Raw genomic sequence first — 57,671 nt, 5'->3', positions numbered from 1 at the left:
CGTCCCCTGCACACGCACCACCATCCGCAGGACGAGACGACGGGAGATTGTCGCCCCATGCGCCCCGCCCCCGAGGGTTTGTACGACCCGACGTACGAGCACGACGCCTGCGGCGTCGCGCTGGTGGCCACGCTCACCGGCGAGCCGAGCCACACGATCGTCGAGCAGGGCCTCACCGCGCTGGTGAACCTCGAGCACCGCGGCGCGTCCGGCGCCGAGGTGGACAGCGGCGACGGCGCCGGGATCCTCGTCCAGGTGCCTGACGCGTTCCTGCGCGCGGTGCTGCCCTTCTCGCTGCCGCCCGCCGGCCACTACGCGGTCGGCAACGTCTTCTTGCCAGTGGACGACCCCGAGGAGGCCGCCGCGGCGGTCGAGGCCATCGCCGCCGACGAGGGCCTGAGCGTCCTGGGATGGCGGCTGCTGCCCACGACGCCGGGCCTGGTCGGACGTACGGCGGCCTCCGTGATGCCCGTCTTCCGCCAGGTCTTCGTGTCCGGTCCGGGCGCGGAGGCGGCGGGGCTGGACCTGGACCGGCTGGTGTTCCGGCTGCGCAAGCGCGCGGAGCGCGACACCGGGGTGTACTTCCCGTCGCTGTCCAGCCGCACGCTGGTCTACAAGGGGATGCTCACCACCGGTCAGCTGGAGCCGTTCTTCCCGGACCTCTCCGACCCGCGCTTCGCCTCGGCCCTTGCGCTCGTGCACTCGCGGTTCTCGACGAACACCTTCCCGTCGTGGCCGCTCGCCCACCCGTACCGCTTCATCGCCCACAACGGCGAGATCAACACGGTGCGCGGCAACCGGAACTGGATGCAGGCCAGGGAGTCGCAGCTGTCCTCGACGCTCATCCCCGGAGACCTGGAGCAGATCTTCCCGATCTGCACCCCTGGCGCGAGCGACTCCGCCTCCTTCGACGAGGTGCTCGAGCTGCTGCACCTCGGCGGCCGCTCGCTGCCGCACGCGGTGCTCACCATGATCCCGGAGGCGTGGGAGAACCACACCTCGATGGACCCGGCCCGCCGCGCGTTCTACAGCTACCACGCGACGCTCATGGAGCCGTGGGACGGTCCCGCGTGCGTCACCTTCACCGACGGGACCCTGGTCGGGGCGGTCCTGGACCGCAACGGCCTGCGCCCGGGCCGCTTCTGGGTCACCGACGACGGCCTCGTCGTGCTCGCCTCCGAGGTGGGCGTCCTCGACATCGCCCAGGAACGCATCGTGCGCAAGGGCCGGCTGCAGCCCGGCCGGATGTTCCTCGTCGACACCGCGTCGCACCGCATCATCGAGGACGAGGAGATCAAGGCCCAGCTGGCCGCAGAGCGTCCCTACGACGAGTGGCTGCACGCGGGCCTGATCCACCTCGAGGACCTGCCCGAGCGCGAGCACGTCGTGCACACCCACGAGTCGGTGCTGCGCCGCCAGCAGACCTTCGGCTACACGGAGGAGGAGCTGCGGGTCCTCCTCGCGCCGATGGCCCGCGCCGGCGCCGAGGCGATCGGCTCGATGGGCACCGATACCCCGCTCGCCGTGCTCTCCGACCGGTCGCGGCTGCTCTTCGACTACTTCAGCCAGCTCTTCGCGCAGGTCACCAACCCCCCGCTGGACGCCATTCGCGAGGAGCTGGTCACCTCGCTGGGGACCACCATCGGGCCGGAGCAGAACATCCTCTCCGCCGACGCCGCAGCCTGCCGCCAGGTCGTGCTCCCGTTCCCCGTGATCGACAACGACGAGCTCGCGAAGATCCTGCACATCAACGCCGACGGCGACCTTCCCGGCTTCACCTCCGAGAAGGTCTCGGGCCTGTTCCGTGTCGGCGGCGGGGGAGCGGCGCTGGAGCGGCGGATCGAGGAGATCTGCGAGCAGATCACCGCCGACATCGCCCGCGGTGTCCGCTTCTTCGTGCTCTCCGACCGCGACGCGGACGCCACCTTCGCCCCCATCCCGTCCCTGCTGCTGACGGCGGCGGTGCACCACCACCTCGTACGTACCAAGCAGCGCACCGCCGTCTCGCTCCTCGTCGAGGCGGGCGACGTGCGCGAGGTGCACCACGTCGCCCTGCTCATCGGGTACGGCGCGGCCGCGGTCAACCCCTACCTCGCCATGGAGAGCGTCGAGGACCTCGTCGCGCAGGGCGTCATCGACGGGATCAGCCCGGAGAAGGCGATCCGCAACCTCATCAAGGCGCTCGGCAAGGGCGTGCTCAAGGTGATGTCCAAGATGGGCATCTCGACGGTGGCGTCGTATCGCGGTGCGCAGGTGTTCGAGGCCGTCGGGCTCTCCGAGGACGTCGTCGAGCGCTTCTTCACCGGTACGTCCTCGAAGCTCGGCGGCGTCGGGCTGGACGTGCTCGCCGAGGAGGTGGCCCGCCGTCACGCGGTGGCGTACCCGCGCAACGGCATCTCGCCCGCGCACCGCAGGCTCGCCGTGGGCGGGGAGTACCAGTGGCGCCGCGAGGGCGAACCGCATCTGTTCGACCCGGAGACGGTCTTCCGGCTGCAGCACGCGACCCGTGCCAAGCGCTACGACGTGTTCAAGGATTACACCCGGCGCGTGGACGAGCAGTCCGAGCGGCTGATGACCCTGCGCGGGCTCTTCAACTTCAAGCAGGGCCTGCGTCCGCCCATCCCGGTGGACGACGTCGAACCCGTCACCGACATCATCAAGCGCTTCTCGACGGGTGCGATGTCCTACGGCTCCATCAGCCAGGAGGCCCACGAGACCCTCGCCATCGCGATGAACCGCATGGGCGCGCGGTCCAACACCGGTGAGGGCGGCGAGGACCCCGAGCGGTACGTGCCGCTGCCCGGAGGCGACTCCCGCCGCTCGGCGATCAAGCAGGTCGCCAGCGGCCGCTTCGGGGTGACGAGCGAGTACCTCGTCAACGCCGACGACCTGCAGATCAAGATGGCGCAGGGCGCGAAGCCCGGCGAGGGCGGGCAGCTGCCCGGACACAAGGTCTATCCCTGGGTCGCGCGCACGCGTCACTCCACGCCGGGCGTGGGACTGATCTCCCCGCCGCCGCACCACGACATCTACTCCATCGAGGACCTCGCGCAGCTCATCCACGACCTGAAGAACGCCAACCCGCGGGCGAGGGTCCACGTCAAGCTGGTGGCCGAGGTCGGGGTCGGCACCGTCGCCGCCGGAGTGGCGAAGGCGCACGCGGACGTGGTCCTCATCTCCGGTCACGACGGCGGTACGGGCGCCGCGCCCCTGACCTCGCTCAAGCACGCCGGCGCACCTTGGGAGCTCGGCCTCGCCGAGACCCAGCAGACGCTGCTGCGCAACGGGCTGCGCGACCGGATCGTCGTGCAGACCGACGGGCAGCTGAAGACCGGGCGTGACGTGGTCATCGCGGCGCTGCTCGGTGCCGAGGAGTTCGGCTTCGCGACCGCGCCGCTGGTGGTGAGCGGCTGCGTGATGATGCGCGTCTGTCACCTCGACACCTGCCCGGTGGGTGTCGCGACCCAGAACCCCGAGCTGCGCCGCCGCTTCGCCGGCCGGCCCGAGTTCGTGGAGACGTTCTTCACCTATCTGGCCGAGGAGGTCCGCGAGCTCCTCGCGTCACTCGGCTTCCGCAGCATCGAGGAGGCGGTGGGTCACGCCGAGCTGCTCGACGTCGACCGGGCGGTCGACCACTGGAAGGCCAGCGGGCTCGACCTGTCCCCGATCCTGCACGTGCCCGACCTGCCGGTCGGGGCGGTGCGCCACCAGGTCGTCGCGCAGGACCACGGGCTGGGCAAGGCCCTGGACAACGAGCTCATCGCACTGGCCACCGACGCGCTCGAGGACGGTACGCCGGTGCGCGCGCAGCTGGCCATCCGCAACGTCAACCGCACGGTCGGGACGATGCTGGGCTCGGAGGTGACCCGTCGCTTCGGTGGCAAGGGCCTGCCGGACGGCACCATCGACGTCACCCTCATCGGCTCGGCGGGGCAGTCCTTCGGCGCGTTCCTGCCGCCCGGGATCACCCTGCGCCTGGAGGGCGACGCCAACGACTACGTCGGCAAGGGCCTGTCGGGTGGCCGGGTCGTCGTACGCCCGGACCGGCGGGCGGGCTTCGTCGCCGAGGACAACGTCATCGCGGGCAACGTGCTGGCGTACGGCGCGACGTCCGGCGAGCTGTTCGTGCGCGGGATCGTCGGCGAGCGCTTCTGCGTGCGCAACTCCGGCGCGACGGCCGTCGTCGAGGGCGTGGGCGACCACGCGTGCGAGTACATGACCGGTGGCCGGGCGGTCATCCTGGGCCCGACCGGACGCAACCTCGCGGCGGGCATGAGCGGCGGGACGGCGTACGTCCTGGACCTCGACGAGCTGAGGGTCAACCGCGAGATGGTGGAGCTCGAGGCGCTCTCCGAGGAGGACCGCGCGCTCGTCCACGAGCTCGTCCGCGAGCACGCCGAGGAGACCGGCTCCCCGGTCGCGGAGACGCTGCTCGCCGACTGGGACGCCACCATCGCTCGCTTCACCAAGGTGATGCCCGCCGACTACAAGCGGGTGCTGGCCGCCCGCGAGCGCGCCGCGCGCGAGGGCCTCGACGTCGACACGGCAGTGATGGAGTCCGCTCATGGCTGACCCGAAGGGGTTCCTGCGCTTCGAGCGCGAGACGCCGACCCGCCGCCCGGTCGAGCTGCGGCTGCTCGACTGGCGCGAGGTCTACGAGCCGATGCGGCCGGGCGCCATCGAGCAGCAGGCGACGCGCTGCATGGATTGCGGCATCCCGTTCTGCCACAACGGTTGTCCCCTCGGCAACCTCATCCCGGAGTGGAACGACCTCGTCCGCCGGGACGACTGGGCAGGCGCGATCGAGCGCCTGCACGCGACGAACAACTTCCCCGAGTTCACCGGCCGGCTGTGCCCCGCTCCGTGCGAGACGGCCTGCGTCCTCGGCATCAACTCCGACCCGGTCACCATCAAGCAGGTCGAGGTGTCCATCATCGACCGGGCGTGGGGCGACGGCCTGGTCGTCCCGGCCCCGCCCGCCCGACTGTCGGGTCGCACGGTCGCGGTCGTCGGCTCCGGGCCGTCCGGGCTGGCCGCGGCGCAGCAGCTGACGCGCGCCGGCCACACGGTGGCGGTCTTCGAGCGGGCCGACCGCATCGGCGGGCTGCTGCGCTACGGCATCCCCGAGTTCAAGATGGAGAAGCGGCACCTGGACCGGCGCATCGCGCAGATGAAGGCCGAGGGCACCCGCTTCCGGCCCGGGGTCGACGTCGGCGTGGACATCACCGGCCAGGACCTGCGGCGCCGCTACGACGCCGTGGTCATCGCGACCGGTGCCACGCTGTGGCGCGACCTCTCGGTGCCCGGTCGCGACCTGGGCGGGATCCATCAGGCGATGGAGTTCCTGCCGCTGGCCAACCGGGTCCAGCAGGGCGACCTCGTCGAGTCACCGATCAGCGCCGCGGGCAAGGACGTCGTCATCATCGGCGGCGGCGACACGGGGGCGGACTGCCTCGGGACGGCCCACCGCCAGGGCGCTCGGTCCGTGACGCAGCTGGAGATCCTCCCGACCCCGCCCGAGCAGCGTCCGGCCGGCCAGCCGTGGCCGACGTACCCGCTGGTCTACCGGGTCTCGAGCGCCCACGAGGAGGGTGGCGAGCGCCTCTTCTCCGTATCCACCAAGGAGTTCCTCGGCGACGAGGCCGGACGCGTACGTGCGCTGCGCCTGGTGGAGGTCGAGCTCGTCGACGGCACCTTCACCGAGGTCGAGCGAAGCGAGCGGGTGATCCCCGCGCAGCTGGTGCTGCTCGCGATGGGCTTCGTCGGCCCCGAGACGGCGGGCCTGCTCGAGCAGCTCAAGGTGCAGCTCGACGCGAGGGGGAGCGTCGCGCGCGACGCGTCGTACCAGACCAGCGTCCCCGGCGTGTTCGTCGCCGGCGACGCCGGGCGGGGGCAGTCGCTCATCGTGTGGGCCATCGCCGAGGGCCGCTCGTGCGCGGCCTCCGTCGATGCGTGGCTGACCGGGTCTACCGTGCTCCCGGCGCCGATCCCGGCCACGGCTCGGCCGCTCGTCGTGTAAGGCTGGACACATCCCCATCCCCTCGATCGATTGGCTCGAGTCATGCGGCGTGCCAAGATCGTCTGCACCCTCGGTCCCGCGACCTCCTCGCTGGACCAGATCCGCGCCCTCGTGGCCGCCGGCATGGACGTCGCACGGCTGAACCTCAGCCACGGCAGCTACGCCGTCCACGAGCAGGTCTACGCGAACGTGCGGCAGGCGTCGGACGAGTTCGGCCGGGGCGTCGGCGTCCTCGTCGACCTGCAGGGCCCGAAGATCCGGCTCGGTACCTTCGCCGACGGCCCGCAGCTGCTCGAGGCGGGCGCCCGCTTCACCATCACCGCCGACGAGGTACCGGGTGACGTGTCGGTGGTCGGCACGACGTACGCCGGCCTGCCCGGGGACGCGCATGTGGGCGACCGCATCCTCATCGACGACGGCAAGGTCTCGGTGCGCGTCGTGGCGGTCGAGGGCTCGCAGGTGGTGACCGAGGTCGTCGAGGGCGGCATGGTCTCCGACCACAAGGGCCTGAACCTGCCCGGTGTCTCGGTGAGCGTCCCGGCGATGAGCGAGAAGGACGTCGAGGACCTGCGCTGGGGGGTGCGGGTCGGGGCGGACCTGATCGCGCTGTCGTTCGTGCGCTCCGCAGCCGACGTCGACGACGTCCACCGCATCATGGACGAGGAGGGCGTCCGCCTCCCGGTCTACGCCAAGATCGAGAAGCCGCAGGCAGTGGATAACCTCGAGGGGATCGTCACCGCCTTCGACGGGGTGATGGTCGCGCGAGGGGACCTGGGCGTCGAGCTGCCCCTCGAGCAGGTGCCGCTGGTGCAGAAGCGGATCGTGGCCGCCGCGCGCGAGGCGGCGAAGCCGGTGATCGTCGCCACCCAGATGCTCGAGTCGATGATCGGGGCGTCGCGCCCGACGCGCGCCGAGGCCTCCGACGTCGCGAACGCGATCCTCGACGGCGCCGACGCGGTCATGCTCTCCGGTGAGACCTCGGTCGGGCACTACCCGATCGAGGCGGTGGCCACCATGAGCCGCATCGTGTCCGCCGTCGAGGACGGCGGCGGGCTCGACGTACTCCCCGCCCTTCGCACCGCGCCGACGACCAAGGCCGGCGCCATCTGCGAGGCCGCGGCCAGGGTCGGCAAGATCGTGGGCGCGCGCTTCCTCGTGGCGTTCACCGAGACCGGGTCGTCGGCGCTGGCCGTGGGCCGCGAGCGCTCGCCGATCCCGCTGCTCGCGTTCACGCCCAAGCCACGAGTGCGCAGCCAGCTGTCGGTCGCCTGGGGGGTGGAGACCTTTCTCGTACCCGCGGTGGCGCACACCGATGACATGGTGCGCCTGGTCGACCAGGCGCTGCTCGACCTCGGGCGCTGCGAGAAGGGCGAGTACGTCGTCATCGTCGCCGGCTCCCCGCCCGGGATCCCGGGCTCCACGAACGCGATGCGCGTCCACCGCATCGGCGACGCCGTCGGCGAGGTCGCGCCGGCGTACCGCGTCCTCGACTGAGGTCCCCGACTGAGGTCCTCGACTGACCTCTCGCGACTGACCTCTCGCGACTGACCCCCTCGACCCCACATGTGGCGGGTTGTCCGTCACTCCCGTACCCGGGAGTGACGTAGGACCCGCCACAAGTCGGGGGTAGTGCGGTGGATGCGGTGAGTTGTCAGGCGCTTCGGGCGCTGGGGCGCCCGATCCGTCTGACAGGTCGGTGCGTCAGTCGTCGTTGAGGGCGCGGCGGGCGGCGGCGTCGAGGACGCCCCAGGTGATGAACTGCTCGACGAGGACCGCCGGCGAGGTGTCGTAGATGACACCCAGGGTGCGCAGGTCGTCCTGGCGCACCGAGAGCACCCGGCCGTTGTAGTCGCCGCGCTGGCTCTGGATGGTCGCGCAGTAGCGGGCCAGCGGCCCCGCCTTCTCCGCGGGAACCCGGCCGAGCCGTTCGAGGTCGATCACCAGGCGTGCGGGCGGCGTCGTGCCGTTGGCGACCCGGCCGGAGCCGCCGGGCAGCAGCTCGGCCACCGGGACCCCGTAGAAGTCGGCCAGCTCCGATAGGCGCTGCACCGTGACCGCACGGTCGCCGCGCTCATAGGAGCCGACGACGACGGCCTTCCACCGGCCCTGGCTCTTCTGCTCGACGCCGTGCAGGGACAGTCCCTGCTGCGTCCGGATCGCGCGCAGTCGGGCTCCCAGCGCGCGGGCGTAGTCGGTAGTCACCGTGCGGCACCCCCCAAGGTCCACGGGTGACCGGCCCCTCCCCGGTCACGGTCAGTGACGGTACGGAGAGTGACGGTTGGTCGTCAACAGTCACGAGCTGCAACGGTACGTTCGGCTGAACCCCTTCGGCCCAACGGGGCCGGCCGCTGGTAGGTTGGCCACGGCCCTGCACGACCTCCTTTAACGACCCGTCCCGCGAGGCGGGGAAGGAGCCGCCCCATGTGCCCAGGCACGCCCGCGCCCGGTGCCGAGACAGCCGTCGCCAGCCGCGAGGTCCTCGACGCCGCCGATATCCAGCGCGCGCTCACCCGCATCGCCCACGAGATCCTCGAGCGCAACCGCGGCTCCGACGACCTCGTCCTGCTCGGCATCCCCACCCGCGGCGTGGAGCTCGCCGCCCGGCTCGGCGAGCGCATCGCCGAGGTCGAGGGGCGAGCGGTCGGGGTCGGCAGCCTCGACGTCACCATGTACCGGGACGACCTGCGGCTGCGGCCCGCTCGTCCGCTGCTGCCCACGACGGTGCCGCCCGAGGGGGTGGACCGGCGGGTCGTCGTGCTCGTCGACGACGTGCTGTTCTCCGGACGTACCGTCCGCGCGGCGCTGACCGCCCTCGACGACCTGGGCCGCCCGCGCGGCGTCCAGCTCGCCGTGCTCGTCGACCGGGGGCACCGCGAGCTGCCGATCCGCGCCGACTACGTCGGCAAGAACCTGCCGACCTCCCTTGCCGAGTCCGTGCACGTCCGGCTGGCCGGCACCGACGGCGCCGACGCCGTCCTCATCGAGTCCGCCCACCCGCTGCCGGACACCGGAGCCGCCCGATGACCCGCCACCTGGTCAGCGTCGACGACCTCACCCACGACGACGCGGTCCTGGTCCTCGACACCGCCGACGAGCTCGCCCGTCTCGCCGACCGCCCGGTCAAGAAGCTTCCGACGCTGCGCGGGCGCACCGTCGTCAACCTGTTCTTCGAGGACTCCACGCGTACCCGGATCTCCTTCGAGGCAGCCGCGAAGCGCCTCTCGGCGGACGTCATCACCTTCTCCGCCAAGGGTTCCAGCGTGTCCAAGGGCGAGTCGCTCAAGGACACCGCGCTCACCCTCGAGGCGATGGGGGCCGACGCCGTCGTGGTCCGCCACCACGCGAGCGGCGCGCCGCACCGGCTGGCGCATTCCGGATGGATCAACGGCGTGGTCGTCAACGCCGGCGACGGCACCCACGAGCACCCGACGCAGGCGCTGCTCGACGCCTTCACGCTGCGCCGCCACCTCGCCGGCGGCACCGGCGACCTGGCCGGCCGCCGGGTGGCCATCGTGGGCGACGTCCTGCACAGCCGGGTGGCCCGCTCCAACGTCAAGCTGCTGCACCTGCTCGGGGCCGACGTCACTCTCGTCGCCCCGCCGACCCTGCTGCCGGTCGGGGTGGACTCCTGGCCGTGCACGGTGACCTACGACCTCGACGCGGCCCTGCCCAAGAGCGACGCCGTGATGATGCTGCGGGTCCAGCGCGAACGCATGGACCCCGGCGGGGGCGGGTTCTTCCCGAGCGCTGCCGAGTACGCGCGCCGCTACGGCCTCGACGCGACCCGCGCGGCGACCCTGCCGGACCACGCGATCGTCTTGCACCCCGGCCCGATGAACCGGGGGATGGAGATCTCCGCCGAGGTCGCCGACGGCTCGCGGTCGGTCATCGTGGAGCAGGTCACCAACGGCGTCAGCGTGCGAATGGCCGTGCTCTACCTGCTGCTCGGGGGAGCCCAACCCGCCATCGGCGAGCAGCCGGGGGTGGCCGAGTGAGCGCGTACGTGCTGCGCGGGCCACGCATCCTCGGCGGCGAGGCGGCCGACGTCCTCGTCGAGGACGGGGTCGTCGCCGAGGTCGGCACGCGGGTCAGCAGGGCGGGTGCCACCGTCGTCGACGCCGAGGGGCTCGTCCTCCTGCCGGGCCTCGTGGACCTGCACACCCACCTGCGCGAGCCGGGTCGCGAGGACGCCGAGACCGTGGAGACGGGCACCCGGGCGGCCGCCCTCGGTGGTTTCACGGCGGTCCACGCGATGGCCAACACCGACCCGGTGGCCGACACCGCGGGCGTCGTCGAGCAGGTGTGGCGGCTGGGCCGGGAGGCCGGGCACGCCGACGTGCAGCCGGTCGGCGCCGTGACCGTCGGCCTGCAGGGGCAGCGCCTCGCCGAGCTGGGGGCGATGGCCGACTCGGCGGCGCGCGTACGCGTCTTCTCCGACGACGGGCACTGCGTCAGCGACGCCCTGCTCATGCGCCGGGCGCTGGAGTACGTCAAGGCCTTCGACGGGGTCGTCGCCCAGCACGCGCAGGAGCCGCGGCTGACCGAGGACGCCCAGATGAACGAGGGCGTCCTGTCCGGAGTCCTCGGCCTGAAGGGCTGGCCGGCCGTGGCGGAGGAGGCGATCGTCGCCCGCGACGTCCTGCTCGCCGAGCACGTCGGCTCCCGCCTGCACGTCTGCCACGTGTCCACGGCGGGGACGGTCGACATCCTGCGCTGGGCCAAGGCCCGCGGCATCGACGTCACGGCCGAGGTCACCCCGCACCACCTGCTGCTGACCGACGAGCTCGCGACGACGTACGACCCGACCTACAAGGTGAACCCGCCGCTGCGCACCAAGGCCGACGTGGAGGCGCTGCGCCTCGCCCTCGCTGACGGCACGATCGACGCGGTGGCCACCGACCACGCCCCGCACGCCGTCGAGGACAAGGACTGCGAGTGGGCCGCGGCGGCCTTCGGGATGCTCGGGCTGGAGACCGCCGTCGGCGTCGTCGCCGAGGCGATGATCACGACGGGGCTGCTCGACTGGGCGGGGGTCGCGGACCGGATGTCCCTGCGGCCGGCCCGGATCGGGCGCTTGCCCGGCCACGGGCGCCCGGTCGCGGCGGGGGAGCCCGCCAACCTCACGCTGGTCGACCCGGCGGCCAGGGTCACGGTGCGCCCCGAGGCGCTGGCCAGCCGCAGCAGAAACACGCCCTACGCCGGGCGCGAGCTGCCGGCCCGCGTCGTGGCGACCTTCCTGCGCGGCACCCCGACCGTCCTCGACGGGAGCCTCGCGTGAGCGCAGCCCTGCTGGTCCTCGAGGACGGGCGGACCTTCCGCGGGCGGGCGTACGGCGCGGTCGGGGAGACCTTCGGCGAGGCGGTCTTCGCCACCGGCATGACCGGCTACCAGGAGACGCTGACCGACCCGAGCTACCACCGTCAGGTCGTCGTGATGACCGCCCCGCACATCGGCAACACCGGCGTCAACGACGAGGACCCCGAGTCGGCGCGGATCTGGGTCAGCGGCTACGTCGTCCGCGACCCCGCCCGTCGCCCGTCGAGCTGGCGGTCCCGGCGCAGCCTCGACGAGGAGCTGGCCAGCCAGGGTGTCGTCGGCATCAGCGGCATCGACACCCGGGCGCTGACCCGCCACCTGCGCGATCGCGGCGCGATGCGCGTCGGTGTCTCGTCGGTGACCGCCGACGCCGATGCGCTGCTGGGGCGCGTCCTGGAGTCCCCGATGATGGAGGGGGCCGACCTCACCGCGCAGGTGACCACGCGGCAGGCCTACGTCGTCCCGGCCCTGGGCGAGCGGCGCTTCACTGTCGTGGCGGTGGACCTCGGCATCAAGGCGATGACGCCGCACCGGATGGCGCAGCGGGGCATCGAGGTGCACGTGGTGCCAGCGACGTCCACCCCGGAGGAGCTGCTCGCGATCGGCGCTGACGGCGTCTTCCTCTCCAACGGGCCCGGGGACCCGGCGACGGCCGACCACGCCGTCGCCCTCGCGCGCGCCGCGCTCGACGCGGGGGTCCCGACCTTCGGCATCTGCTTCGGCAACCAGGTGCTCGGGCGCGCGCTCGGCCTGGGGACGTACAAGCTGCGGTACGGCCACCGGGGCATCAACCAGCCCGTGCAGGACCGCACCACGGGCCGGGTCGAGGTCACCGCGCACAACCACGGGTTCGCGGTCGACGCCCCGGCCGACGGCACGCCGTTCGAGACGCCGTACGGCCGCGCCTTCGTCAGCCACGTCAACCTCAACGACGGCGTCGTCGAGGGACTCGCGCTGCTCGACGCGCCCGCCTTCTCGGTGCAGTACCACCCGGAGGCGGCGGCCGGCCCGCACGACGCGGGGTACCTGTTCGACCGCTTCGCCGACCTGATGCGAACGCGCGAGCCGGTGGCGGGGAGGGCCGACTGATGCCGCGTCGCACGGATCTGTCGAGCGTCCTGGTCATCGGCTCCGGGCCGATCGTCATCGGGCAGGCCGCGGAGTTCGACTACTCGGGGACCCAGGCGTGCCGGGTGCTGCGGTCCGAGGGCCTGCGGGTGATCCTCGTCAACAGCAACCCCGCCACGATCATGACCGACCCGGAGTTCGCTGACGCCACCTACGTCGAGCCGATCACGCCCGAGGTGGTCGAGAAGATCATCGAGCGGGAGCGGCCGGACGCCCTGCTGGCGACCCTCGGCGGGCAGACCGCACTGAACACCGCGATGGCGCTGCACGAGCGCGGGGTGCTGGAGAAGTTCGGGGTCGAGCTGATCGGGGCGGACGTCGATGCGATCCGCCGCGGTGAGGACCGCCGGGCGTTCAAGGAGATCGTCGACTCGGTGGGCGCGGAGTCGGCTCGCAGCGCGATCTGCCACACGATGGCCGACTGCCTCGAGGCGGTGGAGAGCCTCGGCTACCCCGTTGTGGTCCGCCCGTCGTTCACGATGGGCGGGGCCGGCAGCGGGATGGCGTACGACGAGAGCGACCTGCGCCGCATCGCCGGTGCCGGCCTGCAGGCCAGCCCGACCACCGAGGTGCTCCTGGAGGAGTCGATCCTCGGCTGGAAGGAGTACGAGCTCGAGCTCATGCGCGACCGCGCCGACAACGTCGTCGTCGTCTGCTCGATCGAGAACCTCGACCCGATGGGCGTGCACACCGGCGACTCGATCACGGTCGCGCCGGCGCTCACCCTCACCGACCGCGAGTACCAGCGCATGCGCGACGTGGCGATCGACATCATCCGTGCGGTCGGCGTCGACACCGGAGGCTGCAACATCCAGTTCGCCGTCGACCCGCTCAGCGGGCGACTCATCGTGATCGAGATGAACCCGCGCGTCTCACGCTCCTCGGCGCTCGCGTCGAAGGCCACCGGCTTCCCGATCGCCAAGATCGCGGCCCGGCTCGCGGTCGGCTACACCCTCGACGAGATCCCCAACGACATCACGCGCGAGACTCCCGCGTCCTTCGAGCCGACCCTGGACTACATCGTCGTCAAGGTCCCGCGCTTCGCGTTCGAGAAGTTCCCCCAGGCGGACGCGACGCTGACCACGACGATGAAGTCCGTCGGCGAAGCGATGGCGATCGGCCGGTGCTTCACCGAGGCGCTCCAGAAGGCGTTGCGATCGCTGGAGAAGCCGGATGCGGTGTTCTCCTGGGAGCAGCCGCCGGGCGCGCTGGAGGATCTGCTCGAGCAGATCCGGGTACCGCGCGACGGGCGGCTCGCGCTGGTGCACCAGGCGCTGCGGGCCGGAGCGAGCATCGAGGCCCTCGCCGAGGCGACGGCGATCGACCCCTGGTTCCTCGACCAGCTGGCCCTCGTCGAAGAGGTCGCCGAGCAGGTCCGCGCCGCCGAAGAGCTGGACGCCGACCTGCTCCGCCTGGCCAAGCGCCACGGCTTCTCAGACCGCCAGATCGCGCAGCTGCGCGGGACGACCGAGGCCGAGGTACGTGGCATGCGCCACGGGCTCGGCGTCCGCCCGGTCTACAAGACCGTCGACACCTGCGCGGCGGAGTTCGCCGCCCGCACGCCGTACCACTACTCCTCCTACGACGAGGAGACCGAGGTCGCCCCCCGCACCCGGCCGGCGATGCTGATCCTGGGCAGCGGGCCCAACCGAATCGGGCAGGGCATCGAGTTCGACTACTCCTGCGTCCACGCGGCGATGACGCTCAGCGAGGCCGGGTACGAGACCGTCATGGTCAACTGCAACCCGGAGACGGTGTCGACCGACTACGACACCAGCGACCGGCTGTACTTCGAGCCGCTCACCCTCGAGGACGTCCTCGAGGTCTTCCACGCCGAGTCCGTGGCCGGTCCGGTCGCCGGGGTCGTGGTGCAGCTCGGCGGGCAGACCCCCCTCGGGCTCGCCCGCGCCCTGGAGGCCGAGGGGGTGCCGATCGTCGGGACCTCGCCCGGCTCCATCCACCTCGCCGAGGACCGGGGGGCCTTCGGCCAGGTGCTGCTCGCCGCCGGCCTGCCGGCGCCGCGCTTCGGGACCGCGCACACCTTCGAGGAGGCCAAGGCGATCGCCGACGCCATCGGCTACCCCGTGCTCGTGCGGCCGAGCTACGTCCTGGGTGGACGCGGGATGGAGATCGTGTACGACGAGGCGATGCTGGCCGACTACCTCGGGCGGGCCACCGAGATCGGCCCGGACCGGCCGGTGCTCGTCGACCGCTTCCTCGACGACGCCCTCGAGATCGACGTCGACGCGCTCTTCGACGGGACCGACCTCTATCTGGGCGGGGTGATGGAGCACATCGAGGAGGCCGGGATCCACTCCGGCGACTCCGCGTGCGCCCTGCCGCCGATCACGCTGGGCCGGGGAGACATCGCCCGGATCCGGCGCTCCACCGAGCAGATCGCCCGGGGCGTCGGCGTGCACGGGCTGCTCAACGTCCAGTACGCCCTGGCCTCCGACGTGCTCTACGTCCTCGAGGCGAACCCGCGCGCCTCGCGCACCGTGCCGTTCGTCTCCAAGGCCACGGCGGTGCCGCTGGCGAAGGCCGCCGCCCGCATCATGGCCGGCGCGACCATCGCCCAGCTGCGGGAGGAGGGCCTCCTGCCGGCCGAGGGGGACGGCGCCGACGTCCCTCCGGACGCCCCAACCTCGGTCAAGGAGGCGGTCCTTCCCTTCGGGCGCTTCCACGGCGTCGACACCGTCCTCGGTCCGGAGATGCGCTCGACCGGCGAGGTCATGGGCATCGATCCCGCCTTCGGGACGGCGTTCGCGAAATCCCAGCTCGCGGCCTACGCCGGCGGACTGCCCACGTCCGGCCGGGCGTTCGTGTCCGTGGCGAACCGCGACAAGCGCGCGATGCTCTTCCCGGTGAAGGCGCTCGCCGACCTCGGCTTCGAGGTGCTCGCGACCTCCGGGACGGCCGACGTGCTCCGACGCGCGGGCATCCCGGTCACCGTCGTCCGCAAGCACTTCCAGCCCGATGACGGCACCCTCGACGCCGTCCAGCAGATCCTCGCAGGGGACATCGCGCTCGTCGTGAACACGCCGTACGGCGTCGGCGCCCGCCTCGACGGCTACGAGCTGCGCACCGCCGCGGTGCGCCGGGGAGTCCCCAGCCTGACCACCATCCAGGGGCTGTCCGCTGCGGTCCTGGGCATCGAGGCGATGCTCCGGGGTGAGGTGGGGGTCCGCTCGCTGCAGGAGTACGGTCGGGACCTCCGGGGCTCGGAGCGAAGCGACCTCAGGGACTCGGAGCGAAACGGTGGTCGACCCGTGGACGAGGACTGAGGGGAGAGCTGGTCGATGGCACCGGTCCAGGTGCGCGGCGAGGTCCTGTCCAACCGCAGGGTCGGGGCCTACCACCTGCTCACCCTCGTCGCGCCCGGGATCGCCGAGGTCTCCCGTCCGGGCCACTTCGTGGCGCTCGCCGTCGGCGGTGAGAACACCTCGATGCTGCTGCGCCGCGCGTTCTCGATCTACCGGGTCGCCGAGCGCGGCGTATACGGCGGCACCGTCGAGCTCGTCATCGCGCCCAAGGGGCCGGGCACCCGCTGGCTGGCGGACCTGCGCGCGCACGACCCGGTCGACGTCGTGGGGCCGCTCGGGCACCCGTTCGCGCTCCCGCGCGAGGTGGTGACGGCGACGCTGGTCGGCGGTGGGTATGGCGCCGCGCCGCTGTTCACCCTGGCCGAGCAGCTGCGGGCGCGCGGCTGCCGCGTGGACTTCGTCATCGGCGCGGCCACGGATGCGAAGCTGTTCGGGGCGCTGGACGCCAAGCGGATCTCCACGCAGGTCGCGATCACCACCGAGGACGGCTCGACGGGGGAGCGCGGGCTGGTCACCGACGTGCTGCCGGCGATGCTCGCGCGCAACGCCTCGGACGTCGTCTACGCGTGCGGGCCGATGCCGATGCTCGCCGCGGTCGCCCGGGTGGCCCACGCCTACGGCGCCCACAGCCAGTGCGCCGTCGAGGAGGCGATGGCCTGCGGCGTCGGCGTGTGCATGACCTGCGTGCTGCCGGTGATCGGCGAGGACGGGGTTACCCGCATGGTCCGCTCGTGCACGGACGGGCCGGTCTTCAACGGGGACCTGGTGCGCTGGGACGACATCGGGACGGTGCCCGCGGACGCCCTCGGGGCGCCGGTGGCCGACGGCGGCGCCGAGCGGTTCCGGGCCGGCGCCGCGGTCGGCGGGAGCACCTCATGACCAGGATGCGGCTGACCCGGCCGGCCGAGTCGGGCGCCGCCCTGCCCGACGTCGACATGTCCACCTCGCTCGGCCCGCTGCTGCTCCCCGACCCGGTGCTCACGGCCTCGGGCTGCGCCGCGGCCGGGCGCGAGCTCGAGCCCTTCGTCGACCTCACGGCCATCGGCGCGGTGGTCACCAAGTCGGTGATGCTGAAGCCGCGGTCGGGTCGGCCGACGCCGCGGATGGCCGAGACACCGAGCGGGATGCTCAACTCGATCGGGCTGCAGGGCCCCGGGATCGAGGCGTTCGTCGACAAGGACCTCGCCTGGCTGCGCCAGCGCGGTGTGCGCACGGTGGTGTCCATCGCCGGCAGCAGCGTCGAGGAGTACGTCAAGCTGGCCCAGCGGCTGCGCCTGGCGGACGGCGTGGCCGGCGTCGAGGTCAACATCTCCTGCCCCAACGTCGAGGACCGCGGGCAGGTGTTCGCGTGCGACCCGGCGGCGGCGGCCCAGGTCGTGCACGGGGTCCGTCGCTCGACGGCGCCCGGCGTAGCCGTGCTGGCCAAGCTGAGCCCGGACGTCACGGACATCGTCGCGGTGGCCCGGGCGGTGGTCGACGCGGGCGCCGACGGGCTGTCGATGATCAACACCTCCCTCGGGATGGTCATCGACACCGACACGCTGCGACCGGCCCTCGCCGGCGTCACCGGCGGGCTGTCGGGCCCGGCGATCCGGCCGTTGGCGGTGCGCTGCGTGTGGCAGGTGCACGCCGCGCTCCCCGACGTCCCGATCCTGGGCATGGGCGGGATCTGGAGCGGCCTCGACGCCCTCCAGTTCGTGCTGGCCGGCGCCTCGGCGGTCTCGGTCGGCACGGTGGTCTTCCACGACCCGTCGGCGGTCGCCCGGGTGTCCGCCGAGCTGCGCCGGGCCCTCGCCGAGCACGGCTTCGGCAAGCTGTCCGAGGCGATCGGGTACGCCCACCGGGGCGAGGGTCTCGCGGTCGGTGCGGCGCCCGACGAGGGTGAGGGTGCGGGAGCCGAGGGGTGAGTCAGGCCTTCGGGGAGCGGTTGCACCAGCGGTTGGAGCGCTTCGGCGCGCTCTGCGTGGGGATCGACCCGCACGCCGGCCTGCTCGACGCGTGGGGGCTGCCGCGCTCCGCGGCGGGGGCCGAGCGCTTCGCCCGGACCGTCGTCGAGGCCCTCGCCGGCCGGGTGGCCGTCCTCAAGCCGCAGTCGGCGTTCTTCGAGTGCCACGGCAGCGCGGGGATCGCGGCTCTGGAGCGCACGCTGGCCGACATCCGGGGCACCGACTCCCTCGCGCTGCTCGACGTCAAGCGCGGCGACATCGGGTCGACGATGCAGGCCTATGCGTCGGCCTACCTCGACCCCTCCTCGCCCCTGGCCGCCGACGCGGTCACGCTCAGCCCCTATCTCGGCTTCGGCTCGCTGCAGCCGGCGTTCGACCTGGCCGCCTCCACCGGGGCCGGCGTGTTCGTCCTCGCGCTGACCTCGAACCCCGAAGGCCCGGAGGTGCAGGGCGCCCACGGTGCCGACGGACGTACCGTCGCCGGCACCGTGCTCGACCACCTGGCGGCGCTCAACGCGGGCGCCTCCCCGCTCGGGTCCTTCGGCGCCGTGGTCGGGGCGACGGTGGGCGAGACGGCGTACGACCTGACGCGGGTCAACGGCCCCCTGCTCGCGCCCGGCTTCGGGGCGCAGGGGGGCACCGCCGCGGACCTCGCCCGAGTCTTCGGCGCGGCCCTGCCGCGCGTCGTCGTCTCGACCAGCCGGGACGTGCTGCGCGCCGGACCGTCGGTCGCGGCGCTTCGGGAGGCCGCCGACCGCTCGGCCGCCCAGCTCGCCGACGTCCTGACCCGCCGGTAGGCGCGCTCCGGCCCACGCGTGGCCAGGGTCTGGGGCGCGTTGCAGTGGCGCGGAGGGCTTGGCTAGGTTCGGGCCACCCTGTCGCTGCGGTGCTCACCGCCCGTCCCGAGGTGGTCCGATGGCTCTTCCCGAGCTGACTCCCGAGCAGCGCACCGCGGCCCTGGAGAAGGCGGCGGCCGCCCGGCGGGCGCGGGCCGAGGTCAAGAACCGGCTCAAGCACTCGGGCGCCTCCCTCGCCGACGTGATCCACGACGGCCAGGGGGACGACGTCATCGGCAAGATGCGCGTCAAGGCGCTCCTGGAGTCGATGCCGGGGGTCGGCAAGGTCCGCGCCTCCCAGATCATGGAGCGCCTGCAGATCTCCGAGTCGCGTCGGGTCCGCGGACTCGGCACGAACCAGGTGGCCGCGCTCGAGCGGGAGTTCGGTGGCGGCAGCTGACGCGGAGGAGAAGCGGCGGCCGGCGCGGCTGACCGTCCTCTCCGGCCCCTCCGGGGTCGGGAAGAGCACCGTGGTGGCGCACCTGCGCGCCCGGCACCCGGAGATCTGGCTGTCGGTGTCGGCCACGACCCGCGCGCCGCGCCCGGACGAGGTCGACGGGCAGACGTACTCCTTCGTCACCCCCGATCGCTTCGCGCAGATGGTGGCGGCGGGGGAGTTCCTCGAGTGGGCGGAGTTCGCCGGCCACCGCTACGGCACGCCCCGCCGTCCCGTCGAGGAGCGTCTCGCCGCGGGGACCCCGGTGATCCTGGAGATCGAGCTGCAGGGGGCCCGCCAGGTCCGGGCCGTACGTCCGGAGGCCCTGTTCGTCTTCCTCACCCCGCCGTCGTGGGACGTCCTCGTCGAGCGGCTGACCGGACGCGGCACCGAGCCGGCCGACGTCATCGCCCGCCGCCTGGAGGTCGCGACGCGCGAGCTCGCCGCCGCCTCGGAGTTCGACGTCACGCTGGTCAACGACGACGTCGAGGCCGTCTGCAGCCGGCTGGTAGCCTTGATGGGCGTCACCGGCTGAGACGTCCCCCGCCCGTCCGCAGGAAGGCCCACCCTTGTCCGGCACCATCGCCCGCCCCGAGGGCATCACCGAGCCGCCGATCGATGAGCTCCTGGACGCCGTCGACAACAAGTACGGCCTGGTTCTGTACGCCGCCAAGCGCGCCCGCCAGATCAACGCCTACTACAGCCAGCTCGGCGAGGGCCTGCTCGAGTACGTCGGCCCGCTCGTCGAGACCCACGTCCAGGAGAAGCCGCTCTCGGTGGCCCTGCGCGAGATCAACGCCGGCCTGCTGACCCTGGAGCACGTCGAGCCTCCGTCGGAGGACTGACCCGCCGCTCGCCCAGCGCCTTCGGCGTGACGGGGCGTACTCCCCGGGCGCGGCGTGGGACGCTTGCCCGTATGGACCCCGAGCGCCCGGCCCAGCGCGTCGTCCTGGGCGTGAGCGGCGGCATCGCCGCGTACAAGGCGTGCGAGGTGCTGCGGGGGCTGACCGAGTCCGGCCACGAGGTGCGGGTCGTCCCGACACGCGCGGCGCTGCGGTTCGTGGGGGCGCCCACCTGGGCAGCGCTGTCGGGCCAGCCGGTGGCGAGCGAGGTCTGGGCGGACGTGCACGACGTCCCGCACGTACGGCTAGGGCAGCGCGCCGACCTCGTGCTCGTCGTACCCGCCACCGCCGACCTACTGGCCCGCGCCGCGCACGGGATGGCCGACGACCTGCTCACCGCCACCCTGCTGACGGCGCGCTGCCCGGTCGTCATGGCCCCGGCGATGCACACCGAAATGTGGGAGCACCCGGCCACGCGCGACAACGTCGCCACGCTGCGCGAGCGCGGTGTCGTCGTGATCGAGCCGGCCGTGGGCCGGCTCACCGGGGCGGACTCCGGTGCCGGCCGGCTGCCGGAGCCGGAGGAGATCCTCGCGGTGGCGCTGCGGGTGCTCGCACGCGGCCACGCCGGCCCCGACCTCGCCGGACGCCGTGTCGTCGTGTCGGCCGGCGGGACGCGTGAGCCGCTCGACCCGGTGCGCTTCCTCGGCAACCGCAGCAGCGGGCGCCAGGGGTGGGCGCTGGCGCGGACCGCGGCCGCGCGCGGCGCGGAGGTCACGCTGGTCGCGGCCAACGTCGCGCTGGAGGACCCCGCGGGCGCGAAGGTGGTCCGGGTGGGCACGGCCGAGGAGCTTCGGGCCGCGGTGCTGGGCGCCGCCGTCGGCGCCGACGCGGTGGTGATGGCGGCGGCGGTCGCGGACTTCCGGCCGGCGACGTACACGGCCTCGAAGATCAAGAAGTCGGACGCCGGCGACCCACCTCCGCTGGTCCTCGAGCGCACGGCCGACGTGCTCGCCGAGCTAGTCGCTGGCCGGGCCGCGGGCCAGGTCGTCGTCGGCTTCGCCGCGGAGACCGGCGACGAGTCGGCGGACGTGCTGGCCCACGGCCGGGCGAAGCTCGCCGGCAAGGGCTGCGACCTGCTCGTGGTCAACGACGTCTCCGACGGGCGCGGCTTCGAGTCCTCCGACAACGCGGCGGTCATCCTCGGGGCGGACGGGTCGGCGGTCCCGGTGCCGTTCGGGCCGAAGGAGGCCCTCGGTGACGCTGTGTGGGACGCCGTTGACCGGGTCTGGCGGGAGGGTCCCCCGCAGGGGTGACGCGCCCCCGCCGTGGTCGGCGACGTCACTTCCGCTGGCTAGACTGGCTCGCCGATCCCCCGACCTTTCCTGGAGCCGACACGTGTCCCGACGCCTGTTCACCTCGGAGTCCGTCACCGAGGGTCACCCGGACAAGATCGCCGACCAGATCAGCGACTCCATCCTCGACGCCCTGCTCAAGGAGGACCCGAGGAGCCGGGTCGCGGTCGAGACGCTCGTGACCACCGGCCTGGTGCACGTGGCCGGCGAGGTGACCACGGAGGGATGGGCCGACATCCCGACGATCGTGCGCGAGCGCATCCTCGATATCGGCTACGACTCCTCGAAGAAGGGGTTCGACGGTCAGTCCTGCGGCGTGTCCGTGTCCATCGGCTCCCAGTCGCCGGACATCGCACAGGGTGTCGACGACGCCTACGAGGAGCGAAGCGAGGGCTCGCACGACCCGCTGGACCGGCAGGGAGCGGGTGACCAGGGCCTGATGTTCGGGTACGCCACCTCGGACACCCCCGAGCTCATGCCCCTGCCCATCGCGCTGGCCCACCGGCTGGCGCGCCGGCTCTCCGAGATGCGCAAGGCCGGGACCATCCCCTACCTGCGCCCGGACGGCAAGACCCAGGTCACCATCGAGTACGACGGCGACCGTCCGGTACGCCTCGACACCGTCGTGGTGTCCACCCAGCACGCCGGTGACATCGACCTGGCAACGCTGCTGGCCCCGGACATCCAGGAGTACGTCGTCGACCCGGAGCTCGCCGGGCTGGAGATCGACAGCGAGGGCTACCGCCTGCTGGTGAACCCGACCGGCCGCTTCGAGATCGGCGGCCCGATGGGCGACGCCGGCCTCACCGGACGCAAGATCATCGTGGACACCTACGGGGGCATGGCCCGCCACGGCGGCGGCGCCTTCTCGGGCAAGGACCCGTCGAAGGTGGACCGCTCGGCGGCGTACGCCATGCGCTGGGTCGCCAAGCACGTCGTCGCCGCCGGCCTGGCCCGCCGCTGCGAGGTCCAGGTGGCCTACGCCATCGGAAAGGCGCACCCGGTGGGGCTGTTCGTCGAGACCTTCGGCACCGGCGCGCTGCCGGACCTGGAGATCCAGCGGGCCGTCACCGACGTCTTCGACCTGCGTCCCGCCGCGATCATCCGCGACCTCGACCTGCTGCGCCCGATCTACGCGCAGACCGCCGCCTACGGCCACTTCGGCCGCGAGCTGCCCGACTTCACCTGGGAGCGCACCGACCGCGTCGAGGCCCTGCGCGCCGCCGTCGGCGCCTGACCTCTCTCCCCCCGACTTGTGGCGGGTTGCACGTCACTCCTTGGCAGTCGAGTGACGTAGAGCCCGCCACCAGTCGGAGAGGGTCGGGGGGTGTGGACAGCGGGCCGGGGGCGTCAGGCCCGTCGGGCAGACTGCCGACGTGAGGGAGTCGGCGGTCCGCGCGAGCCAGCGGTGAGCGAAGCACTGCCGGGACCCCCGTGACATCGCCGATGGGCGAGGCGGGGCCAGCCGGGGATGCGTTGGGCGAGCCGGCAGTGCGCGATCCGCTGCCGGTCGCGCGGGTGGCGGTCGACGTGCCGCTGCCGCACCTGGACCGCCCGTTCGACTACGAGGTCCCCGAGGCGATGGCCGAGACGGCGGTGCCGGGGACCCGCGTACGGGTCCGCTTCGCCGGCCGCCTCGTCGACGGCTGGGTGCTCGAGCGCGCCACGGGGTCCGAGCACCCGGGCCGGCTGTCCCGGCTGAGCAAGGTCGTCTCGGCGGACCCCGTGCTGGCCCCGGAGATCGCCCGGTTGGCCCGGGCGGTGGCCGACCGGTACGCCGGCACGCTGGCCGACGTCCTTCGCCTGGCCGTCCCGCCGCGCCACGCCCGCGCCGAGGCGGGCGTGGCGCCCGAGGCGCCCACGCCCGGCGAGGAGCTGCCGCTCGCGGCCGGGCCGGGGCCGTGGGCGGCGTACCGCAACGGGCCGGCCTTCCTCCGGGCCGTTGCCGGCGCCCTCCCGGCGCGAGCGGTGTGGAGCGCGGCGCCAGGACCGGGCGCCGCGGTGGCCGACGCGCTGGCGGGCGCGGTCGCGGCCGCACGTACCGCCGGGCGCGGTGCCCTGCTGGTCGTCCCCGACGCCCGTGACGTGGCGCGGCTGGCACCGGCGCTCGACGCCGTCGTGGGCCCGGGCGGTCACGTCCAGCTGACCGCCGACCTCGGGCCCGCGGAGCGCTACCGGCGGTTCCTCGCCGTGCGCCGCGGGCACGTCCGCGTCGTGCTGGGGACGCGGGCGGCGGCCTTCGCGCCGGTCCGCGACCTCGGGCTCGCCGTCGTCTGGGACGACGGCGACGACCTGCACGCCGAGCCGCACGCGCCGTACCCCCACGTCCGCGAGATCCTCGCCCTGCGCTCGGAGCTGGAGGGCTGCGCGCTGCTCGTGGGCGGGTACGCCGTCACCGCGGAGGGCCAGCAGCTGAACGTCTCCGGCTGGGCCCACCCGATCGTCGCGCAGGACCACCGGCGCGACGCGCCGAGGGTGCGCGCCGCCGGTGGCGACGCCGAGCTGGCCCGGGACGAGGCAGCCCGCAGCGCCCGGCTGCCCGCGCTGGCCTGGCGGACCGCGCACGACGCGCTGCGCAGCGGGCCGGTCCTCGTCCAGGTGCCCCGTCGGGGGTACCTGCCGACGCTGGCCTGCGCGCGCTGCCGCGAGCCGGCCCGCTGCGCGCACTGCGGGGGGCCGCTGACGCTGACGTCCGGCCACGCCATCGCGCAGTGCCGCTGGTGCGCGCGGCCCGCCGGCGGCTGGCGCTGCCCGGAGTGCGGGGGCGACCGCTTCCGGGCCCAGGTGGTCGGTGCCGTCCGCACCGCGGAGGAGCTGGGGCGGGCCTTCCCGGGGGTACCGGTGATCACGTCGGGGCGGGACGGCGTCCGGGCCACCGTGCCCGCCGACCCGGCGCTGGTGGTGGCCACCCCTGGGGCCGAGCCGGTCGCGGACACCGGCTACGCCGCCGCCCTGCTGCTGGACGGGTGGGCGCTGCTCGAGCGCGCCGACCTGCGCGCGGGGGAGGAGGCGCTGCGCCGCTGGCTCAACGCGGCGGCGCTGGTACGTCCAGCCGGTGCCGGCGGGCTGGTCGTCGTCCTCGCCGACTCCGCGCGCCGCCCGGTGCAGGCGCTGCTGCGGTGGGACCCGTGGTGGGCCGCCGCCCGTGAGCTCGACGACCGCGAGGCGGTGCGCTTCCCGCCGGCCGCCCGGCTGGCCGAGGTCACGGGCAGCCCGGCGGCGACCGAGGAGCTGCTCGAGGCCGCCCACCTCCCGGACTCCGCGGAGGTGCTCGGCCCGCAGGCTCTGGAGGCAGGCGAGGGGGAGCAGCGGGTGCGCCTGCTGATCAGGACCCCGCGGCACGACGGGCTCGCCCTCGCTTCCGCGCTGCACGCCGCGCAGGGGGTCCGCTCGGCCCGCAAGGCGGCGGAGACGAGCGGGCCGGTTCGCGTCCGCATCGACCCGGCCGACCTCGCCTGAGCCGGGGACCGACCGGTGTCGTTGAGCGATCGGCGCGGGACGGCGTACGGAGAGCGACCGGCGCGGGGACGGCGTACAGGATGAGCAGTCTCCGGACCGGACGAGCTCCCGACGGCCACGGAAGTGCTCATTCCTTGCCGTGTCGCGGGCACGGTCGCGGGACCCGTCGCGTGGCGGCGCGGCGCCGTTAGGGTCGGCGAGGTGAGTGACCCCCTCGCACCCGGCGCTGCCCCGAGCGGTGCGAACCCGGACCCCGCAGCCCCGGGCGGCGAAGCCCTGGACCGCGCAGCCCCGGACCGCGCAGCCCCGGACGACGCAGCGCCGGACCGCGAAGCCCCGGACACGGTGGTCTTCGACCTGGGCGGGGTGCTCGTGCACTGGGACCCGCGGCTGCTCTTCGCGCAGGTCCTGGACGAGGGTGAGGACGTCGACGCGTTCCTCGACGAGATCGGCTTCGCGGAGTGGAACCACGCCCAGGACGCCGGCCGGCCCTGGGCGGAGGCCGTCGCCGAGCACGCCGCCCGGCACCCCCACCGCGCCGAGGCGATCGCGGCCTATCCCGCGCGCTTCCCGCAGAGCGTGGGCGGGCCGATGCCCGAGAGCGTCGCGGTCGTGGCCGAGCTTCGGGCGCGAGGCGTACGCCTGCTCGCCCTCACCAACTGGTCCGCCGAGCTGTTCCCCTTGGTGCGACCGAGCCTGGGCTTCCTCGCCGGCTTCGAGGCGGTCGTGGTGTCGGGGGAGGAGGGGCTGGCCAAGCCCGACCCGGCGCTGTTCGCCGTCCTCGTCGAGCGGCACGGCGTGGTGCCGGAGCGGACCGTGTACGTCGACGACGTCGAGCGCAACGTCGCCGCGGCGGCGGCGCTGGGCTTTCGGGCGTATCGGTTCGTGGACGCCGACCGGCTGCGGGCCCACCTCGTCGCCGAGGGCCTGCTCGCCCCCCGCGGTCACTAGGGCCGCGGCCGAACCCGCCTGACCCGCGGCACGGACGGGACCCAACCCCCCACCTCCTGCCCCACTTGTGGCGGGGTCTTCGTCACTCGGCGGGGTCGGAGTGACGTGCATCCCGCCACAAGTGGAGGGGTCGACGTGACTCGGCGGGGTCGGAGTGACGTGGATCCCGCCACAAGTGGGGGGGTCGACGTGACTCGGCGGGGCCGGAGTGACGTGCGTCCCGCCACACGTGGGGGGGTCGATGGGCGCCCGTAGAATCGGCGCCATGATCCAGCCGATCCGCCTGTTCGGCGACCCGGTGCTGCGCACCCCCGCCGAGCCGGTGGTCGACTTCGACAAGGAGCTGCGCCAGCTCGTCGCCGACCTCACCGAGACCATGCAGGACGCCCCCGGCGTCGGCCTCGCCGCGCCGCAGATCGGGGTCTCCCTGCGTGTGTTCACGTACTGGGTCGACGACGAGCTCGGGCACCTCGTCAACCCCGACCTCGACCTCTCCGACGAGGAGCAGGAGGGCGAGGAGGGCTGCCTGTCGATCCCGGGGCTGGCCTTCGACACCAAGCGGGCGTACGGCGTGGTCGCGAAGGGGTTCAACATGTACGGCGACCCCGTCGTCATCGAGGGCACGGCGCTGAAGTCGCGCTGCATCCAGCACGAGACCGACCATCTCGACGGGATCCTGTTCGTGGACCGGCTCGACCGCGACGCCCGCAAGGCGGCGATGAAGGCCATCCGCGAGGCGGAGTGGTGGGGCGAGTCGGTCACCGTCCGGCTGAGCCCGCACAACACCGACGGCCGGGCGCTGTAGGACCCGTGCGGGTCGTCTTCGCCGGTACGCCCGAGCCGGCCCTGCCCTCCCTGCGCGCGCTGCTCGACTCCCGCCACGACGTGGTGGCCGTCGTCACCCGGCCCGACGCGCCGTCGGGGCGCGGCCGGCGGCTGACCGCCTCGCCCGTCGCCCGCCTCGCGGAGGAGGCCAGGCTCGATGTCCTCAAGCCGACCCGTCCGCGGGACCCGCAGTTCCTGGACGAGCTGCGCGCCCTCGCGCCGGACGCTTGCCCGGTGGTGGCGTACGGCGCCCTCGTGCCGCCCGCGGCGCTGGAGATCCCGTCGCACGGCTGGGTGAACCTGCACTTCTCGCTGCTCCCGGCGTGGCGCGGGGCGGCGCCGGTGCAGCACGCGGTGCTCGCGGGCGACGAGGTCACCGGCGCCACGACCTTCCGGCTCGAGGAGGGGCTGGACACCGGGCCGACGTACGGTCTGGTCACCGAGGCGATCCGGCCCACCGACACCAGCGGCGACCTGCTCGCGCGGCTGGCGGTCAGCGGTGCGGCCCTGCTCGTGCGCACCCTCGACGGGATCGAGGACGGCACCCTCGTCGCGCGTCCCCAGCCGGCCGAGGGGGTCTCGCTCGCCCCGAAGCTCACCCCCGAGGACGCCCGCGTCGACTGGCGCGCGCCGGCGCTTCGCGTCGACCGGCAGGTCCGGGCGTGTACGCCGGCGCCCGGTGCGTGGACGACGTTCCGCGGCGAGCGGGTGCGCCTCGGACCGGTACGCGTCGCCCCGGGGCCGACCCTCGCAGCGGGTGAGCTGCTGGTGGGTCGACAGCAGGTCCACGTCGGCACCGGTTCGTACGCCGTCGCGCTCGGCGAGGTGGTCCCGCAGGGCAAACGGGCGATGGACGCCGCCGCCTGGGCCCGCGGGGTCCGGCCGCTGCCCGGCGAGCGCCTCGGCGACGCCGACGCGCAGCGTGCTGCCGATGCGCGGCGTGACGCCGGGCGCGGGTCAGCTGCGTCACCCGACATCGAGACCGGCCGCGAGCGCGGGGATGTCGGGTAACCCAGGGCAGCCGAGGCGCGGCCGGCCGCGTCCGGACGAGCCGCGGCTGGTCGCCTACGCGCTGCTGCGCGCGGTCGCCGTCGAGGACGCGTACGCCAACCTGGCGCTGCCCGCGCTGCTGCGCGAGCGCGGTCTGTACGGGCGTGACGCCGCATTCGCCACCGAGCTCGCGTACGGCACGCTGCGCGGGCAGGGCACCTATGACGCGGTGCTGGCGGCCTGCGTGGACCGCCCGCTGGCCGAGGTCGACGTCCCCGTCCTCGTGGTCCTGCGCCTGGGGGTCCACCAGCTCCTCGCCCTGCGGGTGCCCACGCACGCCGCAGTCAGCGCCACGGTGGAGCTGGCGCGCGCGGTGGTCGGGGAGGGGCGGGCGCGCTTCGTCAACGCCGTACTGCGCCGGGTTGCCGAGCACGACCAGGCCGAGTGGCTCGACCTTCTCAGCCGCGACCGGGACGCCCTGGACACCCTCGCCCTGCGCCACGCCCATCCGCGATGGGTCGTCGAGGAGATCGCCCGGGCGCTGGGTGTCGACGCGTCGGACCCCGAGCTCGCCGCCGCGCTGGCCGCCGACGACGTACGCCCGCCGGTCACCCTCGTCGCCCGCCCGGGCCGGGGCGCGGTCGAGGAACTGCTCGACGTCGACGGGGCGCGCGCGGCCGGCTGGTCGCCGTACGCCGTGGTGCTCGCGTCGGGTGGCGACCCCGCCCTCGTCCCGGCGGTCCGGGCCGGGCGGGCGGCGGTCCAGGACGAGGGCAGCCAGCTCGTCGCGATCGCGGCGGCGGCCGTGCCACTGGAGGGCGCCGATCGGCGGTGGCTGGACCTGTGCGCCGGCCCCGGCGGCAAGGCCGCCCTGCTGGCCGGGCTGGCCGGCGAGCGCGGCGCCCGGCTGACCGCCAACGAGGTGCAGCCGCACCGGGCCGAGCTGGTCCGGCGGGCGGTGGCCGGCCGGGCCGAGGTCACCGTCGCGGACGGGCGGGCGGGGCCGTGGGATCCGGCCAGCTTCGACCGCGTCCTCGTGGACGCCCCCTGCACCGGCCTGGGCGCGCTGCGCCGCCGGCCGGAGGTGCGGTGGCGACGGCGGCCCGAGGACGTCCCGGCGCTGGCCGCCCTGCAGCGCGACCTGCTCGCGGCCGCCGTCGATGCGGTCCGCCCGGGCGGTGTCGTCGTCTATGCGACGTGCTCGCCGGTCCTCGCCGAGACCCGCGAGGTGGTCGCGGACGCGCTGCGACGCGGGGACGTCGAGGAGCTGGACGTACGCCCGGCCCTCAGGGGCGTGCCCGACGTCGGCGACGGGCCGGACGCCCAGCTGTGGCCGCACCGGCACGGCACCGACGCGATGTACCTCGCCGCCCTCCGCCGTCGCTGACCCCGTGTCAGGCGTTTCACAATGACCCCTTTGCGAAGTGCATGACAGCGGGCTCGGGGCGGGGTCGTCGCGCGGGGGTTCAGCGGGGGAGCGGCACGCGCGGACCGACCCCTCGGGCGCGCAGCGCCCGCCACACCCCGAGGTGCTGCTGGCCCCGGTGCACCTGGGCCCGCGGCCCGGCCCCGCTCACCCGGTGGTGGAGGTCGGCCGGCACCTCGACGACACGGAAACCGGCCCGCAGCAGGTCGATGGTCATGCCGACCTCGACGCCCCAGCCGTGGGCGAGGGGCAGGGCGGCCCGGTACGCCGCGCGCGTGAGGCAGCGCTGCCCGGACAGCGGCTGCTCCGGAGCCCAGCCGGTCGCCTCGGCGATGCCGTCCCGGGCCAGGCGCACCACGAAGCCGCGTCCGCCGCCCTCGCGTCGCTGCGGCGGGAGGACGCCGATCGCGAGGTCGGCCGCCCCGCCCACGACCGGCTCCAGGAGCGCCTCGGCCGCCGACGCGCTGCCCTCCAGGTCCGCGTCGAGGAAGACCAGCGGCTCGGCGTCCGGCCCGAGCCGGACGTCGACCTCGGCGACGCCCAGCTCGAGCGCGCCCCCCTTGCCACGGTTGGCGGCCCGGCGAAGGACCACGGCCCCGGCCTCGGCCGCGACCTCGGCTGTGGCGTCCGGCGAGGCGTCGTCGACGACCACGACCAGCTCCACGCCGGGCAGCGCAGCGGCCGCGCGTACCGTCGCCCCCACCCGCGTCGCCTCCCGGAACGCGGGGATCACCACGGCGGCGGGCGGCACGCGGCGCATCCTCGCACAGCGGGCGGGGCGCTCCCCGCGACCTAGACTCCCCGCTCGTGGCGGGACGACGGCGAGCCGTACGCCTGCTCGCCGGAGCCGCCGCCCTCGCCGCCGCCTGGCCGCTCGCCGCCGCCCACGCCGCGAGCCCGCTGCAGTCGGAGGTGGGCCGGGCCCCGGGCCCGGTCGTCGTCGTCGGCATCCCGGGCGTGACGTGGGGCAGCGCCACGCCCTCCGTCGCCCCCGCGCTGACCCAGGTCGCCCGGGCGGGCGCGACGGCCCAGCTGTCGGTGCGCTCGGTGTACCGCTCGACGTGCCCGATCGACGGCTGGCTCACCGTCTCCTCCGCGAGGCGCAGCGCGGCCAGCCGCAAGCCCCCGGGGTCGCGCACCACCGAGAAGGGCTGCCCGGTCTCCCCGCAGGTGAGCGACGGCCGCGTGGTGGGCTGGGCCCGGCTGAAGGCGGACGCCGCCGCGTCGACGTACCAGGCCCGCCTCGGCCTCCTCGGCGACTCGCTGGCCGCCGCCGGCCGGTGCGCCACCGCCGCCGGGCCCGGCGCGGGCGTGGCGCTGGCCCGCGGTGACGGCACGATCGCGCGCTACCTGCCCGACCCCATGGCCCTGACCGGCGCCGACGTCGCGGCCTGCCCGCTCACCGTGGTCGACGCCGGGTCGGTCGACACCCGCGGGGCTGGGCGGCCCGACGAGGCGGCCCAGGTCCGCGCCGTCGACGCGGTGCTCTCGCACGTGCTGAGCGTCCTCCCGCCCGACGCCACCGTGCTCGCCGCGTCGCTGGCCAACGCCGCGGAGACCCCCCAGCTGGAGGCGCTCGCGCTCGCCGGCCCGGGCATCCCCGTCGGCGGGCTCACCACCTCCTCGACCCGGCAGAACGACCTCGTGCTGCTCACCGACATCACCCCCACCGTCTTCGCGCTGGTGGGCCTGCCGCAGTCGCCGCAGTTCGTCGGCACCCCCGTCGAGCCGACCGGGCACGGCGGGCCGTACGAGCGCCGGCGCGACGCCCTGCTCGCCTACGCCCACAAGATCGAGGTCTACCTGCGGGTCACGCCCCGCTTCTTCGCCGCGCTGGTCCCGCTGCAGCTGCTGCTGTACGTCAGCGCCGGGCTGGCCCTTCGCCGCCGGCCGCCGACGAGTCCCGGCCGGGCGCCGCTGCTGCGCTTCACCGGCCTCGCCGCCCTCGTCTGCGGCGCCGTGCCGATCGCCACCTTCCTCGCGAACCTGTTCCCGTGGTGGCGGTGGCCGCACGCCGACCTGGCCCTGGCGGCCCTCGTCCTCGGGATCGCGGTCGTCGTCGCGCTGGTCGCCCAGGTCGCCCGGCGTCCCGACGGCATCCTCGGCGAGGCGGGGGTCGTGGCCGCGGTCACCGCCGTCGGCCTCGCGCTGGACATCGCGACGGGCGGGCGGCTACAGACCGCGAGCCTCATGGGCTACTCCCCGATCGTGGCCGGGCGGCTGTACGGCTTCGGCAACGTCGCCTTCGCCCTCTTCGTGACCGCGTCCCTGCTCTCCTCGGTCGTCGTCGCCGACCTGCTCCTGCGACGCCGGCACCGGCGCGCCGCCGCGGTCGCGGTGTCCGCCATCGGCGCCGCGACGCTCCTCCTGGACGGGCTGCCGCGCTTCGGCAGCGACTTCGGCGGGATGCTCGCGATCGCGCCGGCGTTCGGGGTGCTGGTCCTCGGGGTCCTCGGGCTGCGCGTCACCTGGCTGCGCCTGGCCGGTCTCGTGCTCGGCGGCGCGGTCGTCGTCGCCGCCGTCGCGACCCTGGACTGGCTGCGCCCCCCCGAGCAGCGCACCCACCTGGGGCGCTTCGTCCAGCAGGTGCTCGACGGCCAGCTGTGGCCCGTGGTGCACCGCAAGATCGACGCCAACCTGTCGCTGCTGACGAGCAGCAGCCTCGGCATCGTCGTGCCGTTCGCGCTGGCCTTCCTCGTCCTGGTGCTGCTGCGCCCCGCCCCGACCCGCGACCTCGCGCCGGTGCTGTCCCGGGCGATGGAGCAGGTCCCGACGCTGCGCTTCGGCCTGTGGGCGTTCACGGTCGCGATGGTGCTCGGGTTCCTGCTCAACGACTCCGGCATCGCCATCCCGGCGGTCGGGATCGTCCTCGCCTTCCCACTGATCATCACGATCTCGACGCGCGTCCTGGAGCACACCTGGATCCCGCCCCAATAGGCTCGCGGCCGTGGGGGTGCGCATCTCACCGAGCATGCTGTCGGCCGACTTCGCGCGGCTGGCCGACGAGGCGGCGGCCGTCCAGGGCGCCGCCGACTGGCTGCACGTGGACGTCATGGACAACCACTTCGTGCCCAACCTCACCCTCGGGCTGCCGGTGGTGCAGGCGCTGCTGGCCGCGACGACGGTCCCGGTGGACTGCCACCTGATGATCGAGGACCCTGACCGCTGGGCGCCCGCCTACGCCGAGGCCGGCGCCGGCTCGGTCACCTTCCACGTCGAGGCCGCGCACGCGCCCATCCGCCTCGCGCGTGCGCTCCGCTCGACCGGTGCGCGGGCGGGGATGGCGCTGAAGCCGGCGACCCCCGTCGAGCCGTACGAGGACCTGCTGCCCGAGCTCGACATGCTCCTGCTCATGACGGTCGAGCCCGGGTTCGGCGGCCAGGCCTTCCTCGACGTCGTGGTCCCCAAGATCGCTCGGGCTCGGCGGCTGCTCGACCGGCACGGTGGCGAGGTGTGGCTGCAGGTCGACGGCGGGGTGTCCGAGCAGACCATCGCACGCTGCGCCGAGGCCGGCGCGGACACCTTCGTGGCGGGCAGTGCGGTGTACGGCGCGGCGGACCCGGCCGCCGCCTGCGCGCGCCTGCGCGCCCAGGCGGAAGCCGCGCGGAGGCCCGCCGGGGGCGGCTGAGGACGCCGCGACCCTCGCGCTCGCCGTCGGCCCCCGGCGCGGACCCGGCGGATGGCACAATGGAGCCGAGCGATCAGCTCGTGCGTCCCGGGATCGGTGCAACTCCGAACCGGCGGTGACAGTCCGCGACCCGGCCTCGGCCGGTGGATCAGGTGGAACTCCTGGACCGACGGTGAAAGTCCGGAAGGGAGGCGACGCGCGGGCACGCTCGGCGTCGCCCTAGGCGCTCGCCGACGTGCGCACACCCGCCTCCTCACCCACCGGCCGCCCGGGCCCGGCAGGAGGAGGTGGGGCGGCGTGGCCAGCGAGACCGAGCAGCGTGCGATGCGCCGCGCCCTCACCCTCGCGGCGGGTGCCCTGGGCCGTACCTCTCCCAACCCCGTGGTCGGCGCGGTGGTCCTGGACCGCTCCGGAGCCATCGTCGGCGAGGGGCGCCACGAGGCCTACGGCGGTCCGCACGCCGAGATCGAGGCGCTGCGCGTGGCGGGGGAGCGCGCCGTGGGGGGGACCGCCGTCGTCAGCCTCGAGCCCTGCGACCACACCGGCCGGACCGGGCCCTGCTCGGAGGCGCTGCTGGCCGCCGAGGTGGCGCGGGTCGTCTACGCGGTCGACGACCCGACCGGGGTCGGCGGCGCGGGCCACCTGCGCTCGGCCGGCGTCGACGTCGAGTCCGGCGTCCTTCGCGAGGAGGCGGAGCGGGTCAACGAGGCGTGGCTGACCGCGGTGCGCCTCGGCCGTCCGCACGTGCACCTCAAGCTGGCCACCAGCCTCGACGGCCGGGTCGCCGCGGCCGACGGCACGTCGCGCTGGATCACCGGGGCGCGCTCCCGCGCCGACGTGCACCGCCTGCGCCACGAGGTCGACGCGGTGCTCGTCGGCACCGGTACGGCCCTCGCCGACGATCCCGCGCTCACCGTCCGGGACCTGCCTGACGGCGCGGAGCCGGACCACCAACCGCTGCGCGTGCTGCTCGGCCGACGCGACCTGCCCGCCAACTCCCGGCTCTTCGACGGCCAGGCCGAGACGGTCCTCATGCGCCAGCACACCCCGGCGTCGGCGCTCGACGAGCTCTACGGGCGCGGCGTGCGCTCGGTTCTCGTGGAGGGCGGGCCCACGGTGGCCGCGGCGTTCGTCGCGGCCGGGCTGGTCGACCGGGTCAGCGTGTACGTCGCCCCGGTCCTGCTCGGCGCCGGTCCCACGGCGCTGGCCGACGCGGGGATCGAGACCATCGCGGACGCGCTGCGGTTGCATCCCGACGACGTCAGCGTGCTGGGCGAGGACGTCCGGATCAGCGCGCGGGTGGGCGGCGAGGTCGACCGCGAGGACGAAGGCAGGGGCGAGGAGGCCTGATGTTCACCGGGATCGTCGAGGAGCTGGGGGAGGTCGTCGCCGTCGAGGACGTCGGCGACGCCCGTCGGCTGCGCATCCGTGGACCGCTGGTGACCTCCGATGCGGCAGACGGCGACTCCGTGGCCGTCAACGGCGTGTGCCTGACCGTCACCGCCGTCGACGACTCCACGTTCAGCGCCGACGTCATGCGCGAGACCCTCGACCGCTCCTCCCTCGGCGGACTGGTGGCCGGCAGCCCGGTCAACCTCGAACGTCCGCTCACCCTGGCCGCCCGCCTGGGCGGGCATCTCGTCCAGGGCCACGTCGACGCGACGGGGACGGTGGCCGAGCGCACGCCGAGCGAGCACTGGGAGGTCGTGCGCATCGACGTCCCGGAGGCGATCACCCGCTACCTGGTGGAGAAGGGCAGCGTCACCGTCGACGGGGTCTCGCTCACCATCGTCGACGTCGGCCCGACCTGGTTCTCGGTGAGCCTCATCCCGACCACCCTCGACCGCACGACCCTCGGGCGGGCGGCCGTCGGCACCACCGTCAACCTCGAGGTGGACGTCCTGGCCAAGTACGTCGAGAAGCTGCTGGGAGCACGAACATGACGACCGCCCCCGAGACGAGCACCGACGCGCGACCCGGAGCCGTCCGACTGGACACCGTCGAACGCGCCGTCGAGGACATCGCCGCGGGCCGCCCGGTCGTGGTGGTCGACGACGAGGACCGCGAGAACGAGGGGGACCTCGTCTTCGCCGCCGCCAAGGTCAGCCCCGAGCTGGTCGGGTTCATGGTCCGCCACACCAGCGGGGTCATCTGCGTGTCGATGGAGGGACCCGCCCTCGACCGCCTGGAGCTGCCGCCGATGACCATGGTCAACGAGGACCGCAAGGGGACCGCGTACGCCGTCAGCGTCGACGCCCGTGAGGGCATCACCACCGGGATCTCGGCGGCCGACCGGGCCCACACCATCGCCACCCTGGTCGACCCGCGCACCAGCCCGCGCCACCTGACCCGGCCCGGCCACGTCTTCCCGCTGCGCGCGGTTCCGGGTGGCGTCCTGCGCCGCACCGGGCACACCGAGGCCGGTGTCGACCTCGCCCGCCTGGCCGGGCTGTTCCCCGCCGGGGTGCTCTGCGAGCTGGTCCACGACGACGGATCGATGATGCGAGCCGCGGCTTGCCGCGCCTTCGCCGACGAGCACGGGCTCGCGATGATCTCGATCGCCGACCTCATCGCCTACCGGCGCCGGACGGAGAACCTCGTCGTCCGCGAGGCGGAGACGGTCCTGCCCACCCGCTACGGCACGTTCCGGGCCATCGGGTACCGCACCCTGGTCGACGGCAACGAGCACATCGCGCTCGTGCTCGGCGAGATCGACCCGCAGCGACCGGTGCTGGTGCGGGTGCACTCCGAGTGCCTGACTGGGGACGTGTTCGGCTCGCTTCGCTGCGACTGCGGCGAGCAGCTCGACGCCTCCTTCGCCAGCGTGGCCCGCGAGGGCCAGGGGATCGTCCTGTACATGCGCGGCCACGAGGGACGGGGCATCGGCTTGGTGCACAAGCTGCAGGCTTACCAGCTGCAGGACCACGGCGCCGACACCCTCGACGCCAACCTGGAGCTCGGGCTCCCCGTGGACGCCCGCGACTACGGGATCGGCGCGCTGATCCTCTACGACCTCGGGGTGCGCGAGATGCGCCTGCTCACCAACAACCCGGACAAGCGGGCCGGCCTCGAGGGGCACGGCCTGCGCATCGTCGAGCGGCTGCCGCTCCCGGTCCGCTCCACCGAGCACAACCGCCGATACCTGGAGACCAAGCGGGACCGGATGGGTCACGACCTGCCGCAGGACCTCGGCGCGGCCCAGGAGGTGGCGAAGCCGTGAGCGGGTCGGGGTCCCCCCAGCAGCTCGACCTCACCGGGGCGCAGAGCCTGCGAGTGGGGGTCGCCGCTGCGTCCTGGCATCCCACCGTCAGCGACGGCCTCCTGCAGGGGGCCCTGCGCGCGCTGGCCGCGTGCGGGGTCGAGGACCCGACCGTGGTGCGCGTGCCGGGCGCCTTCGAGCTGCCCGTCATCGCCTCGGCGCTGGCTCGCACCCACGACGCCGTGGTCGCGCTCGGCGTGGTGGTCCGCGGGGGGACTCCGCACTTCGAGTACGTCTGCCAGGCGGCCACCGACGGGCTGACCCGGGTCGCCCTCGATACGGGGGTCCCGGTCGGCTTCGGCCTGCTCACCTGCGACGACGAGCGCCAGGCCCTGGACCGCGCCGGCTACCGGGACTCGCGCGAGGACAAGGGTCGGGAGGCGGCCGAGGCCGCCGTCGCCACCGCGCTGGCCCTTCGCCGGCTGCTCTGACCGCGGCCCGCGCCGGTCCGCGGCGCCCGTAGGCTTGCGTCCATGAAGACCTTCGAGCAGCTGTGGGGCGAGCTCGCCGAGCGCGACGCCTACCGGCCGCCGGGCTCGAGCACGGTCGCTGCCCTCGAGGCCGGCGTGCACGCCATCGGCAAGAAGGTCCTGGAGGAGGCCGCAGAGGCCTGGATGGCCGCGGAGTTCGAGGGCAAGGACCGGGCCGCCGAGGAGATCGCCCAGCTGCTCTACCACACACAGGTGCTCATGGTCGCCTGCGGTCTGTCCCTCGACGACGTCTACCACCGGCTGTGAGCGCCACCGACGCCGGCTCGCGCCCAGCCCTGCTGCGCATCGCCGTGCCGAACAAGGGCTCCCTGGCCGAGCCGGCCGCGGCGATGCTGCGCGAGGCCGGCTACCGGCAGCGCGCCGACGCGCGCGAGCTCATCCTGCAGGACCCCGAGAGCGGCGCCGAGTTCTTCTACCTGCGTCCGAGGGACATCGCGGTGTACGTCGGCTCCGGCCAGCTCGACGTGGGCATCACCGGCCGCGACCTGCTCATGGACAGCGGTGCCCCCGCGGACGAGATCCTCCCGCTCGGCTTCGGTGACTCCACGTTCCGCTTCGCCGCACGTCCCGGGACCGCGCGCTCCATCGGCGACCTCGCGGGGCTGCGCGTCGCGTCGGCGTACCCGGGGCTGGTCGGCAAGCACCTGGCCGAGGCCGGGATCGCGGCCCAGGTGATCCGGCTCGACGGCGCGGTCGAGACCTCGGTGCGCCTCGGTGTCGCCGATGTCATCGCCGACGTGGTCGAGACCGGCAGCACGCTCCGGCAGGCCGGGCTGGAGGTCTTCGGCGAGCCGATCCTGCGCTCCGAGGCCGTGCTCGTCCGGCGGGCCGGGCTGCCCTCGACGGCACCGGTGGAGCAGCTGGTCCGCCGCCTGCAGGGCGTCATCGTCGCGCGGACGTACGTGATGATGGACTACGACGTGCGGGCGGAGCTGGTGGAGCGGGCGTGCGCCATCACCCCGGGGATCGAGTCCCCGACGGTGTCGCCGCTGCACCGCGAGGGCTGGGTCGCGGTTCGGGTCATGGTCCCGCGGGCCGACACCAACCGGGTGATGGACGACCTGTGGGAGCTCGGCGCCCGGGGCATCCTCGTCACCGACATCCACGCGTGCCGCCTGTAGCGGCCGTCGACCTCCCTCACGTCTGGCGGCCGCGCCGCGGACGGGTGGTCCCCTATGTGATGGCGGCGGCCGTGGACTGCGTCGTGCTGGTGCTCGCGATCGCCGTGTCCGGCGCGCGTCCGTTCGACCGGATCGCATTCCTGACCTGCGCCGCCGTCGGGACCTACGGCGTGCACCGGCTCGCGGATGTCCGCGCGGTGGGCACCGCCGACGGCCTGACGGTGGTCAACTGGGCCCGCCGGCGCCGCCTGGACTGGGCGGAGATCGTCGGGGTACGGCTGGCGCCGGGCGACCCGTGGCTGCAGCTGGACGTCTCCGACGGGACGACGGTGCCGGTGATGGCGGTGCAGGCCGCCGACGGCCCGCGCGGCCGGGAGATGGCGCTCGAGGTCGCCGCCACGGTCGCCGCGAACTCCCCGTCGCCGGAGCGGCCGTGACGCACCCCTTCGATCCGCCGACGGACCACGACGGCTTCGCCGGGGCGCGGGTCCCCGACCCGCCGTTCGCGGGCGACGACGGCATCGCGGATCCCGCGCTCACGGCCGCGCTGGCGGCGGGTGAGCCAGGCGCGCTGCAGGCCGCGCTGCTGCGGGCCCGGGTGTTCGTGGCGCTCGTCGCGGTCCTCGGCGAGGCCGAGGTCGGCCCCGACGGGCTCGCCCGCGAGAAGACCTCCGACGTGCGGGTGGTGACCGTACGCCGCCCGGACGGGGCGGTGGCGCTGCCGGTCTTCAGCTCACCCGCCGACCTCTCCCGCTGGCATCCCGCCGCCCGCCCACTCCCCGTGGCAGGGGTTCGCGCCGCGCAGGCGGCCTACACCGAGGGGGCGGTGGCGCTGCTCGTGGACCCCGGCTCGGCCGCGTCGGGCGTGCTGTTCGGGCCGCACCTGCGCGCCCTCGCCGAGGCCAGGGCGTGGCTGCCCCCGGCGACGGACCCCGACGTGCACGCCGCGGTCGCCGAGCACGTACCGGCAGGCCTCGACTGGACGCTCGACGCGACCGATGCGAACGGCGGGACGGACGGGGCCGACGCCGTCCTGCGGCTGCGCTTCCCCACGGGGACGCCCGTCGCCGAGGCTCGGGAGCGGGCGGCCGCCCTGGCGGGTGAGCTGGCGGCGCTGCCGCTGCTTCGGGCCCGGCTGGTCGCCGGCCTCGACGTCCGCGTCGAGGTGGCCCCGCCGCCGTGAGCGGGTGAGCCGCCCGGCGACACGCCCGCGCGACGGCGGCCGAGCGTCGTCTCGCGGGCCGGTCGGCGTGACACGGTGGGACCTGACGCCGGAGGTGCCGGCCGACGAGGAGGTCCGCCGTGTCAGCAGTCGACCAGCCTGCCCCGCTCCCGCTGCGCACTCGCCGCCTGGTCGCGGAGTTCGTCGGCACCTTCATCCTGGTGATCGGTGGCGTGGGGAGCGCCGTGACGGGCATCCAGACCAACGGGACGCTGGCCGTCGCGATCGCGTTCGGGCTGGTGCTGACCTTCGGCGTCTACGCCTTCGGCCCGGTGTCAGGGTGCAACATCAACCCGGCGGTCACCCTCGGCATGCTCCTGCGCGGGCGGATCAGTCGCGAGGAGGCCACCGCCTTCTGGATCGTCCAGTTCGTCGCCGCGTTCCTGGCCGCCGGCGTCCTCAAGCTCATGGTCTCGGGGTTCCACGTCACCGACCAGACCGGCGACCTCGGCGCGAACGACTACGGCGCCCACATCAACCTGGCCGGCGCCCTGTTCGTCGAGGCGATGCTGACGGCGATCTTCGTCCTGGTGATCCTGCTCGTCACCGACAAGGTGGGCAACGCGGCCCTGGCCGGCATCGCGATCGGCGCCACCCTCACGCTGGTGCACATCGTCGGCATCCCGCTGACCGGGACCGGCGTCAACCCGGCCCGTTCCCTCGGCCCCGCCATCTGGACCGGCGGCGAGCCCCTGAAGCACGTCTGGGTGTTCATCGTGGCCCCGCTGGTCGGCGGCGCCCTCGCCGCCCTGGTGTTCCCCTACACCAGGGGCGGCGAGGACTGACCGCGAGCAGTCGGGCCGACGCGCTACTTCGCGACGGCGATCGGCAGCAGCACCCGGTCGATGCCGTGGGCGAGCTGACGGTTGCCCTTGTTGATGTTCGTCTGCGAGAGGATCACGCGCGGGTTGCGCAGCTTGTGGTCCTTGTCCCACAGCGAGATGACCGGTCCGGGGTAGACGGCGACGTGGATGGTCGCGCCCTCGGCCGTCTTCAGGTTGGCGCCGTTGGCGTGCAGCGCGTCGACAGCACGGATCCGGACGCCCGGCACGACGTGGTAGAGCAGGATCTTCTCCACGGTCGGGATCCCGAGGCTCGCGACGGCCGCGAAGGTGGCGGCCTCGGTCTTCGGGGTCTTGCCGGTCAGCTGCTTGACCAGGATGCGGAACGCCTCGTCGTCGGGGATGAAGGCGGTCAGGGTCGTCTTGCCGTCGGTGAGTACCTTGACCGGCGAGTTCGGCTTGGCCTTCAGTACCGCGAGCACGGCGGCGGTGACGATGTCGTAGTCGTTCCAGTTGTGGTCGAACGCGACGCCGCCGGAGGTGAGGACCGTGGCCAGCGAGCGGGTCCCGAGGGTCGTCGACGCGGCGGCCGACTGCGTGCGGACGGCGGGCTTGCTCGGCGCCGCCTGGGCGGCCGGCGCGAACAGGCCGGCTCCCGCGGCGACGGCGGCCGCCGCGGTCAGGGCGGCGACACGGTGACGGACGGACATGGGCACTCCCGATCTTCACGCCTGGCCGGTCCAGGCTCCTGCCCCTTGCTTCGCCGCGCACCCCGCCCGCGGATGCACCTCGACGTGACGGCCGGCTGAGCGATGGCGGGCCGAGCGGGGCGGACGCAGCGGCTGCTCGCCGCGCTGGAGCGCACCCAGCAGCGTCTCGACCTCCTGGCCTTCCCGGTCGCGGTGTTCCGCAAGTCCCAGGACGACCGCGCGACCTCGCTGGCCGCGCTCATCGCCTACTACGCCTTCTTCGCGATCTTCCCGCTGCTGCTCGTGCTCGTGACCGTGCTCGGCATCGTGCTGAAGGGCAACGAGGAGCTGCAGCGGCGGATCATCGAGTCGGCGGTCAGCCAGATCCCGGTCGTGGGCAGCCAGCTGGTGGCCAGCGGGGGGAGCGGCATCCAGGGCCACGGCATCGGGCTCGTCGTCGGCATCGTCGGCACCTTCATCGGTGCCCGCGGGATGGCCCGTTCCTTCCGCCGCTCGACGGACACGGTGTGGGCCGTGCCGTGGTACCTCCAGGGACACGGCGTCCGCGGGTTCCTGGCCACCCTGGGGCTGCTGCTGGTCGTCGGCGGCGGGCTGGTCGCGACCAGCGTCATCAGCGGGTACGTCGTCGGCACCATCGACATCGGGGTCTCGGCCCGAACCGGCGGGGCGCTGCTCACCTGCCTGCTCAACGTCGGCGTGTTCGCGGTGTCGTTCCGCCTGTGCGCCTCCCGGGCCGTGCCGTTCCGCTCGCTGTGGGTGGGCGCGGTCCTCGCCGCGGTGAGCTGGACGGTGCTCCAGCTGGTGGGCGGGCTCGTCGTCACCCACGTCATCTCCCGCTCCTCCGACGTCTACGGGACCTTCGCGCTGGTCATCGGGTTGCTGACGTGGCTGTTCGCGGCGGCGTACGCGACGATCATGTCGCTCGAGGTCGACGTCGTCCGGGTCAACCGGCTCTGGCCGCGGACCTTCTTCGTGCGGACCACGCTCACCGAGGCGGACCGGCGGGCGATGGCCTCGTACGTGCACGCGGAGCAACGCCACCCGTCCCAGCGGATCGCGGTCCGCTACGACGCCTGAGCCGCCACCGCGGGGAGGGTTTGGTCGCGGTCCGGGGCTGCCGCTACCCTGGGTGCGACCGACGCGGGCCTCCCGGCCCGTGTCCGCAAGTGGAGGTCCACCTCCCACCCGCCGGCTCGAGCGCCTGTCGCCCGCGTCGTCGGGTCCCGGTCAGGGCTCGCCGCGTGCGCGGCGGGCCCGCACCGACGTGGGCCCCCGCTGCGCCAGGAGCGGGGGCCTTCCCCGTTCCCGGGGCCTCGGCCAGGAGACGATCCTTCGTCAACGAGGAGAACCCATCAGCGCAGAACCCCGCATCAACGACCGCATCCGCGTCCCGGAGGTCCGACTCGTCGGCCCGGAGGGCGAGCAGGTGGGCATCGTCCGCATCGAGGACGCCCTCCGGCTGGCCCAGGAGTCCGACCTGGATCTCGTCGAGGTCGCACCGATGGCCCGGCCCCCGGTCTGCAAGCTCATGGACTACGGCAAGTACAAGTACGAGACCGCCCAGAAGGCCCGTGAGGCTCGCAAGAACCAGGTCAACACGGTCATCAAGGAGATGAAGCTCCGCCCGAAGATCGACCCGCACGACTACGCCACCAAGAAGGGGCACGTCGAGCGGTTCCTCAAGGGGGGAGACAAGGTCAAGATCACGATCATGTTCCGCGGCCGCGAGCAGAGCCGCCCGGAGCTCGGGTTCCGGCTCCTGCAGCGCCTCGCGGAGGACGTCAAGGACCTGGGCTTCGTGGAATCGGCGCCCAAGCAGGACGGCCGCAACATGATCATGGTGCTGGGGCCGCACCGCAAGAAGGCGGAGGCGATGGCGGAGGCCCGCCAGCGGCGGACCGCCCATCACGGCGACGCGGTCGTCGAGGCGCCCGCCGCCGACGAGGAGAGTGCCGCTCAGGCCTGAGCGGAGACGAGGCCAGCGGCCCCCGGGCCGGACAGGGAAAGGACGAACGGCAGCATGCCGAAGAACAAGACGCACAGCGGGACGAAGAAGCGGTTCAAGGTCACCGGCACCGGCCGGCTGCGCCGCGAGCAGGCCAACCGCCGGCACCTCTTCGAGGTCAAGCCGTCCACGCGGACGCGGCGCCTGCACGCGGACGCCGACGTCGCCCCCGGCGACGCGAAGAAGGTCAAGCGCCTGCTCGGCATCTGAGCACCTGGCCAGTCCCGCCCCCAACCGTCAGCCGATGAACGAAGGCAAAGGAGCACTCCCGTGGCACGCGTCAAGAGAGCGGTCAACGCCCACAAGAAGCGCCGGGTGGTGCTCGAGCGCGCCAGTGGCTACCGGGGTCAGCGCTCGCGGCTGTACCGCAAGGCCAAGGAGCAGGTCCAGCACTCCCTCGTCTACGCCTACGCCGACCGCAAGAAGCGCAAGGGCGACTTCCGGCAGCTGTGGATCCAGCGGATCAACGCCGGCGCGCGGGCCAACGGCCTGACGTACAACCGCTTCGTCCAGGGCCTGCGGCTGGCCGGCGTCGAGGTCGACCGCCGCATGCTCGCCGACCTGGCCGTCAACGACACCGCCGCCTTCGCCGCGCTCGTCGAGGTGGCCAGGGCCGCCCTGCCCGCCGACCGCAACGCGCCGGCGGCCTGACCCGGCCGTGCCCGACGCGCCGCCCCCCGCCCGAGCGGTGAGGGCGGCGCGTCGTCTGTTGCGGGGCAAGGGTCGGGCCGAGGCAGGGCAGTTCCTCGCCGAGGGCCCCCAGGCGGTGCGCGAGGCCCTGGCGCCGCCCGTGCGCGCCCGAGCACTGTTCGTCTCGGCGGAGGGCCGGCGACGGCACGCGGATCTCGTCGAGGCGGCCCGCGCGACGGCCGTGGCCGTCCACACCGTCGACGACCCGCTCATGGCCGAGCTGGCCGGGACGGTCACCCCGCAGGGGGTGCTCGCGGTCTGCGACGACGTCGACGTCGCGCTGGCGGAGGTCCTTGGCGGCGGGCCTCGACTGCTCGCGCTCATGGCGCACGTCCGCGACCCCGGCAACGCCGGCACGGTCATCCGCTGCGCCGACGCCGCCGGCGCCGACGGGGTGCTGATCAGCACGGCATCGGTGGACGTGTACAACCCCAAGGCGGTACGCGCCTCCGCCGGCTCGCTGTTCCACCTGCCGGTCGTCCTCGACGTCGCGGTTCCTGACGTCGTCACCGCGCTGCGCGCGGCCGGCTTGCGGGTGCTCGCCGCGGACGGGTCGGGGGCTCGCGACCTCGACGAGGAGGCCGACGCCGGCGGGCTCGACGTACCGACCGCCTGGGTCTTCGGCAACGAGGCGTGGGGGCTGGACGAGGAGGTCGCCGCGGCGTGCGACGCCGTCGTGCGCGTCCCCGTGTACGGCCTCGCGGAGTCGCTCAACCTGGCCAGTGCCGCCGCGATCTGCCTGTACGCCAGCGCCCGCGCCCAGCGCCGCGAAAGCCGGCGGCGCTTCCCCGCCCCGGGCTGAGAGGATGACCAGACCCGCCCAGGCCCCGCAGGTCATGTCAGTCCGCACGTCACGTCAGTCCGCATGTCACGTCGAGGAGAGCCGCCGATGTCCGCGCCGAACCGCACGTACGACCCCGTCGAGGTGACCGCCTTGCATCCCGACGCCGTCGCGCGCGCACGCGGGGAGGCGCTCGCGGCCATCGCCGGGGCGGGGGACCTGGAGGCGCTCAAGGCGGTACGCCTCGCGCACGCCGGCGACCGCAGCCCGCTGGCCCTGGCCAACCGGGAGATCGGGGCGCTGCCGCCGCAGGCCAAGGCCGAGGCGGGCAAGCGGGTCGGCATGGCGCGTGCCGAGGTCAGGAAGGCGCTCGAGGCACGAGAGGCCGAGCTGTCCGCGGAGCGTGACGCCCGGGTACTGGTGGAGGAGGCCGTCGACGTCACCCTGCCCACCGATCGCCGACCCCTCGGCGCCAGGCACCCATTGAGCACGCTGACCGAGCGGGTCTGCGACATCTTCACCGCCATCGGGTACGAGATCGCCGAGGGTCCCGAGCTCGAGGCCGAGTGGTACAACTTCGACGCCCTGAACATCCCGCCGGACCATCCGGCGCGCACCATGCAGGACACCTTCTTCGTCGAGTCCCCGGACTCCGGGCTCGTGCTGCGCACCCACACCTCGCCCGTGCAGATCCGCACGATGCTGACGCAGCAGCCGCCGATCTACGTGCTGTGCCCGGGCCGGGTCTACCGGACCGACGAGCTCGACGCCACGCACACGCCGGTGTTCGGCCAGTTCGAGGGCCTCGCGGTCGACGAGGGCATCACCATGGCCGACCTCAAGGGCACCCTGGACTACTTCGCGTCGGCGCTGTTCGGCGAGGGTCTCGTGACCCGGCTGCGTCCGTCGTACTTCCCCTTCACCGAGCCGAGCGCTGAGGTGGACCTCCAGTGCTTCGTCTGCCGGGGTGCATCGGTCGGTGACCCCGCGAACCCCTGCCGCACCTGCGCGAGCGAGGGCTGGATCGAGTGGGGCGGGTGCGGGGTCGTCAACCCGCGCGTCCTCATCGCCTGCGGCATCGATCCCGACCGCTACAGCGGCTTCGCCTTCGGCATGGGCATCGAGCGATCGCTGATGTTCCGGCACGACGTACGCGACATGCGCGACATGGTCGAGGGCGACATCCGCTTCAGCGTGCAGTTCGGGACGGAGGTCTGATGCGCGCGCCGCTCTCGTGGGTGCGCGAGTTCGCGGACCTGCCCGCCTCCGCCGGCGCACGCGAGGTCGCCGACGCGCTCGTGCGCGCCGGCCTCGAGGTCGAGACGGTGGAGGAGCTCGTCGTCGACGGCCCGCTGGTGCTCGGGCGGGTGCTGGACTTCGTCGAGGAGCCGCAGCGCAACGGCCGGACGATCCGCTGGTGCACGGTCGACGTGGGCGTGCACAACCACGCCGGTGACGCGGGGAGGGGGATCGTCTGCGGGGCCCGCAACTTCGAGACCGGGGCGCTGGTCGTGGTGGCCCTGCCGGGATGCGTGCTGCCCGGCGGGTTTGCCATCAGCGCCCGGCGGACGTACGGCCACGTCTCCGACGGGATGATCTGCTCGGCCAAGGAGCTGGGGCTGGGCGACGACCACACCGGCATCCTCGTGCTGGACCCAGCGGACGTCGCCGACCTGCCGGTCGGAGCCGACGTGGCCGCCGCGCTCGGGCTGCCGGACGCCGTCCTCGACATCGCTGTGACGCCCGACCGGGGCTACTGCCTGTCGATCCGGGGGATCGCGAGGGAGGCGGCGACGGCGTACGGCGTCGCGTTCCACGACCTCCCGACGGAGGCCCCGCCGGCCGCGACGGCGCCAGGGGCGCCCGCCGTGTCGATCGAGGACGGCGCCGACCGGATCGTGCTCCGCGGGATCGACCGCCTCGACCCGGCGGCCAGGAACCCGCTGCGGCTGCGGACGCGCGTCGCCATGGCCGGCATGCGCTCCATCTCGCTGGCCGTCGACGTCACGAACTACGTGATGCTTGAGACCGGACAGCCGTTGCATGCCTTCGACGCCGACCGGCTCCGGGGCGCGATCAGCGTCCGACGTGCTCGGGCCGGGGAGGTGCTGGAGACCCTCGACGGGGAGCGGCGACCGCTGGCCCCCGAGGACCTGGTCATCGCCGACGACTCCGGGCCGGTCGCCCTCGCCGGCGTCATGGGCGGCGCGTCGACCGAGATCGGCCCGTCGAGCCGGCGGATCGTCCTCGAGGCCGCCCACTTCGATGCCGTGGCGATCGCCCGCCAGGCCCGTCGCCACAAGCTGTCCACCGAGGCCTCCCGCCGTTTCGAGCGGGGGGTCGACCACGAGCTCGGCCCCGTGGCGGGCGCGCGCGCCGTGGAGCTGCTGGCCCGCTACGGCGGCGCCGTCGAGGCAGGGGCGCCGTCCGAGGCGGACCAGCGCGAGCCGGTCGCCCCGGTCGAGATCCCCGTCTCGCACCCGTCCCGGGTCGCCGGGACGACCTACCCCGACGACGTCGTCGTCGCGCGTCTGCGCGACGTCGGCTGCGTCGTCGAGGGGCCCGACCAGGGAAGGATCAGGGTGACTCCGCCCTCGTGGCGCCCGGACCTGCGCGACCCCAACGACCTCGCGGAGGAGGTCATCCGACTCGAGGGCTACGAGCGGGTCCCCTCCCGGCTCCCGCTCGTGGCCCCACGCTCCGGGCTCGCCGACGCGGCCCGCCGTCGTGCGTCGTCGCTCGCGCGGGCGCTGGCCCACTCCGGATGGGTGGAGGTCCGCACCTACCCCTTCGTCGGTGAGGCGGTGCTCGACGCCTTCGGCCTGGCACCCGATGACCCGCGGCGGCGGATGGTGCGCCTGGCCAACCCCCTCTCCGACGAGGAGCCGTACCTGCGCACGACCCTGCTCCCCGGCCTGCTGGCCGCGGCCCGGCGCAACCTCGGACGCGGGCTGGTCGACCTGGCCCTGTGGGAGCTCGCGCCGGTCTTCCTGCCCGACGCGTCCTGGCCGGACGTCCAGGCGCCGCGCCCGCCGGTCACCAGGCGCCCGCTGCTGGAGGAGATCCACGCCCTGGAGAGCGCCCTGCCCGCCCAGCCGCAGCACCTCGCCGGCGTGCTCACCGGCGACGTCGAGCGCCCCGGCTGGTGGGGCGGGGGACGGGCCGCCACGTGGGCCGACGCCATCGAGGGCGTGCGCACCGTCGCCCGCGCCCTGCGGGTCGAGGTCGCGACACCGGCGGTGCTCGAGCCGTACGCCCCCTGGCACCCCGGCCGCTGCGCACGGGTCGTCGCGACGGTCCCCGGCACTCACGGCGGACGGGTGATCGGGTACGCGGGGGAGCTGCACCCCCGGGTGCTCGAGGCACTCGACCTCCCGCCGCGGATGGCCGCCTTCGAGCTCGACCTCGACGCGTTGGGCGACCTGGCCCCGGGGCTGGTCGAGGCCCGGCCGGTGCTGACCTACCCCTTGGCCAAGGAGGACGTCGCGGTCGTCGTCGACGAGGCCGTGCCGGCGGCCGCGGTCGAGGACGCGCTGCGCTCCGGGGCCGGGGAGCTGCTCGAGTCGATCCGCCTCTTCGACGTCTACCGCGACGCCGACCGCATCGGTGCGGGGCGCAAGTCGCTGGCGTACGCGCTGCGCTTCCGCGCGCCCGACCGCACGCTGACGGTCGAGGAGACCAACGCCGCGCGCGATGCCGCCGTCGCATCGGCCGCTCGGTCGGTCGGCGCGGTCCAGCGCGCCTGAGCGGGCCCTTGGGCCCTGGGAATCCGGCCGGCCGGACCGGATCCTGGACGGTAGCGGTGTCGCCGGCGTCCGTGCCGCGGGGTGTCACGGGCCGCGAGGAGACCGACGCCGACATCCGTCGCGAGATGGCGCGGACCCGTCACACCTGAGGACCCCTCGGACCGTGGCTGACGCCGCTTCGAACGCCGACCGCGATCCCACGCCCGCGGGGTGGCCGGCGCATGAGTATGCAGGAGCATGTATATTCACGGTCATGGGCGTGACGGTCGCGGTCGCCGGGGCGTCGGGGTACGCCGGCGGCGAGCTGCTGCGGCTGGTGCTGGAGCACCCGCAGCTCGAGCTCGGCCCGGTCAGCGCCGCCAGCAACGCCGGGGCCGCGGTGACCTCCGTCCACCCGCACCTGGCCGCGCTCACCGACCGGACCTTCGAGCCCACCGACCCGGCGCGCCTGGGGGAGGCGGACCTGGTGTTCCTCGCGCTCCCGCACGGGGAGTCCGCCGCGCTGGCCGGGGCGCTGCCCGACGGCACGAGGGTCGTCGACCTCGGCGCCGACTTCCGCCTCGCCGACCCGCAGGCGTGGGCTCGCTACTACAAGGGGCCGCACGCCGGCCAGTGGACGTACGGCCTGCCGGAGCTGCCTGGGCAGCGGGAGCGGGTCGCCGCGTCGAGCCGGGTCGCGAACACCGGTTGCTACGCGGTGGCGACCATCCTCGCCCTGGCCCCGGTGCTCGCGGGCGGGCTCGGCGACCCGGACGACGTCGTGGTCGTCGCCGCGAGCGGCACGACCGGGGCGGGCCGCTCGCCGCAGCCGCACCTGCTCGCGAGCGAGGTGATGGGCGAGGTCTCGACGTACAAGGTCGGAGCCCACCAGCACGTGCCCGAGATCAAGCAGGCGTCGGGTGCGCACTCGCTGTCGTTCACCCCGCTGCTCGCGCCGATGCCGCGGGGGATCCTGGCGACGGTGGCGGTCCGCCCGCTGGGCCGGCTCGCCGCCGCCGACGTACGCGACTGCCTGCTCGAGGCCTACGCCGGCGAGCCGTTCGTCCACGTGCTGCCCGAGGGGCAGCTGCCACGGACGTCGAGCACGTACGGGTCCAACCTCGCGCTGCTGCAGGCGAGCATCGACCTGGACAGCGGCCGCATCCTCGTGAGCAGCGCCATCGACAACCTCGGCAAGGGCGCGGCGGGCCAGGCGGTGCAGTGTGCCAACCTCATGCTGGGCCTGCCGGAGACGGCAGGCCTGTCCCGGGCGGGGGTGGCGCCGTGACGATCGCCCCCGGGTTCCGCGCCGCCGGTGTCGCCGCGGGGATCCGCAGCGGTTCCGGACCCGACGTCGCCCTGGTCGTCAACGACGGTCCCGGCGAGGCCGCGGCCGGCGTGTTCACCCGCAACCGGTTCGCGGCCGCCCCCGTGCTGTGGTCGCGCCAGGTCCTCACCGACGGGCAGCTGCGTGCGGTCGTCCTCAACGCCGGCGGCGCGAACGCGTGCACCGGCCCGGAGGGCTTCCAGGACACCCACGCCACCGCGGAGCACGTGGCACGGCTGCTGGGCTGCGGGGCGGGTGAGGTCGCCGTCTGCTCGACCGGGCTCATCGGGGTACGCCTGCCGCTGCCGCGCCTGCTCGACGGGGTGACGGCCGCGGCGGGGCAGCTGCGCCCGGATGGGGGCGACGACGCGGCTCGCGCCGTCCTCACCACCGACACCGTGCCCAAGCAGGCGGTCCACGACACCGGGACGTGGCGGGTCGCCGGGTTCGCGAAGGGTGCCGGGATGCTGGCGCCGGAGCTGGCCACGATGCTCGTCGTCCTCACGACCGACGCGGTCGCGGACGCCGCCGCCGTCGACGCCGCGCTGCGGTCGGCCACCGGCGTCACCTTCGACCGGCTGGACTCCGACGGGTGCATGTCGACCAACGACACCGTGCTCCTGCTCGCGTCCGGTGCCTCGGGCGTGCCGCCGGGGCCAGGCCAGCTGGCCGGCGCCGTGAGCGCCGTCTGCGCCGATCTCGCGCGCCAGCTGCTCGCCGACGCCGAGGGCGCCACCAAGGACATCCGCGTCGACGTGACCGGCGCCGTCGACGAGGCCGAGGCGCTCCTGGTGGCCCGCACGGTCGCCCGCAGCAACCTGTTCAAGTGCGCGATCCATGGCCAGGACCCCAACTGGGGTCGGGTGCTCTCCGCGGTGGGCACCACCGACGCGGTCTTCGACCCGGCCCGCGTCGACGTCACGATCAACGGCGTCACGGTCGCGCGCGGGGGAGCGGCCGGGGACGACCGTGCCCTGGTCGACCTCTCCGGGCGAGACGTCGTCGTGGGGATCTCCCTCGGTGCCGGCTCGTCCGCTGCGACTGTCTGGACGAGCGACCTCACCGCCGCGTACGTCCACGAGAACTCGGCGTACTCGACATGAGCGCGACCTCCGCCACCACGCGGCATGCCCGTGCGCTGGCCAAGACGTTCGTCCTCACCGAGGCCCTGCCCTGGCTCGAGCGCTTCCACGGCCGCACGGTCGTCGTGAAGTACGGCGGCCACGCGATGACCGAGGACGTCCTGCGGCGGGCCTTCGCCGAGGACGTCGTGTTCCTGCGCCTGGCCGGCATCCGCGTGGTCGTCGTCCACGGCGGCGGGCCGCAGATCACCTCGATGCTGGCGCGCCTCGACGTCCCGAGCGAGTTCCAGGGCGGCCTGCGGGTGACCACGCCCGAGGCGATGGACGTGGTCCGCATGGTCCTCACCGGCCAGGTGCAGCGCGAGATCGTGACCCAGGTCAACCTGCACGGCCCCTATGCGGTCGGGCTGTCCGGTGAGGACGCGCACCTGTTCACCGCCGAACGGCGCGACGCCGTGGTCGACGGTCTGCCGGTCGACGTGGGCCTGGTCGGCGACGTCGTCTCGGTCCAGCCGGACTTCGTGCTCGGCCTGCTCGACGACGGTCTCATCCCGGTGGTGAGCAGCGTCGCCAGGGGCGCCGACGGCGAGGTCTACAACGTCAACGCCGACACCGCCGCGGCTGCCCTGGCGGTGGCGCTCGGGGCGGAGAAGCTCGTGGTGCTGACCGATGTCGAAGGGCTGTTCGCCGAGTGGCCGGCGAGCGACGAGCTGATCCCGCAGCTGTCCGCCGACGAGCTCGAGGCGATGCTGCCGACGCTGTCGGCCGGCATGGTCCCCAAGATGGAGGCCTGCCTGCGCGCGGTCCGCGGTGGCGTGCCGCGGGCGCACGTCCTCGACGGGCGGATGCCGCACGCGCTGCTCCTCGAGGTGTTCACCACCGAGGGCGTCGGAACGATGGTGCTGCCATGAGCAGCACCCAGGGAGATGGTGCTGCCATGAGCAGCGCGCGTACCGAGGAGCTGGCGCAGCGCTGGGCGGCGGTGATGATGCCCAACTACGGCGTCCCGCCCGTCGCGCTCGCGCGTGGCCAGGGCGCCCGCGTGTGGGACGTCGACGGTCGGGAGTACCTCGACCTCTACGCCGGCATCGCCGTCTCGAGCCTCGGGCATGCCCATCCGGCCGTCGTCGCCGCCGTGTCCGGCCAGGTGGCGACCCTGGCCCACACGAGCAACCTCCTCGCGCACGAACCGGGCATCCGGCTGGCGGAGCGGCTCGTCGGGCTGGTCGGGGTCGACGCACGGGTCTTCTTCTGCCAGGACGGGACGGAGGCCAACGAGGCGGCCCTCAAGCTCGCGCGCCGGCACGGCCGGACGCGAGGCCCCGAGCGGACGCGCGTCGTCGCCGCGGAGGGCGCCTTCCACGGGCGCACCCTCGGCTCGCTGTCGATCACCGGCACGGCCGCCAAGCGGGAGCCGTTCGAGCCGCTGCCGGGACCGGTCACCTTCGTCCCCTACGGCGAGGTGTCGGCGCTGGACGCCGCAGTCGACGAGACGGTGGCCGCGGTGTTCCTGGAGACCACGCTCGGCGAGGGTGGCGTGCTGCCGGCGCCGGAGGGCTACCTGGCGGCGGCCCGACGCGCCTGCGACCGGGTGGGCGCCCTGCTGGTCGTCGACGAGGTACAGAGCGGTATCGGACGTACCGGCGAGTGGTTCAGCTGCCTGGCCCAAGGCGTCCGGCCGGACGTCATCACCCTGGCGAAGGGGCTCGCCGGCGGGATGCCGCTCGGTGCCTGCATCGGGCTCGGCGCGGCGGGGCGGCTGTTCCGCCCCGGGGACCACGGGTCGACCTTCGGCGGCAACCCCGTCTCCTGCGCGGCGGCGCTGGCCGTCCTCGACACGATCGAGGCCGAGGACCTGCTCACCCACGTGAAGTCGGTCGGGGAGCGCTGGGCGAGCGCGTTCGAGGGCCTCGACCACCCGATCCTCGCCGGGCAGCGGGGCAGCGGGCTGTGGCGCGGCCTCGTGCTGACCCAGGCTCGCGCGGCGGAGGTCGAGGTGGCGGCGCGCCGCGCCGGGTTCCTCGTCAACGCGGTCCAGCCCGACGTCGTACGACTCGCGCCTCCCCTCATCATCACCGAGGCGGAGGCCGACAGCTTCGTCGACGCGCTGCCGGGCATCCTCGACGCCGCGGTGCCGTCGTGACCGTCGTAGGGACCAAGGCCGCGCGCCATCAGCGCATCATCGAGGTGCTCGGCCGACACCGGGTTCGCTCACAGGCCGACCTCGCCGAGGCGCTCGCCGTCGACGGCTTCTCGGTCACCCAGGCGACGCTGTCGCGCGACCTCGACGAGCTGGGCGCGGTCAAGGTGCGCGACGGCGACGGCGGGCTCGTGTACGTCGTGCCGGAGGAGCCCGGCCTCGCCGGCGGGCCCACGGTCGAAGCCGAGCGGCTGCGACGTCGCTTCGAGGAGCTGCTCGTGAGCGTCGACGCCAGCGCCAACCTCGTGGTCCTGCGCACCCCGCCGGGCGGGGCGATGCTCCTCGCGTCGGCGATCGACCACTCGCTGCTCCCCGGCGTCATCGGCACCGTCGCCGGAGACGACACGATCCTGCTCGTCACCGACGAGACCACCGGGGGCGCGCGGGTCGCCGCCGACATCCTCGCCCTGCTCTCGGGGCAGCCCGCTCCGGCGGCGACCAAGGACCGCACCCATCAACCGACCAGGAGAGGCACCCAGTGACCGAGCGCGTCGTCCTCGCATACTCCGGAGGGCTGGACACCTCCGTCGCCATCGGCTGGATCGCCGAGGCGACCGGGGCCGAGGTGATCGCCGTGGCCGTCGACGTCGGCCAAGGCGGGGAGGACCTCGAGGTGATCCGCGAGCGCGCCCTGGCGTGCGGCGCGGTGGAGGCGGAGGTGGCGGACGCGCGTACCGAGTTCGCCGAGCAGTACTGCCTGCCGGCGCTCGCGGCGAACGCGCTCTACATGGACCGCTATCCGCTCGTCTCGGCGCTGTCCCGTCCCCTCATCGTCAAGCACCTCGTGGCCGCAGCGCGCACCCACGGGGCGTCCGTCGTGTCGCACGGCTGCACGGGCAAGGGCAACGACCAGGTGCGCTTCGAGGTCGGCATCGGCGCGCTCGCCCCCGACCTGACCTGTGTCGCGCCGGTCCGCGACTACGCGATGACGCGGGACAAGGCGATCGAGTGGGCCGAGGAGCACGACCTGCCCATCGAGACCACGAAGAAGTCGCCGTACTCCATCGACCAGAACCTCTGGGGCCGGGCGGTCGAGACCGGCTTCCTGGAGGACATCTGGAACGGCCCGATCGAGGACGTCTACGCCTACACGCAGGACCCGGCGCAGGTGCGTCCGGCCGACGAGGTGGTCATCACCTTCGAGCGTGGGGTCCCCGTCGCCCTCGACGGCGCCGCGGTCACGCCGCTCGCCGCGATCCAGCAGCTCAACACCCGGGCGGGAGCACAGGGTGTGGGTCGGCTCGACCTCGTCGAGGACCGGCTGGTCGGCATCAAGAGCCGCGAGGTGTACGAGGCACCGGGGGCGATCGCGCTCATCACGGCCCACCAGGAGCTGGAGAACGTGACGGTCGAGCGCGACCTCGCGCGCTTCAAGCGGGGCGTCGAGCAGCGCTGGAGCGAGCTGGTCTACGACGGCCTGTGGTTCAGCCCGCTCAAGCGGGCGCTGGACCACTTCGTCGCCGAGGTCCAGGAGCACGTGTCCGGCGACGTGCGCATGACGCTGCAGGGGGGTCGGGCGGTGGTGACCGGACGCCGCAGCGAGGCGTCGCTCTACGACTTCAACCTCGCGACCTACGACACCGGGGACACCTTCGACCAGTCCCTCGCCAAGGGCTTCGTCCAGATCTGGGGGCTCCCGAGCAAGATCGCGGCCCGTCGCGACCTCGGCGGCGGCGTTGCCTGAGGTCCGCCTCTGGGGGGGCCGGTTCGCGTCCGGGCCGGCGGACGCCCTGGCGGCGCTGTCGGTGTCGGTGCACTTCGACTGGCGACTGGCGCCGTACGACCTCGCGGCGTCGCGCGCCCACGCCCGGGTGCTGCACCGGGCCGGGCTCCTCGACCGCGCCGAGCTGGCGAGCATGCTGGACGGGCTCGACCGCCTCGAGGAGGCCGTGGCCGACGGGTCGTTCCGCCCCACTGACGCCGACGAGGACGTCCACACCGCGCTGGAGCGCGGGCTGCTCGAGATCCTCGGCCCGCTCGGCGGTCGGCTGCGGGCCGGTCGCAGCCGCAACGACCAGGTGGCCACCGACCTGCGCCTCTACCTGCGCGACCACGCCCGGCTCGTGGGACGCCAGGTCCTCGCCCTGCAGCGGGCCCTGCTGGAACAGGCAGTGGCGCACGTCGACACGGCCGCCCCGGGGTTCACCCACCTGCAGCACGCCCAACCGGTGAGCTTCGGCCACGAGCTCGCCAAGCACGTCCACGCCCTGGCCCGCGACGTCGACCGACTGCGGGACTGGGATCGCCGGGCGGCGTCCTCGCCGCTGGGCGCCGGGGCGCTCGCGGGGTCGTCGCTACCGCTGGACCCCGAGGCGACCGCGCGCGAGCTCGGCTTCGACGGCGCCGCCGCCAACTCGATCGACGCGGTGAGCGACCGGGACTTCGCCGCCGAGTTCTGCTTCGTCGCGGCCCTGCTCGGGGTGCACCTCTCCCGCCTCGGCGAGGAGGTGTGCCTGTGGACCTCGCGGGAGTTCGGCTGGGCGCGGCTCGACGACGCCTGGTCGACGGGTTCCTCGATCATGCCGCAGAAGAAGAACCCCGACGTGGCCGAGCTCGCGCGGGGGAAGGCCGGCCGCCTGGTGGGCAACCTCACCGGCCTGCTCGTCGCCCTCAAGGGCCTTCCGTTCGGCTACAACCGGGACCTGCAGGAGGACAAGGAGGGCGTCTTCGACAGCGTGGAGACCCTCCTGCTCGTGCTGCCCGCGATGACCGGGATGGTCGCGACGCTGCGCTTCGACACCGAGGTGATGGCGGCGGCCGCCCCGGCCGGGCACGCGCTCGCCACCGACATCGCCGAGTGGCTGGTCCGCCAGGGCGTCGCCTTCCGCGAGGCGCACGAGATCGCCGGCTCGTGCGTGCGGGCCGCGGAGGCGCGCGGCGTGGACGTCGCCGACCTGGATGCCGGGGCGCTCGCCCAGGTGTCCCCCCTGCTCACCCCGGACGTCCGCGAGGTGCTGACCGTGTCGGGCGCGCTGGCCGCGCGCTCGGCGTACGGCGGCACCGCCCCTGACCGGGTGCGCGAGCAGCTGGCCGCCCTGGGGGCCCTGCTGGAGGAGGAGGCCGCCTGGCTCGGAGCACCCCCCGGTCCATGACCGCCGCACCCGTCCTCCCGAGGACGTTCTTCGCTCGCGAGGTGATGACGGTGGCCCGAGACCTGCTCGGGCGCCACCTGGAGCACGACGGCGTCGTCGTACGGCTCACCGAGGTGGAGGCCTACGCCGGACCGGACGACCCGGCCTCGCACGCCTACCGGGGGATCACCCCCCGCAACGCGGTCATGTTCGGGCCCGCGGGGCACCTCTACGTGTACTTCAGCTACGGCATGCACTGGTGCGCGAACGTGGTCTGTGGCCCGGACGGTGCGGCGTCGGCGGTCCTGCTGCGCGCGGGGGAGGTGGTCGAGGGGCTCGCCGTCGCACGCTCGCGCCGGACCACCGCCCGCGGTGACGCCGAGCTCGCCCGCGGTCCCGCCCGGCTGACGGCGGCGCTGGGGATCGGGCGGGAGCACGACGGCGCCGACCTGTGCCGCGACGGCGCCTCGATCACGCTCACCCCGGGGCACCCCGTACCCGACCTCGCGGTCGCCCACGGGCCGCGGGTGGGCGTGGGCGCCGCGGCCGACCGGGAGTGGCGCCTGTGGGTCACGGGGGACCCGACGGTCAGCGCGTACCGGCCGGGCGGGCGCCGTAGGGGAGGATCGGCGCCGTGACCCACGTCCTCGACGACCTCAGATGGCGCGGCCTGCTCGCGATGTCCACCGACGAGCAGGCCCTGCGCACCGCGCTCGACGCAGGCCCGGTGACCTTCTACGTCGGCTTCGACCCCACGGCGCCGAGCCTGCACTTCGGGCATCTGGTCCAGGTGCTCACGGCACGCCGGCTCCAGCTCGCCGGGCACCGGCCGCTCGCGCTGGTGGGGGGCGCCACAGGCCTGATCGGGGACCCCAAGGACACCGGGGAACGCAGCATGAACGACCCCGACGTCGTCGCCGGCTGGGTCGGGCGGCTGCGCGCCCAGATCGAGCCCTTCCTCGAGTTCACGGGGGAGAACGCGGCCGAGATGGTGGACAACCTGGACTGGACGGCCTCCTTGGGGACCATCGAGTTCCTGCGCGACGTCGGCAAGCACTTCAGCGTCAACCGCATGCTCGACCGGGAGGCCGTCGCCGTGCGCCTCGCCACGAGCGGGATCAGCTACACCGAGTTCAGCTACGTCCTGCTGCAGAGCAACGACTACCTCCAGCTCCACCGGCGCTACGGATGCTCACTCCAGCTCGGCGGCAGCGACCAGTGGGGCAACATCACGGCCGGCTGCGAGCTCATCCGTCGCGTGGCGGGCGCCCGGGTCCACGCCCTCGCGACCCCGCTGATGACCAAGGCCGACGGCACCAAGTACGGCAAGACCGAGGGCGGGACGATCTGGCTCGACCCGGCCATGACCACGCCGTACGCGTTCTACCAGTTCTTCGTCACGGTGGAGGACGCGAACGTCGGGTCGCTGCTCCGGGTCTTCAGCTTCCGCGACCGCGAGCAGATCGAGGAGCTCGAGCAGGCCGCGAAGGAGCGCCCGGCGGCGAGGGAGGCCCAGCGTGCCCTGGCCGAGGAGGTCACCACGTTGGTGCACGGGGCCTCCGCCGCGGCGCAGGCCGCAGCCGCGTCTCGAGCCCTGTTCGGACACGGGGACCTCGAGGGCCTCGAGCCGGCAACGCTGGACGCGGCGCTGCGTGAGGCCCCGCACGTCGTGGTGCCCGCCGCCGGCTCACCCAGCGTCGTCGACCTGCTCACCGATGCCGGGCTGGTCGGGTCACGGTCCGCGGCCCGACGCGCCGTGGAGGAGGGCGGCGCCTACGTCAACAACCTGCGCGTCACCGACGCCGAGGCCATCGTCCCCGACGAGGCGTGGCTGTTCGGCCGCTACCTGGTCCTGCGCCGCGGGAAGCGCTCGGTCGGTGGGGCCATCCGCGAGGGCTGAGCCGTTGCGGCGGCGGGGGAAACCAGGCGGGCGCCCCGGGAGATGCTCGGCAGGAAACGCAGTGTCTGCCCTCCTCCGCAGGGGCGTACACTTCTGTCGGTACCCCACCAGGGTGCACCGGACGTGGTCGAAGGACCTGCCCGCGGGGCAATTTGACGCCCCCGAGTGGCCCGGCTAAGTTAGAACGGTTGCCCCGACACCGGCCGAGAGGCCTGTCGTCGGTGCGCGTCCGCTCCTTGAGAACTCAACAGCGTGCCGAAAGTCAATGCCAATCAACCCCGTCCGCGGGGCCGGCGACGGGTCGTTCGACCCGAGGTCGTTCCCGTGGCGGATTCCTTTGGTTTGACAGACGAAACGAACTAGCTCGTCTGCTCAAGCCAGTTTCTTCTCTCTATGGTGGCGACGGGCCCAGCCCGACGCCTATAGACCTATACGGAGAGTTTGATCCTGGCTCAGGACGAACGCTGGCGGCGTGCTTAACACATGCAAGTCGAACGGTGAGGCCCCTTCGGGGGCGGATCAGTGGCGAACGGGTGAGTAACACGTGGGCAACCTGCCCCTAGCTCTGGGATAACCCCGGGAAACCGGGGCTAATACCGGATACGACATCGGGTGGCATCACCCGATGTGGAAAGTTTTTCGGCTAGGGATGGGCCCGCGGCCTATCAGCTTGTTGGTGGGGTGACGGCCTACCAAGGCGACGACGGGTAGCCGGCCTGAGAGGGCGACCGGCCACACTGGGACTGAGACACGGCCCAGACTCCTACGGGAGGCAGCAGTGGGGAATATTGCGCAATGGGCGAAAGCCTGACGCAGCGACGCCGC

General features: G+C 74.0%; 51 protein-coding genes, 1 rRNA gene and 1 riboswitch. Of the genes, 49 read left to right on the top strand and 3 right to left on the bottom strand.

The genetic code is table 11. The features are described from left to right. Positions 1-57 precede the first annotated feature (57 nt). From gltB to pyk, 3 genes are read left to right on the top strand one after another with little or no spacing between them, the layout of a single operon-like run. Positions 58-4,572 (top strand): glutamate synthase large subunit, encoded by a 4,515-nt coding sequence (gltB, locus tag VMI11_12745; protein ID HTY73276.1) that lies wholly within the window; start codon positions 58-60, stop codon positions 4,570-4,572. Then, positions 4,565-6,019 carry a glutamate synthase subunit beta gene (locus VMI11_12740; protein HTY73275.1) on the top strand — a complete coding sequence of 485 codons (1,455 nt, stop codon included), beginning with the start codon at positions 4,565-4,567 and terminating at the stop codon, positions 6,017-6,019. The genes gltB and VMI11_12740 overlap by 8 nt, the downstream gene beginning before the upstream one ends. A 42-nt stretch (positions 6,020-6,061) precedes the next feature. Further along, the gene (gene pyk / locus VMI11_12735) at positions 6,062-7,513 is read left to right on the top strand and encodes a pyruvate kinase (protein ID HTY73274.1); all 1,452 of its coding nucleotides are present in this window, start codon (positions 6,062-6,064) and stop codon (positions 7,511-7,513) included. Between the two features lie 207 nt (positions 7,514-7,720). Here the strand turns inward: pyk and VMI11_12730 are convergent, their stop codons facing one another. Then, positions 7,721-8,221, bottom strand: a complete 501-nt coding sequence (locus VMI11_12730) for a transcriptional regulator (protein HTY73273.1) — start codon at positions 8,219-8,221, stop codon at positions 7,721-7,723. Between the two features lie 219 nt (positions 8,222-8,440). Here VMI11_12730 and pyrR point away from each other — a divergent pair, with 219 nt between their 5' ends. From pyrR to VMI11_12640, 18 genes are all read left to right on the top strand, one after another. Further along, positions 8,441-9,043, top strand: a complete 603-nt coding sequence (gene pyrR, locus VMI11_12725) for a bifunctional pyr operon transcriptional regulator/uracil phosphoribosyltransferase PyrR (protein ID HTY73272.1) — start codon at positions 8,441-8,443, stop codon at positions 9,041-9,043. Further along, positions 9,040-10,014 (top strand): aspartate carbamoyltransferase catalytic subunit, encoded by a 975-nt coding sequence (locus tag VMI11_12720; GenBank protein HTY73271.1) that lies wholly within the window; start codon positions 9,040-9,042, stop codon positions 10,012-10,014. Before pyrR ends, VMI11_12720 begins: the two co-directional genes overlap by 4 nt. After that, a complete protein-coding gene (locus VMI11_12715) occupies positions 10,011-11,297 on the top strand; it encodes a dihydroorotase (protein ID HTY73270.1) in 1,287 nt (428 codons plus the stop codon). The genes VMI11_12720 and VMI11_12715 overlap by 4 nt, the downstream gene beginning before the upstream one ends. Then, entirely contained in the window at positions 11,294-12,424 is a 1,131-nt protein-coding gene (gene carA / locus VMI11_12710) for a glutamine-hydrolyzing carbamoyl-phosphate synthase small subunit (GenBank protein HTY73269.1), read from the top strand. Before VMI11_12715 ends, carA begins: the two co-directional genes overlap by 4 nt. Then, complete coding sequence (gene carB / locus VMI11_12705; protein HTY73268.1) at positions 12,424-15,747, top strand: carbamoyl-phosphate synthase large subunit; 3,324 nt, start codon at positions 12,424-12,426, stop codon at positions 15,745-15,747. Before carA ends, carB begins: the two co-directional genes overlap by 1 nt. 15 nt (positions 15,748-15,762) lie before the next feature. Further along, on the top strand, positions 15,763-16,665 hold the full coding sequence (locus VMI11_12700) for a dihydroorotate dehydrogenase electron transfer subunit (GenBank protein HTY73267.1): 903 nt from the start codon (positions 15,763-15,765) through the stop codon (positions 16,663-16,665). Next, positions 16,662-17,693: a dihydroorotate dehydrogenase gene (locus tag VMI11_12695; GenBank protein HTY73266.1), complete on the top strand. Its 1,032-nt coding sequence runs from the start codon at positions 16,662-16,664 to the stop codon at positions 17,691-17,693. Before VMI11_12700 ends, VMI11_12695 begins: the two co-directional genes overlap by 4 nt. Next, on the top strand, positions 17,690-18,529 hold the full coding sequence (gene pyrF / locus VMI11_12690; protein HTY73265.1) for an orotidine-5'-phosphate decarboxylase: 840 nt from the start codon (positions 17,690-17,692) through the stop codon (positions 18,527-18,529). Before VMI11_12695 ends, pyrF begins: the two co-directional genes overlap by 4 nt. Before the next feature lie 118 nt (positions 18,530-18,647). Next, on the top strand, positions 18,648-18,968 hold the full coding sequence (gene mihF / locus VMI11_12685) for an integration host factor, actinobacterial type (protein ID HTY73264.1): 321 nt from the start codon (positions 18,648-18,650) through the stop codon (positions 18,966-18,968). Next, positions 18,955-19,539, top strand: a complete 585-nt coding sequence (gmk, locus tag VMI11_12680; GenBank protein HTY73263.1) for a guanylate kinase — start codon at positions 18,955-18,957, stop codon at positions 19,537-19,539. The genes mihF and gmk overlap by 14 nt, the downstream gene beginning before the upstream one ends. A gap of 34 nt (positions 19,540-19,573) precedes the next feature. Next, entirely contained in the window at positions 19,574-19,849 is a 276-nt protein-coding gene (gene rpoZ / locus VMI11_12675; protein ID HTY73262.1) for a DNA-directed RNA polymerase subunit omega, read from the top strand. A 71-nt stretch (positions 19,850-19,920) separates the two neighbouring features. Further along, positions 19,921-21,162 (top strand): bifunctional phosphopantothenoylcysteine decarboxylase/phosphopantothenate--cysteine ligase CoaBC, encoded by a 1,242-nt coding sequence (gene coaBC, locus VMI11_12670; GenBank protein HTY73261.1) that lies wholly within the window; start codon positions 19,921-19,923, stop codon positions 21,160-21,162. A gap of 82 nt (positions 21,163-21,244) precedes the next feature. Continuing rightward, entirely contained in the window at positions 21,245-22,438 is a 1,194-nt protein-coding gene (gene metK / locus VMI11_12665; protein HTY73260.1) for a methionine adenosyltransferase, read from the top strand. A gap of 254 nt (positions 22,439-22,692) precedes the next feature. Beyond that, positions 22,693-24,660 carry a primosomal protein N' gene (locus VMI11_12660; protein HTY73259.1) on the top strand — a complete coding sequence of 656 codons (1,968 nt, stop codon included), beginning with the start codon at positions 22,693-22,695 and terminating at the stop codon, positions 24,658-24,660. Between the two features lie 201 nt (positions 24,661-24,861). Further along, the gene (locus VMI11_12655; protein ID HTY73258.1) at positions 24,862-25,611 is read left to right on the top strand and encodes an HAD family phosphatase; all 750 of its coding nucleotides are present in this window, start codon (positions 24,862-24,864) and stop codon (positions 25,609-25,611) included. 265 nt (positions 25,612-25,876) lie between these two features. Continuing rightward, positions 25,877-26,416 (top strand): peptide deformylase, encoded by a 540-nt coding sequence (gene def / locus VMI11_12650; GenBank protein HTY73257.1) that lies wholly within the window; start codon positions 25,877-25,879, stop codon positions 26,414-26,416. Positions 26,417-26,421: 5 nt separating this feature from the next. Then, the gene (fmt, locus tag VMI11_12645) at positions 26,422-27,447 is read left to right on the top strand and encodes a methionyl-tRNA formyltransferase (protein ID HTY73256.1); all 1,026 of its coding nucleotides are present in this window, start codon (positions 26,422-26,424) and stop codon (positions 27,445-27,447) included. Next, positions 27,437-28,813 carry a transcription antitermination factor NusB gene (locus VMI11_12640; protein HTY73255.1) on the top strand — a complete coding sequence of 459 codons (1,377 nt, stop codon included), beginning with the start codon at positions 27,437-27,439 and terminating at the stop codon, positions 28,811-28,813. Before fmt ends, VMI11_12640 begins: the two co-directional genes overlap by 11 nt. 79 nt (positions 28,814-28,892) lie before the next feature. On the opposite strand, the gene VMI11_12635 is transcribed toward VMI11_12640, so the two are convergent. Continuing rightward, positions 28,893-29,603, bottom strand: coding sequence for a glycosyltransferase (locus tag VMI11_12635; protein HTY73254.1), 711 nt, complete (start codon positions 29,601-29,603; stop codon positions 28,893-28,895). A 56-nt stretch (positions 29,604-29,659) separates the two neighbouring features. Between VMI11_12635 and VMI11_12630 the strand changes: the two genes are divergently transcribed. From VMI11_12630 to VMI11_12580, 11 genes are all read left to right on the top strand, one after another. Further along, positions 29,660-31,789: a hypothetical protein gene (locus tag VMI11_12630; protein ID HTY73253.1), complete on the top strand. Its 2,130-nt coding sequence runs from the start codon at positions 29,660-29,662 to the stop codon at positions 31,787-31,789. Between the two features lie 10 nt (positions 31,790-31,799). After that, on the top strand, positions 31,800-32,480 hold the full coding sequence (gene rpe, locus VMI11_12625; GenBank protein HTY73252.1) for a ribulose-phosphate 3-epimerase: 681 nt from the start codon (positions 31,800-31,802) through the stop codon (positions 32,478-32,480). Between the two features lie 78 nt (positions 32,481-32,558). After that, positions 32,559-32,682: riboswitch (FMN riboswitch) on the top strand. A gap of 95 nt (positions 32,683-32,777) precedes the next feature. Next, a complete protein-coding gene (gene ribD, locus VMI11_12620; GenBank protein HTY73251.1) occupies positions 32,778-33,830 on the top strand; it encodes a bifunctional diaminohydroxyphosphoribosylaminopyrimidine deaminase/5-amino-6-(5-phosphoribosylamino)uracil reductase RibD in 1,053 nt (350 codons plus the stop codon). Continuing rightward, entirely contained in the window at positions 33,830-34,423 is a 594-nt protein-coding gene (locus VMI11_12615; GenBank protein HTY73250.1) for a riboflavin synthase, read from the top strand. The genes ribD and VMI11_12615 overlap by 1 nt, the downstream gene beginning before the upstream one ends. Continuing rightward, positions 34,420-35,700, top strand: coding sequence for a bifunctional 3,4-dihydroxy-2-butanone-4-phosphate synthase/GTP cyclohydrolase II (locus VMI11_12610; protein HTY73249.1), 1,281 nt, complete (start codon positions 34,420-34,422; stop codon positions 35,698-35,700). The genes VMI11_12615 and VMI11_12610 overlap by 4 nt, the downstream gene beginning before the upstream one ends. Further along, entirely contained in the window at positions 35,697-36,170 is a 474-nt protein-coding gene (gene ribH, locus VMI11_12605; protein HTY73248.1) for a 6,7-dimethyl-8-ribityllumazine synthase, read from the top strand. The genes VMI11_12610 and ribH overlap by 4 nt, the downstream gene beginning before the upstream one ends. A gap of 42 nt (positions 36,171-36,212) precedes the next feature. Further along, positions 36,213-36,476: a phosphoribosyl-ATP diphosphatase gene (locus VMI11_12600; GenBank protein ID HTY73247.1), complete on the top strand. Its 264-nt coding sequence runs from the start codon at positions 36,213-36,215 to the stop codon at positions 36,474-36,476. A gap of 29 nt (positions 36,477-36,505) precedes the next feature. Further along, on the top strand, positions 36,506-37,351 hold the full coding sequence (gene hisG / locus VMI11_12595) for an ATP phosphoribosyltransferase (GenBank protein HTY73246.1): 846 nt from the start codon (positions 36,506-36,508) through the stop codon (positions 37,349-37,351). Continuing rightward, positions 37,339-37,788 (top strand): PH domain-containing protein, encoded by a 450-nt coding sequence (locus tag VMI11_12590; protein HTY73245.1) that lies wholly within the window; start codon positions 37,339-37,341, stop codon positions 37,786-37,788. The genes hisG and VMI11_12590 overlap by 13 nt, the downstream gene beginning before the upstream one ends. Then, positions 37,785-38,534 (top strand): SseB family protein, encoded by a 750-nt coding sequence (locus tag VMI11_12585; protein ID HTY73244.1) that lies wholly within the window; start codon positions 37,785-37,787, stop codon positions 38,532-38,534. Before VMI11_12590 ends, VMI11_12585 begins: the two co-directional genes overlap by 4 nt. A gap of 119 nt (positions 38,535-38,653) precedes the next feature. Next, the gene (locus VMI11_12580) at positions 38,654-39,358 is read left to right on the top strand and encodes an aquaporin (GenBank protein HTY73243.1); all 705 of its coding nucleotides are present in this window, start codon (positions 38,654-38,656) and stop codon (positions 39,356-39,358) included. Between the two features lie 23 nt (positions 39,359-39,381). Here VMI11_12580 and VMI11_12575 read toward each other — a convergent pair whose 3' ends face one another. Further along, a complete protein-coding gene (locus VMI11_12575; GenBank protein HTY73242.1) occupies positions 39,382-40,065 on the bottom strand; it encodes a fasciclin domain-containing protein in 684 nt (227 codons plus the stop codon). 102 nt (positions 40,066-40,167) lie between these two features. On the opposite strand from VMI11_12575, the gene VMI11_12570 reads away from it, so the two are divergent. The 17 genes from VMI11_12570 to VMI11_12490 form a co-directional block, all read left to right on the top strand. Beyond that, the gene (locus VMI11_12570) at positions 40,168-41,142 is read left to right on the top strand and encodes a YihY/virulence factor BrkB family protein (GenBank protein ID HTY73241.1); all 975 of its coding nucleotides are present in this window, start codon (positions 40,168-40,170) and stop codon (positions 41,140-41,142) included. A 250-nt stretch (positions 41,143-41,392) separates the two neighbouring features. Beyond that, positions 41,393-42,031, top strand: a complete 639-nt coding sequence (infC, locus tag VMI11_12565; protein HTY73240.1) for a translation initiation factor IF-3 — start codon at positions 41,393-41,395, stop codon at positions 42,029-42,031. A 54-nt stretch (positions 42,032-42,085) separates the two neighbouring features. Further along, positions 42,086-42,280 carry a 50S ribosomal protein L35 gene (gene rpmI, locus VMI11_12560; protein HTY73239.1) on the top strand — a complete coding sequence of 65 codons (195 nt, stop codon included), beginning with the start codon at positions 42,086-42,088 and terminating at the stop codon, positions 42,278-42,280. 60 nt (positions 42,281-42,340) lie between these two features. Continuing rightward, positions 42,341-42,721 (top strand): 50S ribosomal protein L20, encoded by a 381-nt coding sequence (rplT, locus tag VMI11_12555; GenBank protein HTY73238.1) that lies wholly within the window; start codon positions 42,341-42,343, stop codon positions 42,719-42,721. 58 nt (positions 42,722-42,779) lie between these two features. Next, the gene (locus tag VMI11_12550; protein HTY73237.1) at positions 42,780-43,562 is read left to right on the top strand and encodes an RNA methyltransferase; all 783 of its coding nucleotides are present in this window, start codon (positions 42,780-42,782) and stop codon (positions 43,560-43,562) included. An 87-nt stretch (positions 43,563-43,649) separates the two neighbouring features. Next, positions 43,650-44,759, top strand: a complete 1,110-nt coding sequence (gene pheS, locus VMI11_12545) for a phenylalanine--tRNA ligase subunit alpha (protein ID HTY73236.1) — start codon at positions 43,650-43,652, stop codon at positions 44,757-44,759. Continuing rightward, complete coding sequence (gene pheT, locus VMI11_12540) at positions 44,759-47,287, top strand: phenylalanine--tRNA ligase subunit beta (protein ID HTY73235.1); 2,529 nt, start codon at positions 44,759-44,761, stop codon at positions 47,285-47,287. Before pheS ends, pheT begins: the two co-directional genes overlap by 1 nt. A gap of 253 nt (positions 47,288-47,540) precedes the next feature. Beyond that, complete coding sequence (gene argC / locus VMI11_12535) at positions 47,541-48,554, top strand: N-acetyl-gamma-glutamyl-phosphate reductase (GenBank protein HTY73234.1); 1,014 nt, start codon at positions 47,541-47,543, stop codon at positions 48,552-48,554. Then, the gene (gene argJ, locus VMI11_12530) at positions 48,551-49,696 is read left to right on the top strand and encodes a bifunctional glutamate N-acetyltransferase/amino-acid acetyltransferase ArgJ (GenBank protein ID HTY73233.1); all 1,146 of its coding nucleotides are present in this window, start codon (positions 48,551-48,553) and stop codon (positions 49,694-49,696) included. Before argC ends, argJ begins: the two co-directional genes overlap by 4 nt. Further along, entirely contained in the window at positions 49,693-50,586 is an 894-nt protein-coding gene (argB, locus tag VMI11_12525) for an acetylglutamate kinase (protein HTY73232.1), read from the top strand. Before argJ ends, argB begins: the two co-directional genes overlap by 4 nt. Further along, on the top strand, positions 50,583-51,818 hold the full coding sequence (locus VMI11_12520; protein HTY73231.1) for an acetylornithine transaminase: 1,236 nt from the start codon (positions 50,583-50,585) through the stop codon (positions 51,816-51,818). The genes argB and VMI11_12520 overlap by 4 nt, the downstream gene beginning before the upstream one ends. Continuing rightward, positions 51,815-52,357 carry an arginine repressor gene (locus VMI11_12515; protein HTY73230.1) on the top strand — a complete coding sequence of 181 codons (543 nt, stop codon included), beginning with the start codon at positions 51,815-51,817 and terminating at the stop codon, positions 52,355-52,357. Before VMI11_12520 ends, VMI11_12515 begins: the two co-directional genes overlap by 4 nt. Further along, complete coding sequence (locus VMI11_12510) at positions 52,354-53,559, top strand: argininosuccinate synthase (protein ID HTY73229.1); 1,206 nt, start codon at positions 52,354-52,356, stop codon at positions 53,557-53,559. The genes VMI11_12515 and VMI11_12510 overlap by 4 nt, the downstream gene beginning before the upstream one ends. Continuing rightward, positions 53,552-54,967 carry an argininosuccinate lyase gene (gene argH, locus VMI11_12505; GenBank protein ID HTY73228.1) on the top strand — a complete coding sequence of 472 codons (1,416 nt, stop codon included), beginning with the start codon at positions 53,552-53,554 and terminating at the stop codon, positions 54,965-54,967. Before VMI11_12510 ends, argH begins: the two co-directional genes overlap by 8 nt. Further along, positions 54,964-55,584, top strand: a complete 621-nt coding sequence (locus VMI11_12500; protein HTY73227.1) for a DNA-3-methyladenine glycosylase — start codon at positions 54,964-54,966, stop codon at positions 55,582-55,584. The genes argH and VMI11_12500 overlap by 4 nt, the downstream gene beginning before the upstream one ends. Beyond that, positions 55,581-56,846 carry a tyrosine--tRNA ligase gene (tyrS, locus tag VMI11_12495; protein ID HTY73226.1) on the top strand — a complete coding sequence of 422 codons (1,266 nt, stop codon included), beginning with the start codon at positions 55,581-55,583 and terminating at the stop codon, positions 56,844-56,846. The genes VMI11_12500 and tyrS overlap by 4 nt, the downstream gene beginning before the upstream one ends. A 429-nt stretch (positions 56,847-57,275) precedes the next feature. Beyond that, positions 57,276-57,671, top strand: a 16S ribosomal RNA gene (locus VMI11_12490); the annotation flags it as partial.

It is taken from the genome of Actinomycetes bacterium, from assembly GCA_035506535.1.
GTDB lineage: Bacteria > Actinomycetota > Actinomycetes > DATJPE01 > DATJPE01 > DATJPE01.
The sequence above is the reverse complement of the archived record's forward strand: the minus strand, read 5'-3'. Positions and strand labels throughout refer to the sequence as shown.

Coding starts and splice junctions, on each gene's coding strand:
- rpmI (HTY73239.1), top strand. CDS start 42,086: ATGCCGAAGAACAAGACGCACAGCGGGACGAAGAAGCGGTTCAAGGTC.
- VMI11_12640 (HTY73255.1), top strand. CDS start 27,437: ATGTCGGGTAACCCAGGGCAGCCGAGGCGCGGCCGGCCGCGTCCGGAC.
- argB (HTY73232.1), top strand. CDS start 49,693: ATGAGCGCGACCTCCGCCACCACGCGGCATGCCCGTGCGCTGGCCAAG.
- pheS (HTY73236.1), top strand. CDS start 43,650: ATGTCCGCGCCGAACCGCACGTACGACCCCGTCGAGGTGACCGCCTTG.
- VMI11_12695 (HTY73266.1), top strand. CDS start 16,662: ATGACCAGGATGCGGCTGACCCGGCCGGCCGAGTCGGGCGCCGCCCTG.
- VMI11_12600 (HTY73247.1), top strand. CDS start 36,213: ATGAAGACCTTCGAGCAGCTGTGGGGCGAGCTCGCCGAGCGCGACGCC.
- pyrR (HTY73272.1), top strand. CDS start 8,441: ATGTGCCCAGGCACGCCCGCGCCCGGTGCCGAGACAGCCGTCGCCAGC.
- VMI11_12610 (HTY73249.1), top strand. CDS start 34,420: ATGACGACCGCCCCCGAGACGAGCACCGACGCGCGACCCGGAGCCGTC.
- VMI11_12700 (HTY73267.1), top strand. CDS start 15,763: ATGGCACCGGTCCAGGTGCGCGGCGAGGTCCTGTCCAACCGCAGGGTC.
- def (HTY73257.1), top strand. CDS start 25,877: ATGATCCAGCCGATCCGCCTGTTCGGCGACCCGGTGCTGCGCACCCCC.
- VMI11_12720 (HTY73271.1), top strand. CDS start 9,040: ATGACCCGCCACCTGGTCAGCGTCGACGACCTCACCCACGACGACGCG.
- VMI11_12520 (HTY73231.1), top strand. CDS start 50,583: ATGAGCAGCACCCAGGGAGATGGTGCTGCCATGAGCAGCGCGCGTACC.
- mihF (HTY73264.1), top strand. CDS start 18,648: ATGGCTCTTCCCGAGCTGACTCCCGAGCAGCGCACCGCGGCCCTGGAG.
- gltB (HTY73276.1), top strand. CDS start 58: ATGCGCCCCGCCCCCGAGGGTTTGTACGACCCGACGTACGAGCACGAC.
- VMI11_12575 (HTY73242.1), bottom strand. CDS start 40,065: ATGTCCGTCCGTCACCGTGTCGCCGCCCTGACCGCGGCGGCCGCCGTC.
- argC (HTY73234.1), top strand. CDS start 47,541: ATGGGCGTGACGGTCGCGGTCGCCGGGGCGTCGGGGTACGCCGGCGGC.
- VMI11_12570 (HTY73241.1), top strand. CDS start 40,168: ATGGCGGGCCGAGCGGGGCGGACGCAGCGGCTGCTCGCCGCGCTGGAG.
- VMI11_12500 (HTY73227.1), top strand. CDS start 54,964: ATGACCGCCGCACCCGTCCTCCCGAGGACGTTCTTCGCTCGCGAGGTG.
- carB (HTY73268.1), top strand. CDS start 12,424: ATGCCGCGTCGCACGGATCTGTCGAGCGTCCTGGTCATCGGCTCCGGG.
- VMI11_12615 (HTY73250.1), top strand. CDS start 33,830: ATGTTCACCGGGATCGTCGAGGAGCTGGGGGAGGTCGTCGCCGTCGAG.
- pyk (HTY73274.1), top strand. CDS start 6,062: ATGCGGCGTGCCAAGATCGTCTGCACCCTCGGTCCCGCGACCTCCTCG.
- pheT (HTY73235.1), top strand. CDS start 44,759: ATGCGCGCGCCGCTCTCGTGGGTGCGCGAGTTCGCGGACCTGCCCGCC.
- coaBC (HTY73261.1), top strand. CDS start 19,921: ATGGACCCCGAGCGCCCGGCCCAGCGCGTCGTCCTGGGCGTGAGCGGC.
- VMI11_12740 (HTY73275.1), top strand. CDS start 4,565: ATGGCTGACCCGAAGGGGTTCCTGCGCTTCGAGCGCGAGACGCCGACC.